A 54904-nucleotide genomic window follows, 5' to 3' on the forward strand; every position below is an offset into this window, starting at 1 on the left:
CCCCCGGTCGCTGGTCGCCACTAGCTCGCGATCCAGGGCGGCAAGTTCACCGTCCAGCATATCTACCAGCAGGCCGTCCGCATTGCCCGGCAGGGACAGACGGTCACGGAGCAGGGGCAGCAGTTCACCGGCCACGGCCCGCACACCACGCAGGGCGTCCCGGTACTCATGAAGGGCATGGGCCGCCGCTTTCAGGTCATCCAGGGCGGCTTGTGCGTGGCGCTCCAGCTTGCCCCGCTCATCCGGCAAGGACTGTTGAGCGCACCAGTTCAACACATGCCGAAAACTGAATCCGGGCAGATCATGCAGGGATTCCTCTCCCCAGTCCGCCAGCAGGTCTTGCAGCAGCGCCTCATAGCGGGCCGCCGGTTCTTGTCCGCAAGGATTCTCCGCAGCGGCGACGTGAAGGGCAGCATTGATGGCGGCAATCTGGGATTCAGTCAGCAGAACGACATCAGCGTTACGCATGGCGCACCTCCCCGGCAGGAATGAGGTTGCAGGGAAGGGCCGCGACGGTGTGCCGCAGGGCGGCGGGGATGAAAGGAATCATGGGGGCCTCGTGAGATTGGGGATGATGGAAAACAAAAAAGGCAGGGCGTAACGCTCCCCGGCTCTCACATAGCCGCCGGTCCTCACGGATACCGGACGTTACAACCCTGCCAATATGCGAAAGCAGCCCGCCGGGCATACGTCCGGCAGGAGCTCCAACAGCAAAAGCAGTCTGTGTGACACGACTTCTTCCGGCATTGGGGATGCTGGAAAGGCGCGTGTGACGCCTTGTGAGATTTGGGGCCACCAGAAGGCCACAGAGGCCCGCAAAAGTCAAGGGGCGGCCACCGGCAAGGGGGCGGCTCATTTCATGCCGGAGAAGGGAACTACGCAGCATGGCGCACCTCCTCCACGGTCAGGACGTTGCCGAGCATGGCCCAGCGCACACGGGCCGACGTGGACAGCGACGTGCCCAGCAGGGCCACAAGGGCGGCAGTTTCACCGGCACGGGCCAGCTTGCGAAGAAGGAAGGACAGGGACGCACGGCCACCGCAGGACGCGGGGCGGAAAAGGGGGATGGAATGCATGGGGGCCTCGCAAAGTTTGGGGAAAACAAAAAAGGCAGGGTATAACGCTCCCCGGCCTTTGCGAAGCCGCCAGTCCTCACGGATACTGGACGTTACAACCCTGCCAATATGTGCAAGCAGCCCGCCGGGCATACGTCCGGCAGGAGCATTGACAGCAAAAGCAGTCTGCGCGGCAAGACTTCTTCCGGCATTGGGGATGCTGGAAAGGCGCTTGCTACGCCTCGCAAAGTTTGGGAACTCAACCATGCCCAAAGCCAGGGCGCGCGTCAAGGGCCGCAAAGATCCAGCGGTATTGCTACGCAGCATGGCAGCCCTCCTTCACCTTGAAGCCGGGGCAGAGGACAGGCCAGCCGCGACCGTCCGGCAGGTAATGGGAACGGCATCCCACAAGGCCGATGATGGCGGCCCGGAAGGACGGCACGATGCCATGCCTACAGACACGGCAGAGCCAGCTTTGACGGGGGGCCGGTGCAGGATCGGCCCAGGTCTCTTCCCACTTGCCGGGCGCGAACAGGTCACACCACCCGGCGGCGGTACGGAGCTTTTCGCCGGTCATCATGCAGAGCTTGCGATCATGGCCGGAGGCCAGGGCCACAATACGGAAAAACTGGCAGCAGGAGCAGCATTCGGATTGCGAGGAGCGGGGCGGTGTGGCAGAATAAGGGCAAGCAAGATCCCTCACCTTGCCGCCTTTTTTACCTGCCCCCACCGCCGCCAAGCTGGGGGCTTTTTTATTACGCATTGACAGCCCCCTCACCGGCATTGAGACGGTCGATCAGGGCGCGCACATCTTCCACACGATAGCCGCGGGCACGCTTGCCCAGGGCCACGGGCTGGGGGAAATCCCCGGAGCGTACGCCGTTGTACCAGGCTGTCTTGCAGACGGGCACGAGCTTCAGCACATCGGCCAGGCGCAGAAACCCGGTTTCCGGCAGGACAGGGGCGGAAGGCTTTTGGACAGTAGCGGGCATGAAAAAACCTCCTTGCAGGTTGATGAATTTGCAAGGAGGTTAGCGCACCGTGCGGTGTGGTAAGCAAGCGGGGTAAGGCGTGGTATTTTCGTCTGTGAGGTATGGTATTTTGCCCGGCAAGGTGGGGTAAGGCCTACCACGGCAAGGTCTTGGTGCTGCCGTTGAACAGATCCTTGCCGTACTGCTGCCAGTCTTTGATATCCCCTTGAGGATGCATCAGGCCGCCGATCATTGCCCAGGAGGCCCCGCGCTCTTTCAAACAGGCCGCCGTCTCTTGGGGGGTCTTGCCCTCCTTCCGGCTCTGTTCCACCACGGCAATCAGGCCGTACCACTCCAAACACTGGCCTTCACCCTGCCGGACCTTCTCCAGTTCCGCCTTGGTATTCTCTAGCTCCGCTTGCAAGACGGCATTCTCTTGCCGGGCCTGCTCAAGTTCCGCTTTCAGAGCGGCAAGCTGACCTTCCAGATCGGCAATACGGTCTTCCGTGGTCTCAACGGCTACAGGGCAATTCCCCTGGTGGCAAATCTTGATATGCGTTTCAATTGCATAGGCCGGCAGCCCAACGTCTTTGATGAGCTTTCTTTCAAAATCTTTGCAGCGGATGAGGTAAGCGCCTGTCTCTTTGGTGAATGGGCGCTTGTATATTATTTTACAGTCTGTATTTGGCGGAATTCTTAAACTCCACTCATCAGTTTTTGACATGCATTCCCATAGCATGAGTATGGGAAGTCCATAAAATTCTTCCAGCTCGACAGCCGAGAAGAAATATTTGTCGGGGGAAACCCTCCGTATTTTCTGATTCGTTCTATAGCTTTTCGGGATTCTTCAGGGGATAGCTGCATATCGTCTCCCTTGCTGCTCTCTTGTTGGTTAACCGGCAGGGTGGCAAAGGCAGGATTGTCCACGCCTAGCCGGGGAAAAGTCCAATCGTTCCAGCTACGGCCCATCACCGCAGCGGCCTGCCGTAGCCCCCACATTTGGGTTCTACGAAGATGCCAGCAGCTTACGGGCGGCGCGCCCAATTTGGGCCGACCGAATCCGACGCCCTCAGATTTGAGGCGGCCGAAGATTCCAGGGGGTTACATTTAACGCGCTGAATTTTCAGCTGGTTGTCCTCAAGGCTGCTGCGCTGATATTTCAGCTCAGGGCCATAATCGGACTATGCCCCCACAATGCCGGAGCATCCCGCAAGCAATGCCCGGAGCATAGCCAACGCCCCCAGATCTGGTTTGGTTGGCGCTCAGCCCAAAGTTGGGCGCAGTGCCCAGGGGGCTGCATATTGCGCAGATCCTTTGCCGGGCAATAGAAGGGGGTGCATCGGATGCACACCCCTGGCAGCAACTCAGGCCACCTTTTCCGGCAAGGAGAGGGGCAGGCCGTCCTTGCATCCCGCCGCTTCCCATCCAAGACAGGCCAGCCACACATGCCGAGGGATGGGCTTCCGGGCCGTGCGGTCATGCCTCACACAGCGCCCGCCGCACCACGTCCGGGGCGACCTCGATAACACGCAGATAGGCCCGTGCCGCCGGATCGGGCTGCCGTCTGCCCTGTTCCCAGTTGCGCAGGGTATAGAGGGACAGACCAAAGGCAGCGGCAAAGACGGCTTGAGAAAGGCCAAGCTTTTGCCGGATGGCCTTCACGTCCACCCGTTCGGGAGCACTGGCCGGGGGAAAGTCATGTACGCCGTATTGCGCCCTGTCTGCCGTCCCGTCCATGTAGCCTACAGCTTCAGTCAGACCGGCAATGATTTCTTGTCCTATCGTGCTCATGGCTTTTGTCTCCCATATGCTGCAAGCAGCGCCGTCAGTCGGCGCATATCATTCTTTTCGGCTTGCGTCAGATTCGCTTTTTCGTTCTTCCCGTATATCAGCAGGGCAAACAGGGGAATGCGCTCGGAATGAAAGTAGTAGATCACCCTGTAGCCGCCGCTCTTGCCTTCTCCTTCTCTTGCCCATCGCAGCTTGCGAACGCCGCCCGTGCCTTCCATGACCTTTCCACTGTCGGGATGTTCGGCCAGGTAGGCCACCAAATCGGCCCGCTCCGCTTCGGAGAGAATCCCCTTGGCCCTGCGCAAAAAGGCGGGGGTTTCAATAACGGTCATAGGTGGTGTGTTCATGGTTCTATTGTAAGTCATTGGCTTATAAGGTCAAGAGGCAATTCACCGGCAAGGGTAGGGGCTTGAGGTCCCAATTGGGGGCAATCGCTTACACCTTTACACCTTCCTTCGTGTTACGGAACACGTTCGTGTTACCGTTCGTGTTACCTGTAAAGCCTTGTGGCTGTAGGGCCGTAACACGAGTAACACGAGTAACACGTCAAAAGCGGGCTAGGTAGGGGAAGCATTCCGGCAGGGGCAGGGGCTTGTAACCGCTGTAACCAATGCATTCGGAAAGTGGTTACGCCACAAATCCTTGTGGCTGTAGGCTGTAACCGGTGTAACCATTGTAACCGCGTTTTTCGGCATGGTGAGGGGCTCATTCTTCGTTATCCCCTTCACCGTCCCGCAAGCTGTCCAGATAGTCGGCCCACTCCTGCATCATGCGGCGGCGCTCTTCCACATACTGGGCGCGGTTGTAGGCATCCCGCACGCTGTTCCTTTCGGCATGGGCAAGCTGTGCCTCGATCACGTCAGGGCGGTAGCCCATTTCATTCAGCCGGGTAGAGGCCATGCTGCGGAAGCCGTGGACGGTCATTTCATCCCTGCCGTAGCCAAGGCGGCGCAGGGCGTTGAGCAGGCCAACATCAGATATGCAGCGCGTGACGGAAGCCGTGCCGGGAAAGACAAGCTCCCTGTTGCCGGTGATGGCGTGTAGGGCGCGGAACATCCCCACCACTTGCCGGGCAAGCGGGACAAGGTGGGGCCGCCGCATCTTCATGCGTTCGGCAGGTATCAGCCATTCCGCCCTGTCCAGGTCGATTTCCGCCCAGGTGGCCCGCCGCAGCTCGCTGGAGCGGACAAAGACATACGGCATGATCTTCAGGGCGAAGGAGACGGACACGTCCCCCGGATAGTCATCTATGGCCCGGAGCAGGGCGCCTATCTCCCGCGGTTCGGTGATGGCGGCATGGAGGCGCACCGGCTTTGTGGTCAGGGCTTCGGTCAGATGGCTTGCCGGATCGGCGACGATCATCCCGGCAAGGCGTGCGTAGCGCGTCACCTGTCCGCATATCTGGGCAAGGCGGCGGGCTGTCTCCAGGTGGCCTTGCCGCTCCACCTTGCCCAGCACAGCCAGGAAGTCAGGCGCGCCAAGCTCGGCAATGGGCCTGCTGCCAAGATCAGGAAAGGCCAGGGTCTCCAGCCGCCGGATAATCTGCCGGGCATGGTTGGGCGTCCAGCCCGCCAGCTTCTTCTTGTGCCATTCCCGCGCCACCACTTCAAAGGTACGGCTCCTGGCGATGGCTTCCGCCTTGGCGGCCTTGCGTGCGGCGCACGGGTCCACGCCACGGGCGATCATTTCCTTTGCCGTGACAGCCCTGGCCCGCGCCTCCTTGAGGGAAACGGCAGGATAGGTGCCGATGGCAAAAAGACGTTCCTTCCCCTCAAAGCGGTACTTGAGGCGCCAGAGCTTGCCGCCGCCTGGATTGACCAGCACATACAGCCCGCCGCTGTCCGCCATCTTGTAGGGCTTTTCCTTGGGCTTCGCCGTCCTGATGGCGGTATCCGTCAGCTTCTTGGGCATTGGGGGTACTCCTGACTTCAAGGGGGTATGTTTTTTTCAGATACCCCCGAAAGTACCCCCTCTTTTTGCGGCTGTCTATGAACTTTGGCGGACTTCAACGGACATCAAAAACGAAGAAAGTCCGCTCAGCTCAAGGCTTTGCGGACTTCTACGAACTTTGACGAACTATAGTTTGGCGGAGGGGGAGGGATTTGAACCCCCGGAAGGCGTGAACCTTCAGCGGTTTTCAAGACCGCCGCAATCAACCACTCTGCCACCCCTCCGTGCGGAGCAGACCGCGCCGTCACCTGCAGCCACCCTGCGGGCGGCGATCATGGCCGGGGACGGTGTTTCGTCTGCGGGCTGCCGGGCCGCGGCACAGGGCCTGCCCGTCAGAACAGCCAGAAGCATATAGCATTTTGGGCCCCGGAGCGTAAAGGGAAAGCTGCCGACGGGCCCGCCGGACCATAAAAAAAGCGGCGCCCCCAGAAGAGGACGCCGCCGGATCCGCTGAGCGAAATACTACTTGATGGCGTCCTTCAGACCCTTGCCGGGGGTGAACTTGGCAACCTTGCTGGCAGGGATGGTGATCTCCTTGCCGGTGCGGGGATTGCGACCCTTGCGGGCGGCGCGCTCAACCACCTTGAAGCTGCCGAAACCGGTGAAGGTCACGGATTCGCCGGAAGCAAGGGCTTCGCGCAGCGCAGCCACGACGGCGTCGAGGGCTTCTTCGGCCTTGGCTTTGGTGGGCAGGCCGGCCTTGGCATGGATCTTTTCAACAAGCTCAGCTTTGGTCATAGTTATACTCCAAAAAAAGAGTTTCGGGTTTCAATCTGTAGGCCAGACAGGGCATCCATACGTTATGGGCTTGGCCCGTGTCAATGGAAAATGCCCATATATCAAAGTTTTCCGGGCATCAGCACCTTTGGGGGGACGCGCTTCGCATCCCCTGCGGGCGGAGCGCCCGCCATGATGCATCCGCGGGTGGTCAGGAAAGATCCACCAGGCTGACTTCGGCGCTCTTGAGCGGGTGCCCCAGGAAAAGGCTGCCGGTACGGATGAAGCGCAGCACGTTGTCCGTGGTCATGAAGCGGTGGGTACCGGGGGCGTCTTCCCGGCGCAGCAGGTCCAGCTCGCGCAGGCGGTCCTCCACGGCCACGGCGGCCGTCTCGGCCGAATCCACGATGCGCACGTCCTCGCCCACCACATGGCGCAGGGCCTCCCGGAACAGGGGGAAGTGCGTGCAGCCCAGCACCAGGGTATCGGGCCTGTCGGGACGCTCCGGGGAGAACAGGTCGCCCAGATAGCGGCTGGCGATGCCCTCGACGATGGGGCCGTCCATCCAGCCTTCCTCGGCCAGGGGCACGAAAAGGGTGCAGGCCCTGCCCTGGACGCGGGCCTCGGGGCACAGGGAGGCGATGGCCTGCTGGTAGGCGCCGCCGGCGATGGTGGCCTCGGTGGCGATGACCACGATGCGCTTGTTGCGGCTGGCGGCCACGGCGGCCTCGGCACCGGGGCGCACGACCCCGAGGACGGGCAGGGGCGCGAAGTGTTCGCGCAGTTCCGGCAGGGCGGCGGAAGTGGCGGTGTTGCAGGCCACCACCAGCATCTTGACGCCCTCGTCCACCAGACGGCCCGCAGCCTTGAGCGTGTAGCGGATGATGGTGTCACGGCTTTTGGTGCCGTAGGGCAGGCGGGCCGTATCACCAAGATAGAGCAGGTTCTCGCCGGGCAGGCGGCCGGAGATGGCTTTGAGCACGGTCAGGCCGCCCATGCCGGAATCAAAGATGCCGATGGGCAGGGAAGCAGAGGGGTTCATGACGTTCCTTCGATGGGGGACGGCCCCGGTGGGGCCTCCCCGGGCTGGCACGTTGTGGGGACGGAAGGGCGCAAGGCGCCCCTGCCTGCCGGTAGGACGGGACGTGCCGCTTCCGGATGCGGCGGCATCCGATCAGGGGCATCATGTCCCGACTGCGGAAGGATGGCTTTTTTCACGCGGCAGGGCAAGGGAAAACGGGTGCCGGAGGCTTGGAGGCCGTCCTTCCCCTGTCCCTTCAGGTTCCCGGGCCGGGCGTCGCGGGCCGCTAGAGGCCCTGCCACAGATAGCGCAGGGACGTGAAGAGCAGGATCAGGGCCAGTCCCCACTTGATGCGACGCGCGGGCACGAAGCGCTGGCAGCGCGCCCCCAGATAGCTGCCCATGAGCCCGCCCAGGCCCAGCAGCAGGCCCAGCAGGGGATCGGCGCCGATGCCGTCCAGCGAGGAGAACAGGCCCAGGAAGCCATAGCCCAGCACCCCGGCCAGCGAGGCCAGGAAGGTGCCCAGCAGCAGGGCCCCGGCGATGGCGTGGACGGGCAGGCCGAAGATACTGACCAGGAAGGGGGAAAGGATGGCGCCGCCGCCGATGCCGTAGATGCCGCCTGCCAGACCGATGCCCAGGCTGAGGGCCGCCAGGCGCGGGCAGCTGACGGAATACCGTGCCTCACCGAACGTGAAGACCAGACGGGAACGGTCCCAGCGCTCCACATGGGTCCGGGCCATGCCGCCGCCCTTGCGGGCGGGCGCGGCGGGTCTGCGCAGGTCGCGGAACATGCGCCAGAAGATCCAGAGCAGCAGCAGACCGGCAAAGACCTTGAAACGGCTCTCGTCCGGCAGCCAGTAGACGCGGATCAGCGAACCCAGCACGATGCCGGGCAGGGTGCCCACGGCCACGGTCAGGGCCAGCGGCCAGAGCAGGCGCCCCTCGCGGGCGTAGCGCATGATGCCTCCGGGACAGGCCAGCACGTTGAAAAGATGGTTGGTGGCGCTGACGCCGGGGCTGGTGTAGCCCAGGAAGCTCATCTGGAAGGGGAGGAGCAGGAAGGCTCCCGACAGGCCACCCATGGACGTGACGAACGAGATGCCCATGGCCGCCAGGACGGGTACCAGGGGGTGACACTCGATACCGGAAACGGGGAAGTACATGGACCACCTCCACAGGTTGTGCGACGGGGTAAAGGCAGAGTAAACTGATATGGATATTTTTGTCACGTTTTATTTGTTTTCTAACATATAGAAAATAAAGAAATAAAATAAACGTGATTTTTAGGAGTATTTAAATCACTATTTTATACATAATAGTGATTGAATGGGGCATGCGGTGGCTCTCCGGCCCCGCAGGGCCGGGCCTGCGGCCCGGTCACGCAGCGTGGTCCCCGGGGTGCATTGCCTGTGACGGACGAAACGCGTATATTTCAGGCTTTCCCATCACCGTGCAGCAAAGGATTTCTTCATGCTCGCCATCCTCGAATACAAGGCAGGCAACCAGACCAGCGTGCGTCGCGCGCTGGAACATTTGGGCATCCCCTGCCGCATCACTGCCGATCCTGCGGAACTGGAGCAGGCCCAGGGCATCATCTTTCCCGGTGTGGGCGCCGCCGGGCAGGCCATGGAGGCCCTGACCTCCGCCGGTCTGGACAGCGTGCTGCGCCGTGCCGTGGCCGAAGGCCAGCCCCTGCTGGGCATCTGCCTGGGCTGCCAGATCCTGCTGGAACACAGCGAAGAGAACGACGTGCGCACCCTGGGCATCGTGCCCGGCCGCTGCGTGCGTTTCCCCGATCATATGAAGGAAGAGGACGGCAGCCCCGCCCCTGTGCCACACATGGGCTGGAACAGCCTCGATGTGGTGCGCCCGGGCCGGCTGCTGCACGGCATCGAACCCGGTGCTGAATTCTATTTCGTCCACAGCTACTATGTGGAGCCCGCTCCCGAACTGGTCATGGCCACCACGGTCTACGGGAAGGAGTTCTGCTCGGTCTACGGCCGCGACGGCCTGTGGGCCGTGCAGTGCCATCTGGAAAAGAGCGGCCGCCCCGGCCTGACCGTGCTGCGCAATTTCTACGATTACTGCGACGAGGTGCGCCATGCTTAGCAAACGAGTCATCCCCTGCCTGGACGTGCGCGCCGGCCGCCTGACCAAGGGCATCAAATTCCAGGGCAACGTGGACATCGGCGACCCCGTGGAGAGCGCCCGCCGCTACTATGAGGAAGGCGCGGACGAGATCGTCTTTTACGACATCACGGCCTCGGCCGAGGAACGTGGCATCTTCCTGGACGTGGTGGAGCGCGTGGCCTCGCAGATCTTCATCCCCTTCAGCGTGGGCGGCGGCATCTCGTCCGTGGCCGACATGCGCGCCGTGCTCAATGCCGGGGCCGAAAAGGTCTCCATCAACTCCGCGGCCGTGCGCAATCCCGACCTGGTGGCCGACGGCGCGGCGGCCTTCGGCTCGCAGGCCATCGTGGTGGGCATGGACGTGCTGCGCGTGCCCGTGAGCGAGAGCATCCCCTCCGGCTACGAGATCGTCATCCAGGGCGGCCGCCGTCGCATGGGCATCGACGCCATCGAATGGGCGCGCCAATGCCAGGAGCTGGGTGCGGGCGAGCTCTGCGTCAACTCCATCGACGCCGACGGCACCCGTGACGGCTACGAGCTGACCCTGACCCGGGCCATCGTGGACGCCGTGTCCATCCCGGTCATCGCTTCCGGCGGCGCGGGCGCGCCCGAGCATATGTACGATGCCGTGAGCAAGGGCGGCGCCTCGGCGGCGCTCATCGCTTCCATCGTACACTACGGGCAGTACACCATCCGCCAGTGCAAGGAAGTCATGGCCGAAAAGGGCGCCAAGGTCCGCCTGATGTGGTAGCTCCCGAAGCCCGCTGGCAGGCCCTGCTGCCCGTGCTGCGGCCCTGGCCTCTGGCCGTGGCCTTTTCCGGCGGGCTGGACAGCCGTTTCCTCTGTTTTTCCCTGCGGCGTGCGGGCTGCGACGTGCTGGCCCTGCACGCCACGGGGCCGCATGTGCCGCAGGCCGAGAGTGCGGCGGCGCGGCGCTGGGCCCGGGCGCAGGGGCTGCCCCTGCTGGAAGTGCGGCACGATCCCCTATCCCTTCCCGAAGTGGCGGTGAACAGCCGGGAGCGCTGTTATGCCTGCAAGCGGGCCCTCATGCGCCGTCTGCGTGAGGCACTGGCCGCCGTGGGCAGCTGCCGCATCCTTTGTGACGGCAGCAACGCCGACGATCTGACTGCCTTCCGGCCCGGACAGCGGGCCGTGCGCGAGGCGGGCGTGCTCTCGCCCCTGGCGCTGGCCGGGCTCCGCAAACAGGAGCTGCGCGATCTGGGCGCGTCCTGGGGCCTGGACGATCCGCAGCAGGCCGCCCGGCCCTGTCTGCTGACCCGTCTGGCCTACGGCATGCATCCCGAACCGGCCTTGCTGGCCCGTCTGGCCGCTACTGAGGCCGATCTGGCGGCCTTGTCCGGGCTGGGGGATTTTCGCCTGCGCCTGACGCCGGAGCCCGTCCTGCAGGCGGCCGTGCTGCCTGACGGCCTGCGCCCGCAGGTGATGCGGGTGCTGGATGCCCATGGCTTTGGCGGGGCCGGGATGGTGGAAGGGGCGGTCAGCGGCTTTTTTGACCGCTGAGATGATGTTTTTGGGAGGGGCTCCCCATTCCTGCTGCCGATGCCCGCAGCTTTCTGCATCGTGCAACGGGTACGGCCTTTTGGTCCCGGTCGCTGCCGGTACACGAAGGCCTTCCCCGGCGCCCTGATAAAGGGGGGGAGGATATTTTCTTCGGAAAAAATAAAACGCGCCCGCGAGACAAATTCTCGCAGGCGCGTTTGTTTTTGACGGGGATATGCCCTCCAATGCGCTGGAGGGATGTCCTGTCATGAAAGCGCGCTGGGGAAGGGGGAGTTTGAGGGGGGAACCCCTCTCGCGCTAGCAGCGACCGGATGGCGGCCCGCAGGGCCGTGCCCGTTGCGACGCAGGAAGCTACGGGCATCGACAGCAGAGATGAGGGGTTCCCCCCTCAAAGATTCCTCCCCGTCCTTCGCAGATATGGCCTTACCGAACGCGCAGTGCCTCGGTGATGATGGCCGCGTCTTCCTCCGGCCGGGCTTTGACATTGAGTTCGGCGTTGCCGCCGTGGCAGACGAAGCCCTCGGGGCCGTGTTCCACCACACCGGCGGAGATGACCTGCCCGTAGGGGAGCTGGTCGCGCATGTCGGCGTGGTCCACGCGGCGGGGAAAGATGAAGGGCACGGGCTGGCCGGAAAAATCTTCCATGATCAAATACTTCATGACCTGCCTTCCTGTTATTGCTGGCGCTGGGCGCGACGGTTCTTGAGGTACTGGCGCACGGCGCGGTTATGATCGTCAAGGTTGGTGGAAAAAGCGTGGCGGCCGCCATCGGTGATGGCCACGAAATAGAGGTACTTGTGCTCTTCGGGCGTGATGGCCGCGGCCAGGGCGCTGGCGCCGAACGAGCAGATGGGGCCGGGCGGCAGACCGGGACGCTGGTAGGTGTTGTAGATGTTGTTGGCGTCGTCCAGATGGCGGCGGCGCAGGTTGCCGTCAAAGTTGGGCCCCAGCCCGTAGATGACCGTGGGGTCGGCCTGGAGCGCCATGTTGATGCGCAGGCGGTTGGCATAGACGCCGGCCACGCGCGGTCGCTCGTCGGCAAAGGCGGTCTCCTTCTCCACCACGGAGGCCAGGATCACCAGACGGCGCAGCTCGTCACGGGACGGCCGTTTGCCGTCGGGCCAGAGGGCGTCGCCCTTGCGCCAGAAGTTGTCCACCATGCGGCCGGCCACGGCACGGGCCTGGGCCTTGTCGGGCACGTCGGCCTTTTTGAGCAGATAGGTGTCCGGCATGAGGAAGCCCTCGGCCGAATCGAAGGGGATGCCGTAGTGACGCAAAAAGGCCGGGTCCGTGATGACGGCCCGGAAATCCTCGAAGCGCACCAGCCCGGCGTCTTCCAGCACCTTGGCGGTCTGCCACCAGGTCAGGCCCTCGGGCACGGTGACACGGAACAGCACCGGCTGGCCGTTGACCAGGGTATCCAGCACCTGTTCCGGCAGCCAGCCCGTATTGAGGGCAAAGCGTCCGGCCTGCAGGCGGCTGTCCCATTTTTTGTAGCGGGCCAGCAGCAGGAACTTGCGCGCATCGGTGATGAGCCCGCGCTCTTCCAGTTTGTCGGCCACACGGCGCACGCTGGCGCCGGGCTCCACGTCGAAAAAGGCCTCCTGCCCCGGTGTGGCCGGGGGCGTCTTGAGGAAGGTCCAGGCCTCGTATCCGACCCAGCCGGCAGCGGCCGCCGCCAGCAGGACAAGGACAGCCACGATGCGCAGTGCGGTCTTCATGCCGGTCTCCGCTGGTCAGGGCTGAGGGAAAGGAAGGACTCCAGGATGCGCACGGCGGCCTGCTGGTCCAGCACGGCCTTGCAGCGGCGGCCCGTGCGGCCCACCTCGCGCAGTTCGCGCTCGGCGGCCTCGGAGCTGAGCAGCTCGGACATGAAGTAGAAGGGCAGGGGCACGCGGCGCTTGAGGCGCTCGGTGACGTTGCGCACCTGCCGGGTGGTCATGCTCTCGGTGCCGTCGGTGAGCAGGGGCAGGCCCATGACCACGGCATCGGGGCGCTCCTCGAGGATCCGCCCGGCCAGCGCCGCCAGGAACTCCTTGCGGTTGGCGTAGTCGGCCAGGCGGATGGTGGTCAGCGGATAGGCCATGATGCCTTCCGGGTCGGTGGCGGCCAGGCCCGTGCGGGCCAGGCCGTAATCAATACCTACCCATTTCAAGGCGTTTACAGCCCCATCTTGGCGCGCACTTCGGCCAGCGTGGCGGAGGCGAAGGCACGGGCGCGTTCGTTGCCGGCGGCCAGGATCTCGGCCACGGCACCGGGACGGGCCGACAGGGCGGCGCGGCGTTCCTGCAGGGGAGCCAGGAAGGCTTCCAGGTTTTTCAGGAAGCGCTTCTTGCATTCCACACAGCCGAAGCTGGCGCCGGTACAGCCGGTGCGGATCTCGGCCTGCTCTTCGGGGCTGGCCAGCAGCACATGGTAGGGGAAGAGGTTGCAGACGTCCGGGTTGCCGGGATCGCTCTTGCGCAGGCGGGCCGGGTCGGTGAACATGCCGCGCACCTTGGGCTCGATGTCGGCCATGGTGTCACGCAGGAAGATGCCGTTGTTGTAGCTCTTGGACATCTTGCGGCCGTCCAGGCCGGGGCACTTGGCAGCGGGGGTGAGCATGGCCTGCGGCTCGGGGAAGAAGTTGCCGCCGTAAAGGTAGTTGAAGCGGCGGGCGATCTCGCGGGTCAGCTCCATGTGGGGCAGCTGGTCTTCACCCACGGGCACGCCGTGGGGGCGGTACATGAGGATGTCCGCGGCCATGAGCACGGGGTAGCAGAGGAAGCCCGCGTTGCCCAGGTCCTTGTTGGTGATCTGCTGCTGCTGTTCCTTGTAGGTGGGGTTGCGTTCCAGCCAGGAGACAGGGGTGATCATGGAGAGCAGCAGGCTCAGCTCGGCGTGTTCCTTGACCGCGCTCTGGCGGAAGATGACGCACTTTTCGGGATCCAGCCCGGCGGCCACCCAGTCCTTGACCATCTCTTCCACGTTGGTGGCGATGTTGGAGGGGTCGGCATAATCGCTGGTCAGGGCGTGCCAGTCGGCCACGAAGAAGTAGGCTTCCTCGGTGTGCTGGAGTCCCACCCAGTTCTTGAGGACGCCGAAGTAGTGACCCAGATGGAGCGGCCCGGTGGGACGCATGCCCGAAACCGTACGCGGACGAACAGTGCTCATTTCAAGATTCCTTTAGAAGTTCCGTTACTTACTTGATACCGACAAGCGAAAGCAGCAGATCGCTGCCCCCGCCGATGAGAGGCCCGAGGATGTGCCCCAACAGGCCCGTGGCCAGCAGGAGCACCAGGATGATGAAGCCGTAGCGCCCGGCGCTCATATAGGCCCAGGCGGCGCGCGGCGGCAGGAAATAGGCCACGATCTTGCTGCCGTCCAGCGGCGGGATGGGCAGCAGGTTGATCCAGGCAAGGCAGAGGTTGATGTTCACCCCGGCCACCAGCATGAGCAGGAAATAGCGCGTGGTGTCCGAGATGTCGGGGCTGGGCAGCATGGCCACCACGGCGCCCAGGGCAAGGGCAAAGCCGATGGCCAGCAGGAAGTTGGTCACGGGCCCGGCCAGGGCCACCCACATCATGTCGCGGGCGGGGTCGCGCAGGTTGCGCACGTTGACCGGCACCGGCTTGGCCCAGCCGAAGATGAAGCCCGTGCCCAGGCTGGTGAGCAGGAACACGGCCGCGCCCAGGGCGTCGAAATGCGAGACGGGATTGAGGGTCAGGCGGCCCATGAAGCGGGCGGTCTGGTCGCCCCTGCGGGAGGCCATCCAGCCGTGGGCCACTTCATGCATGATGATGCCGAGCAGGGTGGGGATCAGGTAGACAGCGAAGCGCTGTGCGTTGAATGCAAAATCGAACATCTGCCGCAAGTACCATGCAACGGGTCAAATGTCGATATGAGGGGCGGGAAGGGCAGGGCTTCCCCGGCCCGGCCCCGTCCCCGAAAGTCATCACGCGAGGGGCATCCGGCCACGGAGGGGGCCGGTACGCCCGCCGCCGGTCAGGGCGTGGCTCTCGTCGATGAGCGCGAACAGCTCTCCGGGGGTGATGCCCCCGTCCAGAAGGATGGAGACCCAGTGCCTTTTATCCATATGATAGGCGGGCAGGATGCCCGGCGTGCCGCTGATGAGCAGATCCAGGACGCCATCGGACTTCAGGTTGATGATCTCCACCGGTCCGTCCCCGTCCAGGCCCAGCCTGTTCCCGGGCACGTCCATGATCAGGCCGTACCACTTCCGTCCCTGCCGGTGCCGCAGGACCGCGTAGTGCGGATACCGGGTCCAGGGGTATTCCGGTTCCGTACCGAACTTTTCCCTGACGTAGGCGAAGATGTCTCCACGCGCGGGCATGACCGGCCTCCGCGGGGATTTAGCCCACGCTGGCGACTTTGCGGACCAGCAGTTCGTCGTTGGGCCAGATCTGGCGGTCGGGGGTGAGCAGTTCGCCGTCGCGGGCCACCAGGGCGCATTCTTCGGCCAGCCCCAGGGCCGTCAGCAGCTGGCGGGAGGTCTTGGGGCGGGGGATGGAGAGCCAGTGGTCCTCGGGCTGGAGGCGTACGGTGACGCGCGCGCCGGTGTGTTCGGGTTTGACGCAGTGGATGTGGCGGGGAGTCTCGCTCATGGCTAGTTCCTTCGGGGCCTGTTGCCGGGACCTCGCGGCCGCACCGGCAAAGCCCGTTCTGCAGTGACGTCCCGGGCGGCGGGGCGGCCCTCCCGGGATGGATCTCCGGGAAAGACGCGGGGCCGGGGACAGGAAAGCTCAGCATACATACGTTGTTCTGTCCGTCTTGTCCATGTGCCGGGCATGCGCTGGGCGTCAGGGATCCTGCAAGGCAGCGGATCTTTTTGCAGTTTTCGAGGAATCAGGAATCAGCCTTGCGGACAGTGGAATAAAAAAATAAATAAATACACTATGTTATAATCAAATCATAAATTTTTCTCTCGTGGCCATATTGACATTGAATTTCATTTTCATCATATACTTGAGTTGTGCGGGGCCTACCTGCCGCTGAGGAGGATCTTGTATGACTCTTGACGACGTCCACTCCATGTCCCGGTGCACGGTAAAACGGGTCACGGCAAAAGGTATGCTGGGGCAACGTCTCAGTGACATGGGATTTTGTCCGGGTATCTGCTTTCTGTTTGTAAGGCGTGCACCACTCCAGGATCCTATCCACGTGCAGATCGGATCCTATCATGTGGCACTTCGCAGGGGTGAGGCCAGGCATATAGAGCTGGATTCCTGCTCTCCGTGCCCGGCAAGGTAAGGAGCCAAGTCATGGAACAGATCCTTACCGTTCTGGCCGGGCAGCCCAATTGCGGCAAATCGACCATCTTCAACATGCTCACCGGCGCCCGCCAGTATGTGGCCAATTACCCCGGTGTGACCGTCGAGAAAAAGGCGGGAAGTTTCGTGTGCGGCGACACTCGCGTCGAGCTGGTGGACCTGCCCGGGACGTACAGCCTGGCTTCCTGGTCGCCGGAGGAGATGGCCGCCCGGCAGTTCATCGTGGAAGAGGATCCGGCACAGATCGTGGCGGTGCTCGATGCCTCGACGCTGGAAAAAAGCCTGTATCTTTGCCTGCAGCTTCTGGAGATGCGTCGGCCCACCCTGGCCGTGCTGAACATGATGGACGTGGCGGCGAAGCGGGGGATACGGGTGGATGCCGATGCCCTTTCCCGGGCGCTGGGCATCCCGGTCATCCGGGCCCAGGCCAGCAAGGGGATCGGGAAGCAGGAATTGTACAGCGCCATCACCGCGCGTCACGGCCGTTCCGGCAGCGCGGAGATCGTCGATTACGGCGAGCTGGAAACGGATATCCGGGAAATCACACGCCTGCTGCCCCGGCAAGGGGTCAAGGGCTATCCTTCCCGCTGGTTTGCCATCAAGCTGCTGGAGCAGGACAGCCTTGCCGAGGGGCTGCTCGCTTCCGTGGATACGGAAGATGGCCGCATCGCCGCCCTGATCCGCCAATGCCGCGAGTCCTGGGCGACGCGGCACGGTGAGGATATGGTCAGGAGCATCGCCCATGCCCGTTTCGCCCAGGCGCGGGACATCGCGGCACGCTGCTCGGAACGCCTGGAGTTCGTCACCTCGGTGACGGAAAAGGTGGATGCCGTCCTCTGCCACCGTTTCTGGGGCCCGCTCATCCTGCTGGGGATACTGTTCGTTTTTTACCAGGCCTCCGTCACGCTGGGCAATTATCTGGCCGCCCAGGTCTGGCCGGTCTGGGGCAAGCTGGAGGTCTGGGCCGCCGCCGTCCTGCCGCAGCAGGGCTTTCTGGAAGATCCCGTCCTGACGGCGCTGGGGTTGTGGATCGTCAAAAGCATCACGGCAGTGCTGAACTACCTGCCCATCTTCGTCATCATGTTCGCCCTGGTGGCCATCCTTGAGGATTCCGGCTACATGGCGCGCATCGCCTTCATCCTCGACAGGATCTTCCACCGTTTCGGCCTGCACGGCCAGTCCACGCTGCCCCTGATCCTCGGCGGTGTCTATGTGGGCGGTTGCGCCATCCCCGGCGTCATCGCCACGCGTGCCATCCCCGATGAGCGGGCCAGGATGGCCACCATCCTCATCGTGCCCATGATGAACTGTCTGGCCAAAGTCCCGCTGTATCTGCTGCTGGTGGGGGCCTTTTTCAGCAGCCACGCGGGCTGGGCCATGTTCTTCATCGGGACGGTGACGCTGCTCATGGGCCTCATCGTGGCCAAGATCCTTTCCCTGACCCTGCTGCGCGGGCACAACCCCGCCCCGTTCATCATCGAGCTGCCCATCTACCACATGCCGTCGGTCTACGGGGTCATCCGCCAGACCGTGGACCGCATCTGGATGTTCCTGCGCAAGATCGGTTCCGTTGTGGTGGCCGTGGCCGTCATCATCTTCGCCCTCATCAATTTTCCCGATCTGCCGGCCGAACGGCTCGCCCATTATGAGGGGCAGCAGAAGGCCCTTGAGCAGGCCTTCCTGGCAGCGGTGGACAAGACCTCGTTCAAGGGGCGTCTTGAGGCCGCGGACATCGTACCGCTCCTGCTCTATCAGGAGGATCTTCGCGAGCGGAAACGCGGTCTGACGCAGGCCGAGGCCAATGCCGTCAACCAGGCCGCCCTGGAAGAGAACCCCGTCTATGCCGCCGTGGCCCTGCGCCAGGGCAAGGACGGCAAGCTGCTGGCCGGGGAATTGCGCAAGATCGACGGCAAACGCAAGACCCTGCGGCGCGAGATCCGCCAGGAACGTTTCGAGGACAGCTTCCTGGGACGTGCCGGCAAGGCGCTGGAAAGCGTCACTGCCGGAGCTGGCTTCACCTGGCGCATCAACGTGGCCCTGCTTTCCGCCCTGGCTGCCAAGGAGAACAGTGCCGCGACGCTGGGCGCCATCTATGGCCTGGACGGGATGAGCATCGGCGAAGGCATGGCCTCGGTGAGCGGTTTCACGCCCCTGCATGCCCTGGCGCTCATGCTGTTCATGGCTCTTTACCCGCCGTGCGTGCCTGCGGCCATCATGGTGAAGACACAGACGCTGTCCACGCGCTGGATGCTCTTTTCCATCCTTTTCCAGATGACCGTCGGCCTTATGGTGGCCACCCTGGTGTTCACAGGCGGATCCTGGCTCGGCCTGAGCGGCTTTGAAGCCATGTGGGCCTACTACGGTTTCTGCCTTGTCCTGCTGTTGCTCCTGGCACTGGTACCGGCTGGGGAGGAACAGCAAAAGCCCGGCCCCGTTGCCGGCCCCGCCCGTCCATAACCCCAAACCCTGTTTGTGCATGAGGAGGAATCTATGTTCAGGTTGTTTGCTTCCCTGGCCCTGGCCGCCGCGGTGGCCCTGCCCGGCGCGGCTTTTGCCCACAGCGCCATTTTCGACTGCTTCGACAATGGTGACGGGACCGTTTCGTGCCAGGGGGGATATTCTGACGGCTCGTCCGCTTCGGGCGTGAGCATCAAGATCAAGGACGCCAAGGGCGACGTGCTGCGGGAGCTCAAGCTGGACAGCAACAGCGAGGTCTCCTTCCCGAAGCCCGAAGGGGACTACAAGGTCATGTTCGATGGCGGTGAAGGCCATTCCATCGAGCTCGACGGCAAGAAGATCGTGCAGTAGCCCGGATCGTCCCACAGAAACATAAGCGAGGTTGCTATGAAAAAAATGTCCTTTGCCGCGCTGGGCCTTGCCGGCGCCCTGCTGCTTGCCGCCCCCGCCCAGGCCCATTTCATGATGGCCTATACGCCGCAGACCGCTCTGGAAAAAGCCGCCGATCTGGATTTCCGCATCGTCTTCACCCACCCTGCCGAAGCCGGCCACATGATGGACATGGGGGGCGTGAAGGAATTCTATGCCCTGCACCAGCGCGGTGACGGTGAGGCCAAAAAGATCGACTTCAAACCCCTGTTGAAGGAGATCACCTGGAAGAACCCGGACTCCAGCGCCCCGGCCTTCTCCGCCCTGGTGCCGCGCAAGGAGCTGCGCAGCATGGGTGACTACATGTTCGTCATGGTGCCCGGCTACTATTATGAGAAGGAAGAAGACGTCTACATGCAGCAGATCACCAAGCTGCTGGTGAACGTGGGCGGCATCCCCGGCAACTGGAACACGCCGGCGGGCCTGCCGTGCGAGATCGTGCCCCTGGCCAAGCCTTACGGCCTGTGGACGGGCAATGTCTTCCAGGGCCAGGTGCTTTCCAACGGCAAGCCCGTGGCCGGTGCCGAGGTGGAAGTGGAATACATGAGCCATGAGCCGAACCTCAAGAAGAACGGCCTGTCGGCCAAGTCTTCCGTCAAGTATCCCAATGGCGTCATGGTGACGCAGGCCATCATGACGGATGCCAACGGCGTCTTCACCTTCGGCATCCCCAAGGCCGGCTGGTGGGGCTTCGCGGCCCTCGGTGTCGGTCCCGACAAGAAGCACGACGGCAAGGAACTGTCCCAGGATGCTGTGATCTGGGTACAGGCCGTCGACATGAAGTAGCTCATCCGAGCACAGCACTCATTCGCAAGGGGTACGGGTGGTCCGTGCCCCGACTGCAAACCTTCCTTCAGAAAAGGCCGGAGCAGGGACCCCGCTCCGGCCTTTTTGCCGTCGTGGCGGAAGATTGCAGTGGTGGGAAAACGTACTCGGCGGACGGATGCCCCGGATGCGCGCAAGGGCGTTCGCGCCGTCTTATGGCCGTGGTTCCGTCCGGCAGTCCCGGCCGCATCCGACGAAGGCGGTGTCCGTCTGCCTCTCCGGTACCGTTCGGACAGGCTCCCGGGGCGGCAGAGCGCCCGGCAGTTCGGCAAGCGGAGATAGAAGGTGCCGCCTTTACGCTTCCACGGGGCGTTACGGCCGGCAAAAGAAAGGCGGGACAGCCAGGCTGTCCCGCCTTTCAGGAACAGGGGGCCCCTGCCGGCATCAGCTCCGTTCGTCAAGGAGCAGCAGAGGGATCAGGCTGAAGATGCCGCCCCCCAGGACCATGCCGACCTCAAGCCAGCGGCTGCCCGTGAGTTCATGCCGCCGTGCGAGACGCAGGCCATGGAGCAGGGCCAGTACCAGGCAGAACGGCAGGGCAAGGGAAGCCCAGCGGGGAGAGAGCGTGATCTCGGGCGAGAAGGACTCCCGGTCTTCATGGGTGAACGTCAGGCGGAAGGGGAAGATGGTGTCGGCAAGGTGATGCTGCCAGACGCGTTGGGCACGGGACATGTGGTGCGAAAAGGTCCGTAACGGGAGAAGCGGCGTGTCCGTCAGTGCCTGCGGCAGCCTGTAGACAGCGGCATGCAGGTGTGTCGCGTCCGATACGACGGCCGTGAGGTAGAGGGGATCGAAGATGAGCTTGCAATCCATGCTGTCAGGCTCGTAATGCGGTATGGACAGCGGCAGCAATGCCGGCGGCAGTCCGGCTCCGCGCTCCTTCATGAGCCAGACGGTCTTCTCATCATCCAGCATCAGTCCCAGCCAGCGACGTTCCCGGCTTTCGGATACCAGAACGTGGCGGGGCGTGACGCCGGACGGTAATGGCACGGCCGTCACTCGCGGCTGGTCATGGTATCGCAGCAGGTGGAAGAGCGCCCCTGTCCCGTCCACCAGAAAGACGCCCCCCTCATATGGCTTGAAGGTGGTGAAGTTCCCCCCTACATGTCGGGCGGGAAAACGGAATCCCGCCGCGAGCAGAGCGTCGGTAAAACGCCTGCTCAGGCCCTGGTCCGGTGTGTTGCTGTCGGCGTTGAGGAACTGCATCCCTGTTGCCGTCAGGCGGAAGCGGTCGTCCGGGTAGACCAGCGCCACCTGTCCAGGATCGGCTTCCAGCAGGGGCAGATATTCCCGTGCAGGCCCCTTGCCGTCAAGCTGGCGTGCGGGCAGTTCCAGGACCCGTCGTGAGCGCTCGATATCCTCACGTTGCAGGATCCTGCCTTCAAGGCGGACGGGGAGCAGCCCGCGGGCCTCCATATTGCGGAAATAGATGAAGGGCAGGGCCGCCTCGAATTCCAGCCGGTCATGGTAACCGCCGTCTTCGTCCTTGTAGACGATATCGGCATGGTGCCCGTCGGATTTTTGGGCGGCTTTTTCGTCCTCGCCGTGGACCTGTTCCGTATAAATGAATTTTTTCAGCACGGGACTGAAGAAGGCATGTGTTTTGTCCAGCGATTTGAGCAGGGCCATGTCATAGAGCTGTGGCAGGCCCCAGGACAGGATAAGAACGGACATTAGGGTAAGGCAGAGCAGGGCTGCGGCACGCATCATTCGATTCTCCTGTGCCGGTAGTTCAGGGCGGGCAGCAGCAGGCCCGTGGCCAGGACAGGCAGGCCTGCTGCGAAGAAGGGCAGGCTGGGGGCGAAGGCTCCGGGAGCTGCCCGGGCAAGCAGGAGGGGGCAGATGCCCGCCGCCAGCATCACGCCGAGGAGCCGGGCCTTGCGTTGGGGTTCCAGAAGGCAGAAGGCAAGGCACAGATAGGCATACAGGCCCGCGAGGAACCAGGGGGCAGTCGTCAGCAGGGCCAGGCGGGCCGCCTCAGGAGGGAACGCACTATGGCAGAGGAGGACGAGAACGAGGGCATCGAGGCCATAGAGCAGCGTCAGAAAAAGGAGCCCGAACAGCAGATGGGCCAGTATCAGGGGAGCCATGCCGCAGGGAAGATGCAGGGAGATGCGGAATCGCTCGTCACGCATTTCCGGCAGGAACTGGAAGCAGCAGAAGACAAGGGCGCTGCACAGGGGAAGGTAGGCCAGAGGCGCGTAGGGGATCTGACCCAGGTCCAGCACCCTGTACCAGACGATTTCGGGATGGTCCTGCAGGAAAAGACGGCGGATGGCCAGCCAAAGCCAGGTCATGAAGGCCAGATTTCCCGCGCACAGCAGGGCCATGCCCGCGCGGGTCTTGAGAAATTCCTTGAAAAAGATGCTTCGCAGCAAAAGTATCATCCCGCTACCTCCTGCCGGTATAGCCGATGAAGGCATCTTCGAGGTTCATGGCTGTCGGGATCATGGTTGCCGGGGACAGGGACAGGCCAGTGCGGGCCAGGGCCTCGGCCATGCCGGAGGCCGTGACGAAGCCGAACAGTTCATAATGGTCACTGTGGGCTTCTGCATTGATGAGACCATCGGGCAGGGGATGCCTGCCGCAGGCCAGGGCGTCCAGCCGGTCACGGGCAGTGGCGTCAGGAACGTCCCGGTGCTGCAGGCGATAGCTGCGGAACGTGTCCATGAAATCCCGAAGGGGCAGTTTCAGGGCATCGCCGCCGCGCCGGAGAAAGATGGCTTCATCCACAAATCGGTCCATGTCCTGGATGACATGGGACGTAAGGATGACCGTATGCCGCCCGTCACGCAAAAATTCGCACAGGCAGTCCACAAAGAGACGCCGGTAACCGGCATCAAGGCCCAGTGAGTAGTCGTCCAGTACCAGCAGGTCCGGATCCTGGGCCAGCATGAGCCCCAAAACGACCTGTGAGCGCTGCCCTTCGCTCATATGGGCGATGCGATGCGTGGAGGGCAGGCCCAGGACATCCACAAGGGCATGATAACGTTCCGCTTTCCAGCGGGGATAAAAAGCCGCCATAAAGCGTTCGACCTGGGCAATGGTGAAGAAATCATAGGCAAGGTGGCGCTCAAAAAGCAGGCCTACCCTCTCCCGGGTAGCGGGCCGTATGGCATGGGCGGGGTCCCCGAAGATACGGCAGCTGCCGCCCAGCGGCTTGAGAAAGCCCATGATTATCTTGATCAGCGTCGTCTTGCCAACGCCATTCTTGCCCAGCAGACCGTAAATCTTGCCCATCTCAAAAGAGAGCGACAGATCTTCATAGACCTTGTGCTTTCCATAGGCGTGCCGGAGATGCTCCACGCAGACCGGGGGAAATCGCATACCTCCTCCTTGCTCTTTTTTTGACAAGTCTATATGAAAAAGAAATTCAATGTCAATAATACGAGCATAGGAGGAGGAACAATGAAGAATCTTCTCTTCATTCTGGCAGTAGCGGCCCTGTTGGGGGCACAGGCATCGCCTGCGGCAGCGCACAGTGCCCTGCTGAACTGTTTTGACAACGCTGATGGGACGTTCACCTGCCAGGGCGGTTACTCGGACGGTTCGTCGGCAACGGGTATCAGGATCGTGGTACGGGACAGCAGCGGCGTTGTTTTGCAAGAGGCCCGTCTGGACTCCAACAGTGAGGTGACCCTGAACAGGCCACAGGGGGATTTTTCGGTATTGTTCGACGGTGGGGCCGGTCATTCCGTAGAGGTACGCGGCGATTCTCTTGTGCGTTAGAAGGGGGACTCCGCCCTGTCATCCGGCTCTCCGGCAGGCAGGATGTGAAGGACGGCAGGAAGGACAGGGCATACCGAGAGCCCCTGGCGGCACAGTCCGGCCACTATGGCAAAGAATGCCGGGCGGGCGATGCCTTGAGCCATATGCGCGCTGGTGTCTTTCCGGAGCCCGGAGGGCAGACAATACCTGTCTCGGTATGAAGGAAAGGCAGGCTGTCTTTCTCCTCTCTTGCCCCTGCTGAAAGTTTTGGGAAGGGAGAGGGGGAGCACGAGGGGGAGAGGGAGAACCGTTTTCCAAAACGGTTTCCTTCTCCCCCTCGTCTGTTCCTTACTAAAACGCCACCCACCAGTACAGCAGGGTGACCACGGCCATGCTGACGGCGCGCAGGCCCTGGTTGGCCAGGATGAGGCGCAGGGCCAGGGCCGGGCGGTAGAAACCGGCGTAGGCGGGCAGCTGGTGGCGGATGGCCCGCATGGGCGTGGACAATATGTTGCCCACCATCAGGGCCAGCACCACGTCGCGGGCCTCGAGGCCGCCGGTCTGGAGCACGCTGCCTGCGGCGCCCAGGGCCGCGCCCAGCTCGGCGGCCAGATGCAGCACGATGATGCCCATGGCCTGGGGCTTGAGGAAGGCCAGCCATTCCATGTGCATGGCCAGCCACTCCTCGGCGGCGGTGAACAGGCCGTAGCGCTGCAACAGATACATGATGATGTAGACGGGCACCGTGAAGCAGACCAGTTTGGGCACGCGGCGGCGGAAGCGCTTCCAGGCCTTGCGGGCGGCGGCGCGCCAGCCGGTCTCGCCGTCGGCGGCGGTCGTGCAGGCCAGGCAGCCCTGCGGCGGTGCGGGCAGCAGGCGGCGGGAAAAGGCGATGGTCAGGCCGGTACGGCCCACGGCGGCCAGCAGGGTCAGGCCCACATAGACCACGGCGGGCCAGCCCAGCACGGGCCAGGTGAGCAGGAAGATGGTGGGCGTGTGGACCAGATAGGCCGGGAAGCTGTTGAACAGATTGGCCAGCATGAGTTCCCGGCCGTCGATCTCGCCTTTCTGGTGGCTTTCGGAAAGCAGGCCGTTGGCCGCTGCCGGGGAGACGAAGGCCAGGGAGAAGGCCGCGCCCGCCACGTCGCGCAGATGGGCGGCCCGGGCCAGCGGGGTGGCCAGGCGGGCCAGATGGCGCGTCCAGCGCAGGGCCTCCAGCAGATTGGCCAGCAGCAGGCCCACGCACAGGCCCAGCAGCAGACGCAGCAGAGGCCAGAGCAGGCCTTTCCAGAGCAGGGCCAGGGAATGCAGGCTGTCGGGGGAAAGGATATCGTTCATGGGCGGGGCGCGGGATCAGGCCTGGGCGGCCGTGAAGCCCGTGTCCTCGGGCAGGTCGGGACCGGCGGCGAAGGCGCGGGCCAGCTCGTCGCAGCGTTCGTTCTCGCGGTGCCCGGCATGGCCGCGCAGCCAGTGGAAGGTGACCTTGTGGGTGCGCAGCAGGGGCAGGAGCTGTTTCCAGAGGTCCACGTTGAGCACGGGCTTCTTGTCGCTCTTGATCCAGTTGCGCTTTTGCCAGCCGGCCAGCCAGCCTTTTTCCACAGCGTCGCAGACGTATTTGGAATCGGTGTAGATGTCCACCTCGCAGGCTTCGCGTAGGGCGGAGAGGGCCGCGATGACGCCGCCCAGTTCCATGCGGTTGTTGGTGGTCAGGCGGGCGCCGCCCACCAGCTCGCGGCGGGCCGTGCTGCCCACCAGGCAGAGGATGGCGGCCCAGCCGCCCCGGCCGGGATTGCCCAGGCAGGAACCGTCCGTATAGATGATGACTTTCTTCATCAAGAATTCCTTTGTGGTTTGAGACCTCCCCCTTCAGGGGGAAAAGGGAATTTGACAAGACGGCGAAGCCGATGAAATCCTTTTCCGCAACTTCTCCCTTCAGGGAGGGGCGATCTGCACGCCCCCTATCCGCCGGTCGCGGAGGCGGTAGCCGTTGCCCGCACCAGCGGGCTTACGGATAGCGACAGCGCTTTCATGGGCTGTCTTGCCGCGTAACACATTGCTGTCTTTATCCGTAGCTTCCTGCGTCGCAACGGCTAAAGCTCATTCGGCGGATGGGGCGACTGTGGATTGAAACATGACCGCGCAGTGTAGGCAAGAAGCGGAGCGCTGGCAACGGGGCCTTCCCGGGTGTGCCCGCGCGCACAGGGCGGGCCGCAAGGCAGGGATGGCGCGGGCAGGGGCGTGGTCTTCGTTCTGCACGCTGGACTTTGCGGAACCTTTGGGATATGCTTTTCTACCAAAAATTAATGGGGGCATCACCCCCGTGGAGGACATCATGGCTCACAAGAAAATTGAGCGTAAAAAGGAACTGGATCGCCGCCGTCATCGTCGCGCTGAACGTCTGAAGCAGCGCGTGCGTGAAGCCAAGGCCGCCAAGGCCTAGTTTCCGCGGACAGTTCATTGCCGGTTCCCTGCGGGGAGCCGCGAATTTCAGCACAACGGCCGATGGCCCCGTATCTCAGGGGCTGTCGTGGCCGTTCTTGGCGTTATAGCTATGCCCATCTACGAATATCAGTGTCCCAACTGTCAGAAAGTCTTTGAAGAATGGACCCATGTGACCGACATGCAGGCCCAGGAGCCCTGCCCTGATTGCGGCACCCCCTCGCCGCGGGTCATGTCGCACACGTCTTTCGTGCTCAAGGGCGGCGGCTGGTATGTCAGCGATTACGGCTACCGCAAGGGCATCAAGGACGAGAACAGCACGTCCACCCCTTCTTCTTCCGCCTCCTCGTCGACGAGTTCCACTTCTTCCGGCAGCACTGCCAGCAGCACTTCCGGAGGCTCGGGTTCTTCCGCCTCCTCTTCGTCGACCCCTTCCGCGTGAGGTAACCTATGATTGAGCGCTACACCCGGCCCGCCATGGGCCGCATCTGGACCCTGGAGAACCGTTACCGCGCCTGGCTGGCCGTGGAAGTGGCCGTGTGCGAAGCCTGGGCCGAACTGGGCCGCGTGCCCGCCGAGGCCGTGAAGACCATCCGGGAAAAGGCCGACATCGACGTGGACCGCATCCTCGAGATCGAGCAGACCACCCGTCACGACGTCATCGCCTTCCTTACCTCGCTGGAAGAAAAGGTGGGCCCCGACGCCCGCTACATCCATCTGGGCTGCACTTCTTCCGACATCGTGGACACCGCCAACGGTTATCTGTTCATGCAGGCCGGCAAGCTCATCGTGGAAGACATCGAAAAGGTGCTGGCTTCTCTGGAAGCCCTGGCCCGCAAGCACAAGGGCGTGCTCTGCATGGGCCGCACCCACGGCATCCATGCCGAACCCACCAGCTTCGGCCTCAAGATGACCGGCTTCCACGCCGAGTTCCAGCGCCATCTGGAACGCGTCAAGGCCGGTATCGAGAGCGTGCGCGTGGGCAAGATCTCCGGCGCCGTGGGCACCTACGCCTTCCTTTCCCCCGAACTGGAGGAAAAGGCCCTGGCCCGTCTGGGCCTGGCCGTGGATCCGCACTCCACCCAGATCGTGCAGCGTGACCGCTATGCCCACTTCTTCACCTCCCTGGCCATCCTGGCCGGCGGCATCGAGCGCCTGTGCGTGGAACTGCGCCACCTGCAGCGCACCGAAGTGCTGGAAGTGGAAGAAGGTTTCGCCAAGGGCCAGAAGGGCTCCTCGGCCATGCCGCACAAGAAGAACCCCATCTCCGCCGAGAACATGGCCGGTCTTGCCCGCCTGATCCGCAGCAATGCCGTGGCTTCCATGGAGAATCAGGCCCTGTGGCACGAGCGCGACATCAGCCATTCGTCCGTGGAACGCGTCATCATGCCCGACTCCACCATCCTGGCTGACTACGTGCTCAACCGTCTGTGCCGCCTGCTGGACGGCCTGGTGGTCAAGCCCGAGCGCATGAAGGAGAACATGGAACGTTCCTACGGCCTGTACTTCTCCCAGCGCGTGCTCACCGCCCTCATCGCCACCGGCCTGCCGCGCCAGAAGGCCTATGAGGCCGTGCAGCGCCTGGCCATGCAGAGCTGGGAGACCCGCAAGCCCTTCCCCGAGCTGGTGTGCGCCGACCCCGACATGCATGAACGTCTGGGCGATGCCCAGCTGGCCGAACTTTTCGATCCCACCTACTACCTTAAATACGAAGACGTCATCTACAAGCGCGTCTTCGGCAATTAGGAGGCTCCCGTGCAGCAGTCCATCCTGGAGATCAAGCGTCGTCTGGCCCGCCTGCTGGTGGAAAAGTCCTACCGTGAAGGCGACTTCGTCCTGGCTTCCGGCCGCCGCAGCGACTATTACTTCGATTGCCGCGTGACCGCCCTGCATGCCGAAGGTTCCTGGCTCATCGGTACGCTGTTCAACGACCTGCTCAAGGACGTGCCCGTGGTGGGCGTGGGCGGCATGACCATGGGCGCCGACCCGCTGGTCTCCGCCACCACCGCCATCTCGCACGAACTGGGCCGTCCCCTCAACGGCCTGCTGGTGCGCAAGGAAGCCAAGGACCACGGTACCGGCCAGTTCGTGGAAGGCCTGGGCAACTTCAAACCCGGCGACAAAGTGGCCATGCTGGAAGACGTGGTGACCACCGGCGGCTCCCTGCTCAAGGCCTGTGACCGCGTGCGCGCCGCCGGCCTGGACATCGTGGCCGTGTGCTGCATCCTGGACCGCGAAGAAGGCGGCCGCGAAAAGCTGAAGGAAGCCGGTTACGAACTGCACTCCCTCTTCACCCGCAAGGAGCTGGTGGAGATGGCCCGCTCCTAGGAGCGTCCCTGCTGGAGCGCTCCCGGCAGTTCCGGGCGTATGGCGGGCCTTCCCCGCATGCTTCCCGCTCCAGATCCGTCCCGGACCGGGGATACACCGATCGATAAAGGGCAGCCTTCGGGCTGCCCTTTTTGTACGCTTTTATCCGGTTCGGATCGGGAGCCTGGTCAGAATGACACGGAAATGATGCGGGGCTCCATGCTCAGCGGGACATAGTGATAGAGTTTCCAGCAGAGCAGATAATACAGACTGCCGATAAGGACAGGCGTGTTCGCAAAATGCAGCTTTGAGAAGCAGGCCGGAAAAAAGAAAGAACCAGCTCAGAGCAAGAAAATTACCGGTAGACTGGCGCATACAAAAGACCCTCTGTCATGGGGCAGCGTGATCGTATCGTTGTCTGTCCCTGTGCCCTGGCGCTATAAGGCGGAGACATGCAAGGAGACAACAGATGAAACTGCTTTCCCTGATCGTTCCGGTCCTTAATGAAGAAGAGGCCATTCCGCTGTTCTATGAGGCCGTGCAGGAAGTCTTGCATGACGAGCCCTATGAGCTGGAGATCCTGTTCGTCGATGACGGCAGTACGGACAGGACCCTGGAGATCATCGAAGGTCTCCATGCCCGGGATCCGCGGGTCCGCGCTATCTCCTTTTCCCGTAATTTCGGCAAGGAACTGGCGTTGGCCGCCGGATTGCAGGCGGCCCGCGGGGATGCCGTCGTCCCTATGGACGTGGATCTGCAGGATCCGCCAGCTCTTTTGCAACAGTTCCTGCGCCTGTGGGAACAGGGATATGAAACGGTCATAGGTGTGCGTTCCCGGCGTGATGCGGACAGCTGGGCAAAGCGCGTGAGCGCGGGCCTCTTCTACCGACTGTTCAACCGGTTGACCAGGGGACGTGTCGTTCCCAATGCCGGGGATTACCGGCTCATGGATCGTGTGGTGGTGGACGCCCTGAATGCCTTGCCCGAGCGTGTGCGTTTCACCAAGGGGCTGTATGGCTGGGTGGGCTTCCGCAGTGCCGTCGTGGAATACGAACGTCCGGCCCGAGTGGCCGGCAGCAGCAAGTGGCCGGGGTGGAAGCTGTGGAACTTTGCTTTGGACGGCATCACCTCCTTCAGCACGCTGCCGCTGCGCTTGTGGAGCTATCTGGGAATGCTCGTGGCCCTGGTCGGCTTTTTCTATGCCGGATACCTTATTTTCAAAACGCTTGTCTGGGGCGTGGATGTCCCCGGGTATGCCTCGCTGATGGTGGTGATCCTGTGTCTTGGCGGCCTGATATTGTGCTCGCTGGGGATCGTGGGGGAATACCTCGGGCGTGTGTTCCAGGAGGTCAAGGGACGGCCCCAGTATGTCGTCCGTCGCCGTATCGGCCTGGAAAATGCCCCAAAAAGACCGTAGGAAAAAATTTTTTGAAATTTTTTTCAGGAAATTTTTCCAGAGGGACCCGGAAAATGTGATGACGTGGAGCTGCCGGGGATGTGCAGGCTGAAAAACTTTGTCACATTGATGGTAGAGATGGCTGGACGCATATCGATTTTAATTTGTGATGTACTTTTGACGCAGTAACACAAAAAATTAAAGTATATTTTGCTTTATATGCAGTTTGATGATGTTTATTTATTTGGCTTGTTCGTTATTTCTTAAAGTGTATGGAAACTCTCGTGACTGTTTGTGTGAACAGTCATGGCGGGACTATGTGCATTGCGTAACAAAGTGCGCGTTTTACCGTGTAAAACCGGCGTAAAGCAGAGCCCGGCCCTTTGCAGCGATGCTGAAAGCGTGCTAGCGTGTTTTTGTGCCATCCGCTGTGGCACGGGCATTCCGGTCGGATGCAGAGGGCTGTCCGGGCGGAAGATATCAACGAGAGGACAGGGGCGAGCCCCGGGAGGATGGAAAAGTGGAGCTTTACAAGCTTTTGGAAACCTTTAACGGCTTTTTGTGGTGCCCGGTCATGCTGGTGCTGCTGGTAGGCACGGGCATCTATCTGAATATAGCGCTACGCTTTTTCTCCTTCCGCAATTGGGTACGAGCTTACAAGTGCCTGTGGCAGGGGCGGTCCCATCAGTCCGAACACGGCGAGATCTCGCCGTGGAATGCCCTCATGACTGCTCTGGCCGCAGATATCGGTACCGGTAACGTGGTGGGCGTGGCCCTGGCCATCGCCGTGGGCGGCCCCGGCGCCCTGTTCTGGATGTGGGTCACGGCCCTGGTGGGCATGATGACCAAGTTCAGCGAAGTGCTGCTTTCCGTGCACTTCCGTGAAAAGACCCCCGCCGGCAACTGGGTGGGCGGCGCCATGTATTTCATCAAGAACGGCCTGGGCCCCAAATGGGTCTGGCTGGGCACCAGTTTTGCCGTGTTCGGCATCTGCGCCTGTATCGGTACGGGCGGCATGGTGCAGGCCAAGGCCATCACGGACAATATCTCCGGCACCTTCGGCCTGCCCGCGTGGCTGTGCGGCCTGATCCTGGTGGGCCTGTGCGTGGCCGTGCTGCTGGGCGGCGTGCGCCGCATCGGCGCCGTGGCGGGCAAGATCGTGCCCTTCATGGCCATCATGTATGTCTTCATGTGCCTGCTCATCATCGGCATGAACATCGAAAAGGTCCCCTCCGTGTTCTGGTGGGTGATCTCCGATGCCTTCCAGCCCACGGCGGCCACCGGCGGCTTTGTGGGCGCCACGGTGATGATGGCCATCCGTCAGGGCATGGCCCGCGGTATCTTCTCCAACGAAGCCGGCCTGGGTACCGCTCCCATGGCCCACGCGGCCTCCACGGCCGAGACCCCGCTGGTGCAGGCCTCCATCGGCATGCTCGACGTCTTCATCGATACCATCATCGTCTGCAGCATGACGGGCTTCGTGATCCTGGTGACGGGCACCTGGACCGCCGGTTCCTCCGCCGCCAGCATGATGACCTCCATGGCTTTCGAACAGGCGCTGCCTGGTGTGGGCCAGTTCGCGGTCACCATCTGCCTGACCTTCTTCGCCTTCACCACCATCCTCGGCTGGTGCGTGTACGGTGAACGCTGCGCCATCTACCTGTTCGGCGACCGTGCCCAGATGGTCTTCCGCCTGGTCTACTGCCTGGCGGTGGGCGTGGGCTCCGTCCTGGCCCTGGATGCCGTGTGGCTCCTGGCCGATACCTGCAACGCCCTTATGGCGCTGCCCAACCTTACCGGCGTCCTGCTGCTGAGCCCCGTGCTGTTCAAGATCGTACGGGACGAGGTGGCCCGGGACGACCGTTTCGTCGTGTAGGCAACCGGGGGCGGGCCCCGGGCCCGCCCCTTGCAACATATCCATGACATAGCCTGAGGAAGGCAGCCTTCGGGCCGGCGCTCTCCGTCTGCGGGGAGCGGGTCTTGGTGCTCACCCTGAAAACGGCCTTTTCCATGGAAAAAGACCGCAGGGAGAAGGCTGCGGAGCTGGCAAGGGCGCAGCGGCGCCTCCGTGACGGTCCGGCATGACGGACTGCCGGCCGGAACGCCGGAGGCTCCCATCCCGTTCACCTTTTGGAAGAGGGGCAAGGCATTGCAAAAACGTTACCTTTCCATCGCCATCCTGACGGCCGTCCTGGCCGTGACGGGGATCGCCGGCTATCTGTTGCCGGCGGGCCCGGTCGCGGGGGACAAGGAACCTGCCACGCGTCGCATCCTGTTCGACAATGCGGGCGGTCCCGTGGTCTTCGACCATCAGAAGCACAGCCGTCTGCTCAAGGAAGATTGCGCCACCTGCCACCACGAGAGCCTGCAGAAGACGCCCGACAAGGCCATGGCCTGTGCCAGCTGCCACGGCGTGGCCCTGGACGATGCCTTCAAGGCGGGGCACGCCAAGAGCTATCCGGCGGAAAGCTGTGTGACCTGCCACCATTACACGCTGGCGGCCAAGGACTGGGGGCATCAGCAGCACAGCGAGGAGTTCGGCGTGGACTGCACCTCCTGCCACCATGCCGATACGGACATCGAGCCCGAACCGCAGAGCTGCGCCAACTGCCATGAGGCCGGGGCCCGGCCCACCAACAAGGCCGCCGAGCCCGGCACGCCGCCGGTGCTGGCCGATGCCGTGCACGCGCGCTGCGTGGCCTGCCACCAGGATCTGTTCGGCAAGGCCAAGAACTGCGCTTCCTGCCATGAGCTGAAGCCCACGCGCAAGGATGAGGCCGCCGTGAAGGGCAAGGTGAACACCCTGTATGCCGACTGCACGGTCTGCCATGTGAAGAAGACGCCGGACAAGCTGATCCCCGGCCGTATGGACGCCTTCCACGGCCAGTGCATGGGCTGTCATGAAAAGCTCGGCAAGGGCCCCTTCGGCAAGGACAAGTGCGCCCAGTGCCATACCAAGTAGCGAGGCGGGTATGAAAGAAGTATTCCAAATGTTGAAGGACCCGCGTTTCCACCTGGTGTACGGGGTGACGCAACGGTACAGCAACGGCCCGGAACCGCGCCGTGTGCGCCTCAACCGCGAGGGCTACAAGCTCGTGGAAGGCGTGACCAAAAAAGCCCTGGTCTACCCGCGCATGCGCCTGGCGGTGCACCCCTCGCCGCTCAAGGGGGACGCGTTCTCGCCCATCTTCGGCCGCATCACCGACGTGACCGAGCGCAGCCTCTTCGTGGAGGCCATCGAGCCCGACGAGGCCCTGCGCGCCCTGGCCGACAGCGTGGAGAAGGTGGACCTGATCAATGACGAACGCACGGGCCAGGAGCTGGCCGTGCTGCTCAAGAGCCTGGGCCTGAACACCAAGAGCCTGGGGCAGCAGTGCGAGACCCTGATCATCAACGGCCTCAACCCCGACCCCGGCGTCACTTGGGCCGAGCCCATGCTGCTGACCCATCAGGGCACGCTGCGGGCCGGTCTGTCCGTGCTGCGCCGCCTTTCCCCGGCCAAACGCATCCTGCTGGCCGTACCGCGCGAGATGCACCTGCATTTCGACGACGTGGAAGTGGTGCGCGTGACGGCCCGCTATCCGGCCAGCGTCAACGCCCTGCTGGTCAAGAGCGTCACCGGCAAGGAGAACCCCGAAGGCGTGGGCGTGGTGGGGCTCCACAATGTCTGGAGCCTGGGCCGCGTGGCCCGCACGGGCCTGCCGCTCATCGAGTCGGTCATCACCCTGGGCAGCTACACCCACTCCGGCAACTATATCGTCAAGGAAGGCAGCATGCTGGGCGAGCTGCTGGAATTCGCCCACATCAAGCTCAACAGCGGCGACACCCTGGTGCGCGGCGGCCCGCTGCGCGGCGAGAGCATCGACCGCCTGGACCGCAGCATCACCAAGGGGGCCACGGGCGTCTTCGTGGTGGAGGCCGGTACCGTGCCGCCCATGGAAGGCCACAGCCCCTGCATCAACTGCGGCGCCTGCGTGCTGATCTGCCCCGCGCGCCTGAGCCCCAGCATGCTGAGCCGTAACGCGGAATTCGCCCTGCACGAGCGCTGCCGCGACGAACACGTGGACTGCTGTCTGGAATGCGGCCTGTGCGGCTATGTCTGCATCGCCCGCCGTCCGGTCCTGCAATACATCCGTCTGGCCAAGCACAAGCTGGCCCAGGCCGATGAGGCCCGCCGTCTGAAAGAACGGGAGCTGCGTCCCGCGGCGCAGTCTGCCGCCGAAGCCAAGGAAGGAGAAAACTGATGCCCGCTGCCGCTCAATCTTCCGTTTTGCTGGCCATGAGCGCCCCGCCGTACTGGCATTGCGGGCGCACCGTGCGCCGCCAGAGCCTGATGACCCTCGCGGCCCTGCTGCCTGCCGTCATCGGGGCCGTCTGGACCTGGGGCCTGCCCGCCGTGCGCGTCATGTCCCTGTGCGTGGCCGTGGCCGTGCTCACCGAGGCCGCCTGTCAGAAACTCATGGGCCGCGAGCTGGCCATCGACGATTACACGGCCGTCTGTTCCGGCCTGCTGCTGTCCTTCATGCTGCCGGCCGACGCCCCCTGGTGGATCGCGGTCATGGCGCCGCTCATCGCCATCAGCCTGGGCAAGATGGCCTTCGGCGGCTTGGGCGCCAACCCGGTCAACACCTCCGTGGTGGGCTGGGCCGTGCTCTTCGTCTCCTTCCCCCTGTTCATGGAACCCAATGCCGTGCAGCTCAATGCCGCGTCCATGGTGGACCCGCTGGTGCGGCTCAAATTCTTCGGCTGGGCCGATGCCGGCCGCATCCCCCTGCAGGACCTGCTGCTGGGCCAGCAGATCAACGGCCTCGGCGCCGGGCAGGTGGGGGCGCTCTTCCTGGGCGGCTCCCTGCTGGCGGCCCGCGGCATCATCCGCTGGCAGATCGCCCTGGGCTTCTTTGCCGGGGTGGCCGGTCTGGCCGCGCTCTTCTATATGAACAGCCCCGCCACCGACGCGTCGCCCCTGTTCCACCTGTGCACGGGCTCGGTCATGCTGGGCGGTTTCTTCCTCATCACCGATCCGGCCAACGCGCCGTCGCGCCCCCTGCCCATGTTCCTGTACGGCCTGCTGGGCGGCGCGCTGGTGATGACCATCCGCAAGTACGGCATCTACCTTGACGGTGTGCCCTTTGCCATCCTGCTGGCCAATCTGGTGGCCCCGCTGCTGGATTCCATCCGGCCCAAACCTTTTGGAGTGCGCTAGCCATGGCCGATATCCTGCGAATGATCGTCGTCCTGTCAGCCCTGTGCGGCCTTTCGGGCTTTGCCCTGTCCTACCTCAAGATGGTCACTGCGCCCGTCATCGAGGAACAGGTGCTGACCTATGTGCAGGGACCGGCCATTGCCGGGGTGTTCACTGATATCGACAACCAGCCCATCGCCGACCGCAAGGCCTTCGAGACCGAAAAAGGCCGGGTGCTGGTCTTTCCCGCCATGCGTGACGGGAAGCTGGTGGGCGTGGCCCTGGAAGCCAAGGGCAAGGGCTACGGCGGTGACGTGGGCGTGATGGTGGGCTTCAATGTGGCCAACGACACGCTGGCGGGCATCGGCACCACCACCCTCAAGGAAACGCCCGGCCTGGGCATGCGTATCGCGGAGCCCGGCTTTACCGGGCAGTTCAGGGGCATCGCCGCGCCGGTGGGCCTCAAGAGCCAGGGGGGCAGCATCGACGGCATCTCCGGCGCCACCATCTCCTCTTCGGGAGCGGTGACGGCCGTGAACCTGGCCGCCGAGGCCTACAAGGCCCTCAAGCCTGAAATCCTCAAGACCTGGGGCAACAAATAAGGAGCCGGCCATGAGCAGCGTCATGCAAGAATTCACCAAGGGGCTGTGGAAGGATCTGCCTCCCTTCCGGCTGGTGCTTGGTCTGTGTCCCACGCTGGCGGTCACCAACTCCGCCAACAACGGCCTGGGCATGGGTGCGGCGGTCATCTTCGTGCTCGTGCTCTCCAACATGATCATTTCCATGGTGCGCGGCATCATCCCCAAGAAAGTGCGCATCGCCTGCTTCATCGTCATCGCGGCCTCGCTGGTGGTGGCGGTGGAACTGCTCATGCAGGCCTATGCCTATCCGCTCTACCAGCAGCTGGGCATCTTCGTTCCGCTCATCGTGGTGAACTGCATCATCCTGGCCCGCGCCGAGGCCTTCGCCGCCAAGAACGGCGTGGCCGCCTCGGTGGCCGACGGCCTGGGCATCGGCCTGGGCTACACCATGTCGCTGACCTTCCTGGGTTCGCTGCGCGAGATCCTGGGCAACGGCACCTGGTTCGACCATCCGGTCATGTGGGACGGTTTCCAGCCGTTCGCCATCATGGTGCAGGCCCCCGGCGCCTTCATCTGCCTGGGCCTCATCCTGGCCATCATGAACGTCATCAATGTCTGGCAGGCGCGCCGCAAGGGCGGCCAGGTGGTGGAAACCTCCAGCTGCGGCGGCTGCAAGGCGTGCAGCATGCTCCAGCAGCGTCAGGAACAGTAGCCCGCGGGCTTTCGCAAGGATGCGCGTATGGATATCTTCCAGCTTTTCATCTCGGCCATCTTCGTCAACAACATCGTGCTGGCCCAGTACCTGGGCAACTGCCCCTACCTTGGCTGCTCCAAGGAAAAAGGCGTGGCCCTGGGCATGGGCGGCGCGGTGATCTTCGTCATCATCGTGGCCACGGCCTGCACCTGGCTCATGCAGCGTTACGTGCTGGAGCCCTTTGGCCTGGGCTACCTGCAGACCATCGTCTTCATCGTGGTCATCGCCTCGCTGGTGCAGTTCGTGGAGATGTTCCTCAAGAAGATGGTGCCGCCCCTGTATGCGGCCCTGGGCATCTTCCTGCCGCTGATCACCACCAACTGCGCCGTCATGGGCGTGGCCATCCTGGTGCAGCGCGAGGAATACGACCTGCTCACTTCCGTACTGTACGGCGCGGCCTCGGCCGTGGGCTTCACCCTGGCCCTCCTGCTCATGGCGGGCATCCGCGAGCGGTTGGATACCTGCCGTCTGCCCAAGGCCATGGCCGGGACGCCCATCGCCCTCATCATGGCCGGCCTGATGTCGCTGGCTTTCATGGGCTTCAAGGGCATGGCGCAATAACGCGGACTACGGGCTTTTGACTGCCGCTGGGCGGCAAGGAGAGGCATATATGGTTTTCGTTTCCATCATCACCCTGTTCGGATTGGGGCTCGTGGCCGCCATCCTGCTGTCCATCGCCTCGCGCGTCTTCTACGTCAAGGAAGACCCGCGGGTGGAGGCCGTGCTGGAGGTCCTGCCCGGGGCCAACTGCGGTGGTTGCGGCTTTGCCGGCTGCGAAGGGTACGCCGCGGCCGTGGTCTCCGATCCCGACATCCCGGCCAACAAATGCTGCGCGGGCGGTGCCGATACGGCCATCGCCGTGGGCGAGCTGACCGGCAAGACCGTGGCCGAGGCGGAGCCCCTGTTCTCGCTGCGGCGCTGTGACAAGCTGGCCGGCAATGTGGCCCTGCGCTACCAGTATCAGGGCATGCCCTCCTGCGCGGCGGCGGCCATGCTGCGCGGCGGCACCGATACCTGCCACTGGTCCTGCATGGGCTTCGGTGACTGCGTGCAGGTCTGCCCCTTCGACGCCATGCAGGTCAAGGACGGCGTGGTGCGTGTGGACATGTCCCGCTGCACGGGCTGCGGCATGTGCGTTTCGGCCTGCCCGCGCGGGGTGCTGGAGCTGGTGCCGCGCCGCCATCGTGTGGCCGTGTTTTGCAATACGCGCGACAAGCTGCGCGCCGTGACCGAAGTCTGTGACGCGGGCTGCATCAATTGCGGCCGCTGTGCCAAGGCCTGCCCGGCCAAGGCGGTGAGCAACGTGGCCGGCCGCATGGTGGTGGACCAGATCAAGTGTGTTTCTTACGGGCCCGATTGCGGTGAGGCCTGCGTGGAGGCCTGTGCCCGCCACATCCTGCGCCGTACCTGCCCCACGGGCATCGAGGCCGCCAATGTGGCCAGGATGAAGGATGACAGCGATGGCGACGGCGCTGCTGGGGGCGGCACCGTGCCTGTGACCGGAAAGAACGACCGCCCCGCACAGGAGAACTGCAATGCCTAAGACCTCTCGCCGAGATTTTTTGCGCTGGACGCTGGCCGGCAGCGGCCTGCTGCTGGCCGGTGCGGCCTCCGTCCTTGAGCCCGCGCCCGCTAGGGCCGTGACGCGCCTTGGCGCGCCCGCGCAGCAGACGGCCCTGTTCATGGGCACCATGGTGAGCATCACCGTGGCCTGTCCGTCGTCCACCCAGGCCCATGATGCCATGGATCTGGCCTTTGCCGAGGGGCGCCGTCTGGAAGCCCTGCTGACCCGGCATGACGCGGCGGCCCCCCTGGGCGTGCTCAACAGCCAGGGCAGCCTGCGGGACGTGCCGCCCGAGCTGCTCAATGTCTGGCAGCGGGCCCACGGCATCTGCCACCTGACCGGCGGTGCCTTCGACGCCACGGTCCTGCCGCTGGTGCGCCTGCTGGAGAGCCGCAGCAATCCCGAAGGCGAGCTGGAGCTGGCCGAGAGCGATTTGCGCGAGGCCCTGGCCCTGGTGGATACCGATGCCGTCTATGCCGGTCGCGACGGGATGCGCCTGGAACGGCAGGGCATGGGCCTGACCCTGGACGGCATCGCCAAGGGGCATATCGTGGACGCCATGTCCGCCGTGCTGCTGCGCGCGGGCTGCGAGAACCACCTCATCAATGCCGGGGGCGACATCCTGGCGCGCGGCCACAAGGCCCCGGGCGTGTTCTGGCGCGTGGCCGTGGAAGACCCGGAAAAGCGCGGCCACTATCCGCAGGTGCTGGAGCTGTACAACCAGGCCATCGCCACGTCCGGCGGCTATGAGATGCACTATGACGCCGAGGGGCGCCATCACCACCTGCTGGATCCGTCCACCGGACGCAGCCCCGTGCTGGGCAGCATGAGCGTGCTGGCCGCCACCTGCATGCAGGCCGATGCGCTGGCCACCGGCCTGTCCGTCCTGCCCGCCGGGGAAGCCCTGACCCTGGCCGACAGCCTTTCGGGCTGCGCCTGCGGCCTGCTGCGCCGGGACGGCCGTTTGCAGGTCTCCCGCCGCTGGCCTGCGGAAGCCTGATGCCGATCGTTCATGGATGTAAAAAGCCCGTCCCCCGCAGGGGACGGGCTTTTTTCGTCTCCGTTTCCGGCCCTTCCGCCTCCCCCAAGCTCGTTCCCGCCTGCTGCGGCATCCTGTCGCCGGCTCCACGAAGGGATGCGGTCAAAGGTGGCAAGAGGATGAGGCAAGGCCGGCGACGTTTTCCCGGCCGCTGGCGGCCATCCGGGTGGAAGGTGACCTGATCCACCGCCGCATCTGATGTGCCGTCGCAAGGCATGAAAAAAGGGAGGACCATGTCCTCCCTTTTGGTTTGTCGTGGGTGCTGCCGTGGGGCCTAGCGGCTCCACTTGAAGGTGAAGACCTGCTCGGTATCGGGGTGCAGGCTCAGATGCACGGGGCAGGTGTGGGCGGCCCGTTCGATCATGGTCTTTTCCTTTTCGGAGAAGTCACGGTCGGGCATGTTGAAGATGATCTCGATCTTGCCGATGCGGCGCGGGTTGGCGCTCATGGTCTTGCTGATCTCGATGATGGTGCCGGTCACGTCCACGCCGTGGTTCCGGCCGTAGATGCCGATGATGGTCATGGCGCAGGCGGCCAGGGCCGTGGCGCAGAGGTCGGTGGGGCAGAAGGCTTCGCCCTTGCCGTTGTTGTCCTTGGGGGCGTCGGTGACGAGCACGGTACCGCTCTGCTGGTGCACGCATTCCACGCGCAGGTCGCCGAGATATTTGGCGATGATGTCTGCCATGAGGGAACTCCTTTTTTTTGCCCCAGAATGCCCTGTCGGCTTCCCGGACGCAAGAGGTATGTCCATAGTCGGGGAAAACATTTTCGGGCCTTCCGGGGGCCTTGTGGCGTTATGGCGGGCCATGGCCCGGATGCCGGGCCGTTCCGCCCATGAAAAAAGGGGAGGCGGATGCCTCCCCAACAAGCTCCCGGAGATGGGAGCAGTCTGTCTTAATCGTTGGCCAGGCGGGCGGCGTCGGCGCGGCGGCGCATGCGGGCCACGCGTTCGCGCAGACCGGCGCGGTAGGCGTCCAGGTCCTCGATGCGGGCGCGGGCCACGCCGCTTTCCATGGCGGCACGGGCCACGGCGGGCGTCACCCATTCGATGATGCGCGGATCCAGCGGGCTGGGGATGATGTAGTCGGGGCCGAAGCTGAACTTCTTGCCGCCGTAGGCCTTGCTTACTTCTTCGGGCACGTCTTCGCGGGCCAGCATGGCCAGGGCCTCGGCAGCGGCCAGCTTCATGGCTTCGTTGATCTCCGTGGCCTGCACGTCCAGGGCGCCGCGGAAGATGAAGGGGAAGCCGGACACGTTGTTGATCTGGTTGGGGCAGTCGGAGCGGCCGGTGCCCATGAGCAGGTCGTCACGGGCGGCCTTGGCTTCGGCATAGGTGATCTCGGGCACGGGGTTGGCGCAGGCGAAGATCACGGGATGCGAGGCCATGCTGCGCACCATGTCCTGCGTGACCAGACCGGGCTTGGACAGGCCCAGGAACACATGGGCGCCCTGCATGGCTTCGGCCAGGGTGGCGTCCTTTTCCTGCGCGAAGGCGGCCTTGGTGGGATGCAGCTTGTCCTGGCGGCCCTTGTGGATCAGGCCCTTGCTGTCGAACATCCAGATGTTCTCGCGCTTGACGCCCAGGCTGACGTAGAAGTTGGCGCAGGCGATGCCGGCGGCACCGGCGCCCACCACCACGACCTTCATGTCTTCCATCTTGCGGCCGGCGATGTGGGCCGCGTTGATGAGGCCCGCGCCGGAGATGACGGCGGTGCCGTGCTGGTCGTCATGGAAGACGGGGATGTTCATGATCTCCTTGAGCTTCTGTTCGATGTAGAAGCACTCGGGGGCCTTGATGTCTTCCAGGTTGATGCCGCCGAAGGTGGGCTCCAGGGTCTTGACCACGTTGATGAGCTCGTCGGGATCGGTGGTGGCCAGCTCCAGGTCGAAGACGTCCACGTCGGCGAACATCTTGAAGAGCATGCCCTTGCCTTCCATGACGGGCTTGCCCGCCAGGGGGCCGATGTTGCCCAGGCCCAGCACGGCCGTACCGTTGCTGACCACGGCCACCAGGTTGCTGCGGGCGGTGAGGCTGGCCGCGGCGGCGGGATCGGCCTCGATGGCGCGGCAGGCATCGGCCACGCCGGGCGAATAGGCCAGGGTCAGGTCGTCCTGGGTCTCGCCCCGCTTGGAGGGCAGCACTTCCACCTTACCGGGGCGGGGCTCCGCATGATATTTCCAGACATCTTCCTTGGTATAGCTCATAGTATCCTCTGCTGCTCGGCTGGAGCGGTGAGATAGTGAAAAACGGGCCCGGACAGGCGCGTGGACAGCGTTCTCCCGTTCTTCTGGCCCGGAAGTCGGGACAGGGGAGGAACGCGCGCTCCCGCGTCATGACGGGCCTTCTCGGCCCCGGGCCGCGGGGCATGGCTGTGTGCCATGCGGTCGCCCGGCCAACACATGATTATAAAAATCCGTTGCTGCTTTCGCAAGTGCGGGCAGGAGGGCGGGTGTCGCCGGTTTCGGGGGAAGGAGGGACCCTTGGCCGGCGCGCAGGGGGCCCTCCTTCCCCCCGGCCCCCATCCTCCCCCCAACGCGCTTTTTTCAGGGAGATGGGCAGGCGCTGTGGCGCGACAGGTTGCGCGCGTCTCAAGGGGCCCCCGGTGCGGCGGGAGAGTGGGGCGGCAGGAAAAAATGCGGGCAAGGCACGGAGGATTCCCGTGCCGTGGGCAAAAGACATGGGAAGAGGGCGCGAAGGAACGGCTGAGCATGATCCGCAGGCACGCTGCCCTGGCATACGGACGGGCGTCGGAGGGCGGGGAAGGAACCGTCAGGCTCCTTGTGGGCAGCCTTCGAAGGGGAGGAGGGCATGAGGAGAAGGGACGTTTCGCCGCCGGGGCCGTCCCGTCACGACGGGGGCGCCATGGGCAAGCAGCGGTGGCCCCTTCCCCCTCATGTCAGAACGGTATGTCTAGCCGATCCATTCCTGGCCGGTGGCCATGTCCATGATGACGAATTCCGTGCCGTCGTCCTTGGCGGCCACGCGGTATTCCAGCTTTTCGGCCACGCGGTTGGGCAGTTCGCCGCTCTGGTCGAAGGTCAGCACGCGGCAGGAAAAGCCATCATGATAGTCGCTGACGGGGATCTCGCGGGAAGAGGCCACGATGATCTCGTCGCCCACCTGACAGGTACGGGCCGCGGCACCGTTGAGGCAGACCACGCCGCTACCGCGCGGACCGGGAAGCACATAGGTCTCGATGCGGGAACCGCTGTGCTTGTTCCAGATATAGACGTATTCCAGCGGCAGTAGACGGGCCGCTTCGAGGATGTCGGTGTCGATGGTGATGGAGCCGTGGTAGTTGAGCTTGGATTCCGTGACCACGATGCCGTGCAGCTTGGCGCCTACGACGCGGATGGTGCCCTGCCCCTGGGGCTGGACACCCACCAGCATGTGGGTGACTTCCTTTCTTTCCATGGCGATTCCTTTGGTCTGTCCGTCATGCGGCAGAGCGTACCGACGGGCAGGGTCTGGAGGAGCCGTCAGGCTCCCGTAAGCGGTTTTGAAGGGTGGGGGGAGCATGAGGGGGGAAGGGGACTTTTTCCGCTGGAAAAGTCCCCTTCCCCCCTCATATCATTTCATCGTCATCATTCCCGTCTAGCACTGGACGATGCGCACGTCGCCGCGGGTCTCGTTGGCGCGGCGGCGGAAGCGCTGGCGGCGGTCCTCACCGTCCACCTGGTTGGCCAGCCATTCCAGCACATGCAACACGGGGTGCTTTTCCTTGAGCTGGATGAGGCAGCGGGCGATGCCGATCTTGCAGGACGGGCAACCCACCAGGATGGGCCCGGCGTAGCAGGCGCCGGTCTGGGGCTGGGGCTCGAAGGCCTGGGCCAGACGTTCCTTTTTGCGGGCGCGCAGCAGGTTGTAGATGGTGGGGGAGGTCACGGCGCCCATGCCGGACTCGCCGCAGCAGCCGGGGATGGTGGAGACCTTGACCTTGCAGAGCTGTTCCAGGGCGCCGGTGAGCTGGGCCTGTCCCTTGAGGGTGGGCACGCCCGCCCATTCGCAGTGGCAGGCCGCATGGTAGAGCACATTGGTGCCGGGGGCCACCGGGGCTTCCATGCTCTCGTGCTGGAGCAGGGGCAGGACGATCTGGCTCACGTCCTTCTGTTCCAGCTGCGGGAACTGCTCGTTGAGCTTCATGCGGGCCAGGCTGTCGCGGCAGGAACCGCAGGCCGTGGCCAGATAGCGCACATCGAAGCCCTGCTTGATGAGGTTGCGCAGCATGGAGGCCAGATACTGGCGGTTCTGGGCCATGTTGTCTTCGTATTCGGTATCCATGCCCGCGGCCAGCAGGGGATAGCCGCAGCACAGGTGGCGCGGCGGCACGGCCACGGCATGGCCGGTGTGCAGCAGCAGCATGATGGCGGCCAGGCCGATGCGGTCATAGAAGAGCGAACCGCCGCAGCCGGGGAAGTAGAGCACGCAGGGCATGCCCGGCGTCACTTCCTTGGGCGCGAACACGGAGCCGCGGTGCAGGCGCAGGGATTCGTACAGGTTGGTGTAGCCCATCTTGGGGCCGCTGCCCGCGAAGATGGGGCTCTGCATGCGCTTCTTCCACACCGAGGGCACCACGCCCAGCAGCTTGTTCTGCACCTTCTGGCCCAGTGAGGCCATCTTGGCCGCCTTGGGCACGCGGGACGACACGTCATGCACCAGCCATTCCAGGGCACGCTTCTTGATGGGATGGCCGCCGGCGTTCTCGTGCTCCAGCAGGGAGCGCAGGGTCAGGGCCACTTCGCCGGACGGGATCTTGACCGGGCAGTTGGCCAGGCAGCGGCCGCAGGCCGTGCAGTGTTCCACCAGGTCGCGCATCCAGCGCAGCAGGTTGTCGTCGATGGCGCCCTTGTTGACCTGCGAGTAATAGACGGCCTCCAGCAGCATGCCCAGCACCATGTTCTTGTTGCGGGGATGGTACTGCATGGAGCGCTCGGGATAGCACATGGAGCAGACCTGCTTGCACTTGCCGCAGCGGGTGCAGACCTGCACCGTGGACAGCAGGCTGATGAGCTTTTCCTTGTCCGGCAGGCCGCTGGCGTGGATGTCGTTGATGAGCCGGTTGAAGGAGAAGGTGAAGGGACGCACGGGCAGCTCGCGATGCACCAGCTTGGCCGGGTTCATGACGTCGCGGGGGTCCACGCGTTCCTTGAAGGCGCGCAGGGCGTCCATCTTGCTCTTGCCGAGGAAGGAGATCTTGGTGATGCCGATGCCGTGCTCACCGGAGACCTCGCCGCCCATCTCCTGGCATTCGGCCATGACGCGGGCCGCGGTCTCTTCGGCCTCTTCCAGCATGTGGGCGTCGTTGGAGTTGACCGGGATGTTCACATGGCAGTTGCCGTCACCGGCATGCATGTGACTGGCCACCACGATGCGGCTGGCTTCCATGTAATCGCGGATCTTGCCGATCTTCTTGTCCAGATGGGCGTACTTCTGGCCCATGCCGGCCAAAAAGGCCTCGGCGCGCTTCCAGAGCTCGGTATCGGAAAGTTCGGCCTGCGGGTTCTCGCCGGACGCCACCTTGGAGGCAAAGGAGAATTCACGGTTGAATTCCTTGTCTTCCATGGGGAAGCCGGGCAGGCGCCCCACTTCCTGCAGGGCGTAGCGGTAGGCCTGGGCCGTGCACTCCAGGTTGAGCTGTTCGAGGAAGAGGGCGAAGTCCGGGATGCGGTCCATGGGGATGACCACGTCCTCGTTGAGCTTGAAGCCGGAGGTGCGCTTGGCGATGGCCGACAGGCGGTGCCGGTCTTCCCAGAAGCGTTCGCCTTCCTTGTCGTCCTGGGCCACGATGATGTCCACGTTGTCCTGTTCTTCCACCACGCAGACGATGTCGTTGACGCACTTGTCCAGCAGGTAGGGGTCGTCGCCGTCCACCTGGAGGATGATGACCGAGATGGGCAGGCCCTCATACTTCTGGGACTTGCGCTTGTACTCGATGGCCTGCACGTACTTGGCATTGAATTCTTCCAGGGCGGACAGGTGGGCGTAGTCGCCTTCCTGACGGATGCGGTTGCGCAGGCCCACCAGCTCGCGCACCACCACGGCGGCGGGGTGCATGGAGCGGCCGAAGAATTCCAGCACCATGACGCGCTTGAACTTGGGCTTGGGGTGGATGATGAAGCAGGCCTCGGTGATGATGCCGTCCACGCCTTCCTTCTGCATGCCGGGCAGGCCGCCCAGGGCCTTGTTGGTCACGTCCTTGCCCAGGCCGGGCAGGCGGATCTCGTCGCCGCGCAGATGGATGACGTTGCGCACGCCGCCGCTGATGTCCTTGACCACGAACACGGCCGTTTCTTCAGGCAGGATCTTGTGGCGGGGATGGTTCTCGCGTTCCACGCTGATGATCTCGCCCGTGGGGGTGACCATGCGCCACCAGAGCAGGTTGTCCAGGGTGGTGCCGTATTCGAAGGCGCTGGGGCCGCCGGCGTTCTCGGAGACGTTGCCGCCGATGGACGAGGCCTGCTTGGAGGCCGGGTCCACGGAGAAGAGCGCCCCGGCCGCGTCCACGGCCTTGATGACGTTCTGGGTGATGGCGCCGGCTTCCACGGTGACGGTCATGTTCTCAAGGTCGATGGGGCCGATCTTGGTCAGGCGGGTGAGGCTGACGATGACCGTACGCTTGCGGGCCGGCACGGCGCCGCCGGTCATGCCGGAACCGCCGCCGCGCGGGATGAGGGCGAACTTCATGTCATTGGCCAGCTTCACCAGGGCGGCCACCTGTTCGGCGCTGTCGGGCTCCACCACCAGCAGGGGCAGTTCCATGCGCAGGTCCGTGGCGTCCGTGGCCGAGGCCACCAGGGCGGAGGGCGAGGAAAGGATGCACTCGCCGGGCAGGATGTTGCGCAGGGCGGAGATCAGCTCTTCGCGGAAGCTGCGTTCGGCCTCGTAGGCGGACCAGAACATGGTGATGCCTTCGCCGATGGCGTTGGCGAAATAGTGGGCCAGGGCCATGGATTCCCGTTCGAAGCGGGCGTGCACGCTGTGGCGCACGGTCTCCACGTTGATGAAGGGGTTGTAGGCCACCAGGAACAGTTCTTCGGCAATGGCAATGGCCAGATGCCGCACAGACTCGGGCCACTCCGCGAAGTCGTCGATATTGATACGCAGGATGCGGTTGACCACATAGTCAGGTGAGATGGATATGTGCGGACCCTTGTGAGCCATGGCGTAGGTACCTCGTTGTCTTCTGCATTTTCCTTGTGCGCGTGCCCGGGCGGGCCGGATGCACAAGTGGAGAAACCTTGTTTTTTACTGCTATTGGCCGCGCAAGGCAAGCACGCCCCCATACTGGGGGCGCTGTCTTCACCAGGAAGGAAAAATGCGTCAGGAACGATTCCTGTCATGCCTGTCATGCCTTGTCCTCTTTACATTTTGGCGAAGTTGAAAGATGCTGTGCGCCACACCTGATCCCCGGAAAGGAGACTCCCCATGCTGCTCAAGCTGCAATGGCTCACAGATATTTTTGACTGGTTGCACCACAATTGGGAGCGTACCCACGTCCAGCGCAAGGTGGCGCTGGTCATCTTCTGGATCTACGTGGCGGCTCTGTGCTGCGTGGAGCTCAAACGGCAGGGCATGCTGCCGCCCGCCCTGGCCCAGCTGACGCCCCACAGCCACTTCAGCGCCATCCAGCTGGCCTTCACCCTGATCCTGGGCCTGGAGGTCATGAGCCTGATCTTCATCATCTCCACGTCCTTTTCACGGTCCGTGGGCAAACAGTTCGAGATCCTGGCCCTGATCCTGCTGCGCAATGCCTTCAAGGAACTGGCGCACCTGCCCGAGCCGGTGAGCATCGCCGGCAACCTCGATCCCGTCATCCATATCGCGGTCACGGCGCTGGGGGCCCTGGGCATCTTCGTGGCCCTGGGCATCTACGGGAAGCTGGCCTCCAGCTATGCCTACATCCAGAGCCCGGAGATGCGCATGCGTTTCGTCATCAGCAAAAAGCTGCTCTCGCTGACGCTGTTCGTCATCTTTTTGGGCATCGGCATCCGGGATGCCTGGATCCACATCCACACCGGCGAGGACATGCGCTTTTTCGAGACCATCTACACGGTGCTGATCTTCGCCGACATCGCGCTGGTCCTCATCTCGCAGCGCTACATGCCGTCCTTCCATGCCGTGTTCCGCAACTCCGGCTTCGTCATCGGCACGTTGATGATGCGTCTGGCCCTTTCGGCCACCCCGCCGTGGGACACGGCCGCCAGCCTGTTCGCGGCCGCCTACGTGCTGGCCCTGACCTGGGCCACCAGATACTTCCGGCCCGCGGCCCTGCGGGGGCCCCAGCTGCCCGCCTCCTCCCGCGAGACGGAGCATCTGCCCCCGTCCTACGGCAAGGTGCCGGAAGCCACGGAACCGCGTGAGGGCGTGCTCTACGGCAAGCCGCATCTGGAAGCCTGGCGGCAGCGCCGCAAGAACCGTGAGGCGGCCTTGCCCGTGGCGCGGGAAGAATGCGTGTTCGGCGCTGCGGAACGCCGGGCCCGGCGCACGATGCCCCGTCCTCCGGCCGGGAAAAAGAAAGCCGCCAACTGACGGACTGTGCCGAGAGGTGGACACTGGCCGGCGGGCGCCTGTCCATCCCCGGTCACGTCCGGTCGTGATGCATGAAAAAAGGCCACCCTGATGAAGGGTGGCCTTTTTTCGTCCGTACAAAAAACGCTGTTTATTCGTCGCCCACCTTGAGGGCGGCCAGGAAGGCTTCCTGCGGCAGCTCCACGTTGCCCATGCGCTTCATGCGCTTTTTGCCTTCCTTCTGCTTTTCCAGCAGCTTGCGCTTACGGGTGATGTCACCGCCGTAACACTTGGCAGTCACGTCCTTGCGGAAGGCGGACACGGTCTCGCGGGCGATGATCTTCTGGCCGATGGCCGCCTGGATGGCCACCTGGAAGAGCTGGCGCGGGATGGTGCGCTTGAGCTTGAGGGCCAGCGAGCGGCCGTAGGTGTAGGCGCGGTCGCGGTGCACGATGACGGCCAGGGCGTCCACGGGCTCGCTGTTGAGCAGGATGTCCAGGCGCACCAGGTCGGACTCGCGGTAGTCGATGGGCTGGTAGTCCATGCTGGCGTAGCCGCGCGTGCAGGACTTGAGCCGGTCGAAGAAGTCATAGACGATCTCGGCAAAGGGCAGCTCGTAGGTCACCACCACGCGGTTGGCGGCCAGGTAGTGCAGGTTCTTCTGGGTGCCGCGCTTGTCCTCGCAGAGCTTCATGACGTTGCCCACGTATTCGTTGGGCACGTGGATGTCCATGCTCACATAGGGCTCGTAGAGGGCCTTGATCTTGGTGGAGTCGGGCAGGTGGGCCGGGTTGTCGATCTCCAGCGTCTTGCCGTCGGTGGTGTCCACCCGGTAGATGACCGAGGGCGCCGTGGCGATGAGGTCCACCTCGAATTCGCGTTCCAGGCGTTCCTGGATGATCTCCATGTGCAAGAGGCCCAGGAAGCCGCAGCGGAAACCGAAGCCCAGGGCCTGGGAGGTCTCGGGCTCGAAGCTGAAGGCGGCGTCGTTGAGCTGGAGCTTTTCCAGCGCGGCCTTGAGGTTCTCGTAATCGTCGGATTCCGAGGGGTAGAGGCCGCAGAACACCATGGGCTTCACTTCCTTGAAGCCGGGCACGGGCTCGGTGGCCGGATTGGCCGCCAGGGTGATGGTATCGCCCACGCGGGCGTCGCCCAGGGATTTGATGCTGCCGCAAAGGAAGCCCACCTCACCGGCGAGCAGTTCCTTCACGTCCGTGGCCTCGGGCGAGAACACGCCCAGGCGCAGCACTTCATATTCCTTGCCGGTGCTCATGAGACGCACCATGTCGCCCAGCTTCACCCGGCCGTCCACCACGCGGAAGAGCACCACCACGCCTTGGTAGCTGTCGTACCAGGAGTCGAAGATCAGGGCCTTGAGGGGGGCGTCCAGGTCGCCGCCCGGCGCGGGCAGACGGTGGACGATGGCTTCCAGCACGGCGTCCACGCCCAGGCCGGTCTTGGCGGACACGGGCAGGGCATCGGTGCAGTCCAGACCGATGGCCTCCTCGATCTCTTCCTTGACGCGGTCCACTTCGGCGCTGGGCAGGTCGATCTTGTTCAGCACGGGCACGATCTCGTGGTCGTGGTCCAGCGCCAGATAGACGTTGGCCAGGGTCTGGGCCTCCACGCCCTGGGTGGCGTCCACCACCAGCAGCGCGCCTTCGCAGGCGGCCAGGGAGCGCGACACTTCGTAGTTGAAGTCCACGTGTCCGGGCGTGTCGATGAGGTTCAGCTCATATTCCTCTCCGTTGGCAGCCACATAGGGGATGCGCACGGTCTGCGCCTTGATGGTGATGCCGCGCTCGCGTTCCAGATCCATCTTGTCCAGGTACTGCTGGCGGGCCTCACGCTGGCTGACGACCTTGGTCAGCTCAAGGATGCGGTCGGCAAGGGTGGACTTGCCATGGTCGATATGGGCGATGATGCAGAAATTGCGAATATGATCCAGACTGGGCATGGGACTCGTGACTGTGACCGCGCCGAAAGCCGCGGGAAGAGGTGCAGGCAGGGCCGTGCCCTGCCGGAAAAGTGCAATATTATATCGGCAACCGGCGGCAAAGTCCATGGCCCGGCATCGGGAGGGATGGAGAAGGGGGAGGCGCAGGGATGATGCCTGCCATGATGACCGTCCGTGGCAATGCCGCTGGCGATGCCCCGGGCGACCGCGGCAAGGATGCCGGGAGGGCAGACCCCGCAAGACGCGAAAAGGGGCCGGAAGTTTCCTTCCGGCCCCTTTGTTTATCGGATCAGGGAGGCGCTAGCGCAACTGGGCCACATGCAGGCGCTCGACGGCGCGCTGCAGAGCGGCTTCCGCTCTGGCATGGTCCACATCATCGGCCTGGCTGGCCAGGCGCTTTTCGGCGCGCTCCTTGGCGGCCTGGGCGCGGGCGGTATCGATATCTTCGGCCAGTTCGGCCGATTCCGCCAGCACGGTCAGGACCTTGTTGTTCACATCGGCAAAGCCGCCGGAGATGAACACGTTGTGCTGCTTGCCGCCTTCAGTATAGCGCAGGTTGCCAATCTTGAGGGCAGAGAGCAGGGAGACGTGATGCGGCAGCACGCCAAACTCACCCATGACGCCGGGGCACACGGCCATTTCCACCTGAGCGCTGACAACGGTCTTGTCAGGTGTCACCACTTCCAGTTGCAGCATGCTCATGGGCGCTCCTTACTTAGCTTCCTGCTGGATGCGGGCTTCGTACTTGGCCACGGCCTGGTCGATGCTGCCCAGCATGTAGAAGTCGGATTCGGCGAGATGGTCGTACTTGCCTTCCAGGATGCCCTTGAAGCCCTTGATGGTGTCTTCCAGCTTCACATACTGGCCGGGGGTACCGGTGAAGGTTTCGGCCACGTGGAAGGGCTGGGACAGGAAGCGCTGGATACGACGCGCACGGGCAACGGTGAGCTTGTCTTCGTCAGACAGTTCGTCCATACCCAGAATGGCGATGATATCCTGCAGTTCCTTGTACTTCTGCAGCACCATCTGCACCTGACGGGCCACGCTGTAGTGCTCTTCGCCCACGACGTTGGGGTCGAGGATGCGGGAGGTGGAGTCCAGCGGGTCCACGGCGGGGTAGATACCCAGTTCGGCGATCTGACGGGAAAGCACGAGCGTACCGTCCAGATGCGAGAACGTGGTAGCCGGGGCGGGGTCGGTCAAGTCGTCAGCGGGCACGTAAACGGCCTGCACGGAGGTGATCGAACCCTTGTTGGTGGAGGTGATGCGTTCCTGCAGGGCACCCAGGTCAGTACCCAGGGTGGGCTGGTAACCCACGGCCGAGGGCATGCGGCCCAGCAGAGCGGACACTTCCGAACCGGCCTGCGTGAAGCGGAAGATGTTGTCGATGAAGAGCAACACGTCCTGGTTTTCTTCGTCGCGGAAGTATTCAGCGCAGGCAAGGGCGGTCAGGGCCACGCGGGCACGGGCTCCCGGAGGCTCGTTCATCTGGCCGTAAACCAGCGTGGCGCGCTCCAGAACACCGGCTTCTTTCAGTTCGTTGTACAGGTCATTGCCTTCACGGGTACGTTCACCCACGCCGGCGAACACCGAAGAGCCGCCGTGCTGCTTGGCAATGTTGTTGATCATTTCCATCAGGATAACGGTCTTGCCCACGCCGGCGCCGCCGAACAGACCCATCTTGCCGCCCTTGGGGAAGGGCACGAGCAGGTCCACGACCTTGATGCCGGTTTCAAGCAGTTCCACCTTGGTGTTCTGCTCGGTGAACTCGGGAGCGGGACGGTGGATGGGGTAGTACTTCTCAGCGTTGACCGGGCCCATTTCGTCCACGGGGCGACCGATAACGTTGAGGATACGTCCCACAGCCGCCTTGCCCACGGGCACCATGATGGGGTTGCCCGTATCCACAACTTCCATGCCGCGCACCAGACCTTCGGTGGCGTCCATGGCGATGGTACGCACCACGTTGTCACCGAGGTGCTGGGCCACTTCACAGACGAGCTCAGGCGCGTCGCTGTTGTTGGGGTTTTTGATTTCCAGGGCGGTCAGGATATCAGGCAGGTGTCCGTCGCTGAACTCAACGTCCACGACGGCGCCGATAACCTGGACGATTTTACCAATGTTTTTGCTCATGCTTGGCTCCTGTTACCCGTTCAGCGCTTCTGCGCCGCCGACGATGTCGATGAGTTCGCTGGTGATGGAAGCCTGCCGTGTCTTGTTGTAGAGCAGGGTCAACGTATTGATCATCTCGTTACAGTTACGCGTCGCGTTGTCCATAGCGGCCATGCGCGCAGCGTGTTCACTGGCAGACGTATCCAGCATTCCCCGGTAGACCTGAACCTTGATGTAGCGGGGGAGCAGCTCGGCCAGAAGGGCTTCTTCCTGCGGTTCGTAAACGTACTCGCAGTGGGCGGCTTCTTCCTGACCTTCTTCCGCTTCCGCCTCAGGGGCAGCCAGGGGCAGCAGGCTCAGTGTGCGCGGGGGCTGATGCCCCATGGACACAAACTCGCCGTACACCATCCAGACTTCATCAAAAGCAAAGGTTTCGTAGCCGTGAATGACTTCCTGCGCGATGGAGCTGGCCAGCGAAAAGTCCAGGCTGCCCATACGGTCACCGTAAGCGACCGAGATGTCGTAGCCGGCCTTGCGCACAGCGTCGCGTCCTTTGCGGCCCATGCAGGCGAAGGTGACCTTCATACCGGCATTGGTTTTTTCAGCAGCGAGCTTCAGGGCCGTGGTGATGATGTTGCCGTTGAAGCTGCCGCACAGACCACGATCGGACGTAACCAGCACGATGGCGCAGTTTTTCTTTTCCTCATGCTCGGCCAGCAGCGGATGGGCAGTACCCTCCACCTTGCGGGCAAGCTCGGCCAGAACCTGGCGATACTTGCCGGCATACGGCCGGAAGCGTTCGATGCGGGCCTGCGCGCCGCGCAGTTTCGCCGAGGCCACCATGTTCATGGCCTTGGTGATCTGCTTGGTCTTGCCGACCCCCACGATTTTCATTTTTACGTCTTTGAGTGAAGGCATATGGGTATCCCCCGGCGTTAAGCCTGGTAGCCCTGCTTGAAGGCGGTAATCGCCTCGTTCAGCGCCTTTTCCACAGCTTCATCAATGACTTTCTTATCCTTGATGGCGTCCAGCACGTCCTTGCGGGTATCGCGCATGAAGGCCAGCATTTCACTTTCAAAGCGACGGATCTGATCCACCGGCACGTCGTCCATGTAGCCGCGGGTGGCGGCGTAGATGGAAGCCACCTGTTCCTGGGCGGGCATGGGCTGGTACTGGGGCTGCTTCAGCAGTTCCACCAGACGGGCGCCGCGTTCCAGTTTGGCCTTGGTGGCCTTGTCCAGGTCGGAACCGAACTGGGCGAAAGCGGCCAGTTCGCGGTACTGGGCCAGGTCCAGACGCATGGTACCGGCAACCTGTTTCATGGCCTTGATCTGAGCGGCGCCACCCACGCGGGACACGGACAGACCCACGTTAATGGCCGGACGCACACCGGCGTTGAACAGGTTGGGTTCCAGGTACACCTGACCGTCGGTGATGGAGATCACGTTGGTCGGGATGTAGGCGGACACGTCACCGGCCTGCGTTTCGATGATGGGCAGGGCGGTCAGGGAACCGGCACCGAGCTTGTCGCTCACCTTAGCAGCGCGTTCCAGCAGGCGGGAGTGCAGGTAGAACACGTCGCCGGGGAAAGCTTCACGTCCGGGAGGACGACGGAGCAGCAGGGACATCTGGCGATAACCCACAGCCTGTTTGGAGAGGTCATCGTAGATGATCAGGGCATGCTTGCCGTTGTCGCGGTAGTACTCGGCCATGGTGCAACCGGTGTAAGCCGCGATGTACTGCAAGGGAGCCGGGTCGGAAGCGGTGGCCGAGATGATGGTGGTGTATTCCATGGCACCGTGCTTGCGCAGGGTGTCGGCCACCAGGGCGACAGACGCTTTCTTCTGGCCAATGGCCACGTAGAAGCAGTGAATGTCGGTTTCTTTCTGGGCCAGGATGGCGTCGATGCAGACGGCGGTCTTACCGGTCTGACGGTCGCCAATGATCAGTTCACGCTGGCCGCGGCCGATAGGAGTCATGGCGTCGATGGCCTTCAGACCCGTGGGCATGGGCTCATGCACGCTCTTACGCGCGATGATACCAGGGGCCTTGATTTCCACCGGGCGGACTTCTTCGGCTTCGACCGGGCCGAGGCCGTCGATGGGCTGGCCAAGGGGGTTGAGCACGCGGCCCATAACCTTGTCGCCCACAGGCACGGAGAAGATCTTGCCGGTACGCTTGACAGGATCGCCCTCCTTGATGCCCACATCGGAGCCGAGCAGCGCGACACCCACGTTGTCTTCTTCGAGGTTGAGCACCATACCCATGACGCCGCCGGGGAATTCCAGCAGTTCCATGGCCATGGCATTCTGAACCCCGTAGACGCGGGCGATACCGTCACCGACATACAACACGGTGCCGGTTTCGCTCATTTCTACGCGCTGCTCGTAGTTTTTGATTTGATCTTCAATGATCTTGCTTATCTCTTCAGCTTTGATCTGCATGTGCTATTCACCCCTCTTGAATGTCTCCCGAAGGATCGCCAACTGCGCGCGCAGACTTGCGTCCAGCACTCGATCACCAACCTTGAGCACCACGCCCCCAAGGATGGAAGCATCCACATCAAAGGCAAGCTCGATGCTCGCCCCCGCCTTCTTTTCAAGCTCGGCCTTGAGTTCGGCCCGCTTGTTATCCGTAAGCTCCACGGCGGTAGTGAGCGTACCACGGATAATTCCTTTGGCGTCGTCAAGCAACTTGCCATACCAGCCGACAATCTCGCCGAGATAAGCCAGACGTTCTTTGTCGGCCAACAGCAGGCAGAAGTTGCTGACGGTTTTGTCCGCCTTGATTTTCTTAAGCAGCTTGCCCATCACAGCCTTTTTTTCATCGATGCTGATGACCGGGCTTTTCAGCGCGGCGTCCAGCTTCGGCGAGGCGGCAAGCATGTCTCCCAGCGCGGCGAGATCGCTCCCGTAACGCGAGAGGGCCTCATCCCCTTGTTGTTTGCCCAGCGCGAATATGGCGCCGGCATATCTGCGAGCAACTATCGCGTCCGTCAATGGAGCACCACCTTGTTGAGGGAGTTGGTAATGAGCTTTTCATGCTCGGCGGCGGTCAGCTTTTCAGCCAGGACCTTTTCCGCTGCGTCCACAATCTCATCGGCAATGGCGGCGCGCACTTCGGCCAGCATGGCGCGGCCTTCGTTCTCGGCAGTGCGACGAGCCTGTTGCACAATCTGTTCGGCCTGACGCTTGGCTTCTTCGACGACGGCCTGCTT

At 63.5% G+C, this 54904-nt stretch carries 56 protein-coding genes and 1 tRNA gene (1 of these 57 only partly in view); 22 read left to right on the plus strand and 35 right to left on the minus strand.

Going from position 1 to position 54904, the window contains the following annotated elements:
- The 12 genes from DESPIG_RS14095 to DESPIG_RS07825 form a co-directional block, all read right to left on the minus strand.
- Nucleotides 1-468: hypothetical protein (locus DESPIG_RS14095; RefSeq protein ID WP_006007138.1), on the minus strand; the 468-nt coding region annotated here is incomplete at its 3' end.
- Between the two features lie 407 nt (nucleotides 469-875).
- A complete protein-coding gene (locus tag DESPIG_RS07775; protein WP_040369698.1) occupies nucleotides 876-1076 on the minus strand; it encodes a hypothetical protein in 201 nt (66 codons plus the stop codon).
- Nucleotides 1077-1371: 295 nt separating this feature from the next.
- Nucleotides 1372-1635, minus strand: a complete 264-nt coding sequence (locus DESPIG_RS07780; protein WP_006007144.1) for a hypothetical protein — start codon at nucleotides 1633-1635, stop codon at nucleotides 1372-1374.
- A gap of 175 nt (nucleotides 1636-1810) precedes the next feature.
- On the minus strand, nucleotides 1811-2047 hold the full coding sequence (locus DESPIG_RS07785; RefSeq protein ID WP_050760297.1) for a helix-turn-helix transcriptional regulator: 237 nt from the start codon (nucleotides 2045-2047) through the stop codon (nucleotides 1811-1813).
- A gap of 133 nt (nucleotides 2048-2180) precedes the next feature.
- Nucleotides 2181-2750, minus strand: a complete 570-nt coding sequence (locus DESPIG_RS07790; protein WP_147588999.1) for a coiled-coil domain-containing protein — start codon at nucleotides 2748-2750, stop codon at nucleotides 2181-2183.
- Between the two features lie 752 nt (nucleotides 2751-3502).
- On the minus strand, nucleotides 3503-3817 hold the full coding sequence (locus DESPIG_RS07795) for a helix-turn-helix domain-containing protein (RefSeq protein ID WP_006007155.1): 315 nt from the start codon (nucleotides 3815-3817) through the stop codon (nucleotides 3503-3505).
- Nucleotides 3814-4149 carry a type II toxin-antitoxin system RelE/ParE family toxin gene (locus DESPIG_RS14250; protein ID WP_006007157.1) on the minus strand — a complete coding sequence of 112 codons (336 nt, stop codon included), beginning with the start codon at nucleotides 4147-4149 and terminating at the stop codon, nucleotides 3814-3816. The genes DESPIG_RS07795 and DESPIG_RS14250 overlap by 4 nt, the downstream gene beginning before the upstream one ends.
- A 373-nt stretch (nucleotides 4150-4522) precedes the next feature.
- Nucleotides 4523-5728, minus strand: a complete 1206-nt coding sequence (locus DESPIG_RS07805; RefSeq protein WP_006007159.1) for a tyrosine-type recombinase/integrase — start codon at nucleotides 5726-5728, stop codon at nucleotides 4523-4525.
- A 173-nt stretch (nucleotides 5729-5901) separates the two neighbouring features.
- A tRNA-Ser gene (locus DESPIG_RS07810) sits at nucleotides 5902-5991 on the minus strand.
- A 238-nt stretch (nucleotides 5992-6229) separates the two neighbouring features.
- Nucleotides 6230-6505 (minus strand): HU family DNA-binding protein, encoded by a 276-nt coding sequence (locus DESPIG_RS07815; protein ID WP_006007160.1) that lies wholly within the window; start codon nucleotides 6503-6505, stop codon nucleotides 6230-6232.
- A gap of 190 nt (nucleotides 6506-6695) precedes the next feature.
- A complete protein-coding gene (gene murI, locus DESPIG_RS07820) occupies nucleotides 6696-7526 on the minus strand; it encodes a glutamate racemase (RefSeq protein WP_006007162.1) in 831 nt (276 codons plus the stop codon).
- Between the two features lie 265 nt (nucleotides 7527-7791).
- A complete protein-coding gene (locus DESPIG_RS07825; RefSeq protein ID WP_006007166.1) occupies nucleotides 7792-8670 on the minus strand; it encodes a sulfite exporter TauE/SafE family protein in 879 nt (292 codons plus the stop codon).
- A gap of 307 nt (nucleotides 8671-8977) precedes the next feature.
- Between DESPIG_RS07825 and hisH the strand changes: the two genes are divergently transcribed.
- From hisH to larE, 3 genes are read left to right on the plus strand one after another with little or no spacing between them, the layout of a single operon-like run.
- Nucleotides 8978-9616 (plus strand): imidazole glycerol phosphate synthase subunit HisH, encoded by a 639-nt coding sequence (gene hisH, locus DESPIG_RS07830; RefSeq protein ID WP_006007168.1) that lies wholly within the window; start codon nucleotides 8978-8980, stop codon nucleotides 9614-9616.
- Entirely contained in the window at nucleotides 9609-10388 is a 780-nt protein-coding gene (gene hisF / locus DESPIG_RS07835; RefSeq protein WP_006007169.1) for an imidazole glycerol phosphate synthase subunit HisF, read from the plus strand. The genes hisH and hisF overlap by 8 nt, the downstream gene beginning before the upstream one ends.
- Nucleotides 10382-11158: an ATP-dependent sacrificial sulfur transferase LarE gene (gene larE, locus DESPIG_RS07840; protein WP_006007172.1), complete on the plus strand. Its 777-nt coding sequence runs from the start codon at nucleotides 10382-10384 to the stop codon at nucleotides 11156-11158. Before hisF ends, larE begins: the two co-directional genes overlap by 7 nt.
- 423 nt (nucleotides 11159-11581) lie before the next feature.
- On the opposite strand, the gene DESPIG_RS07845 is transcribed toward larE, so the two are convergent.
- The 7 genes from DESPIG_RS07845 to DESPIG_RS07875 form a co-directional block, all read right to left on the minus strand.
- Nucleotides 11582-11818, minus strand: a complete 237-nt coding sequence (locus DESPIG_RS07845; protein ID WP_006007176.1) for a hypothetical protein — start codon at nucleotides 11816-11818, stop codon at nucleotides 11582-11584.
- Nucleotides 11819-11832: 14 nt separating this feature from the next.
- Nucleotides 11833-12879, minus strand: coding sequence for an endolytic transglycosylase MltG (gene mltG / locus DESPIG_RS07850; protein ID WP_006007178.1), 1047 nt, complete (start codon nucleotides 12877-12879; stop codon nucleotides 11833-11835).
- Entirely contained in the window at nucleotides 12876-13313 is a 438-nt protein-coding gene (gene ruvX, locus DESPIG_RS07855) for a Holliday junction resolvase RuvX (protein WP_006007180.1), read from the minus strand. Before ruvX ends, mltG begins: the two co-directional genes overlap by 4 nt.
- A gap of 5 nt (nucleotides 13314-13318) precedes the next feature.
- Nucleotides 13319-14311 carry a tryptophan--tRNA ligase gene (gene trpS, locus DESPIG_RS07860; protein ID WP_040369702.1) on the minus strand — a complete coding sequence of 331 codons (993 nt, stop codon included), beginning with the start codon at nucleotides 14309-14311 and terminating at the stop codon, nucleotides 13319-13321.
- Between the two features lie 28 nt (nucleotides 14312-14339).
- Entirely contained in the window at nucleotides 14340-15002 is a 663-nt protein-coding gene (locus tag DESPIG_RS07865; RefSeq protein WP_006007184.1) for a site-2 protease family protein, read from the minus strand.
- 90 nt (nucleotides 15003-15092) lie between these two features.
- On the minus strand, nucleotides 15093-15491 hold the full coding sequence (locus tag DESPIG_RS07870; protein WP_006007186.1) for an MmcQ/YjbR family DNA-binding protein: 399 nt from the start codon (nucleotides 15489-15491) through the stop codon (nucleotides 15093-15095).
- 19 nt (nucleotides 15492-15510) lie between these two features.
- Nucleotides 15511-15762: a ubiquitin family protein gene (locus DESPIG_RS07875; protein WP_050760298.1), complete on the minus strand. Its 252-nt coding sequence runs from the start codon at nucleotides 15760-15762 to the stop codon at nucleotides 15511-15513.
- A 403-nt stretch (nucleotides 15763-16165) separates the two neighbouring features.
- Between DESPIG_RS07875 and DESPIG_RS13315 the strand changes: the two genes are divergently transcribed.
- From DESPIG_RS13315 to DESPIG_RS07890, 4 genes are read left to right on the plus strand one after another with little or no spacing between them, the layout of a single operon-like run.
- Complete coding sequence (locus DESPIG_RS13315; protein WP_081446856.1) at nucleotides 16166-16408, plus strand: FeoA family protein; 243 nt, start codon at nucleotides 16166-16168, stop codon at nucleotides 16406-16408.
- Between the two features lie 11 nt (nucleotides 16409-16419).
- A complete protein-coding gene (gene feoB, locus DESPIG_RS07880) occupies nucleotides 16420-18885 on the plus strand; it encodes a ferrous iron transport protein B (protein ID WP_006007194.1) in 2466 nt (821 codons plus the stop codon).
- Nucleotides 18886-18918: 33 nt separating this feature from the next.
- Nucleotides 18919-19236, plus strand: a complete 318-nt coding sequence (locus DESPIG_RS07885) for a hypothetical protein (protein WP_006007196.1) — start codon at nucleotides 18919-18921, stop codon at nucleotides 19234-19236.
- 36 nt (nucleotides 19237-19272) lie between these two features.
- The gene (locus DESPIG_RS07890) at nucleotides 19273-20100 is read left to right on the plus strand and encodes a DUF4198 domain-containing protein (protein ID WP_006007198.1); all 828 of its coding nucleotides are present in this window, start codon (nucleotides 19273-19275) and stop codon (nucleotides 20098-20100) included.
- Between the two features lie 423 nt (nucleotides 20101-20523).
- Here the strand turns inward: DESPIG_RS07890 and DESPIG_RS07895 are convergent, their stop codons facing one another.
- Genes DESPIG_RS07895 through DESPIG_RS07905 form a run of 3 tightly spaced genes read right to left on the minus strand, consistent with a single transcriptional unit; the run spans nucleotide 20524 to nucleotide 23466 of the window.
- Nucleotides 20524-21849, minus strand: a complete 1326-nt coding sequence (locus DESPIG_RS07895) for a DUF4857 domain-containing protein (RefSeq protein ID WP_006007200.1) — start codon at nucleotides 21847-21849, stop codon at nucleotides 20524-20526.
- The gene (locus DESPIG_RS07900; protein WP_006007202.1) at nucleotides 21846-22526 is read right to left on the minus strand and encodes a hypothetical protein; all 681 of its coding nucleotides are present in this window, start codon (nucleotides 22524-22526) and stop codon (nucleotides 21846-21848) included. Before DESPIG_RS07900 ends, DESPIG_RS07895 begins: the two co-directional genes overlap by 4 nt.
- A 4-nt stretch (nucleotides 22527-22530) precedes the next feature.
- Nucleotides 22531-23466: an ABC transporter ATP-binding protein gene (locus tag DESPIG_RS07905; RefSeq protein ID WP_006007204.1), complete on the minus strand. Its 936-nt coding sequence runs from the start codon at nucleotides 23464-23466 to the stop codon at nucleotides 22531-22533.
- Between the two features lie 81 nt (nucleotides 23467-23547).
- Between DESPIG_RS07905 and DESPIG_RS07910 the strand changes: the two genes are divergently transcribed.
- Nucleotides 23548-23868, plus strand: a complete 321-nt coding sequence (locus DESPIG_RS07910; protein ID WP_006007205.1) for a hypothetical protein — start codon at nucleotides 23548-23550, stop codon at nucleotides 23866-23868.
- Nucleotides 23869-24198: 330 nt separating this feature from the next.
- Here DESPIG_RS07910 and DESPIG_RS07915 read toward each other — a convergent pair whose 3' ends face one another.
- Both DESPIG_RS07915 and rnhA read right to left on the minus strand, forming a co-directional pair.
- Complete coding sequence (locus DESPIG_RS07915) at nucleotides 24199-25185, minus strand: hypothetical protein (RefSeq protein ID WP_006007211.1); 987 nt, start codon at nucleotides 25183-25185, stop codon at nucleotides 24199-24201.
- 15 nt (nucleotides 25186-25200) lie between these two features.
- Entirely contained in the window at nucleotides 25201-25680 is a 480-nt protein-coding gene (gene rnhA / locus DESPIG_RS07920) for a ribonuclease HI (protein WP_006007213.1), read from the minus strand.
- A gap of 718 nt (nucleotides 25681-26398) precedes the next feature.
- Here rnhA and DESPIG_RS13320 point away from each other — a divergent pair.
- From DESPIG_RS13320 to DESPIG_RS07980, 13 genes are all read left to right on the plus strand, one after another.
- On the plus strand, nucleotides 26399-26728 hold the full coding sequence (locus tag DESPIG_RS13320; RefSeq protein WP_006007219.1) for an FmdB family zinc ribbon protein: 330 nt from the start codon (nucleotides 26399-26401) through the stop codon (nucleotides 26726-26728).
- An 8-nt stretch (nucleotides 26729-26736) separates the two neighbouring features.
- Complete coding sequence (purB, locus tag DESPIG_RS07925; RefSeq protein ID WP_006007221.1) at nucleotides 26737-28032, plus strand: adenylosuccinate lyase; 1296 nt, start codon at nucleotides 26737-26739, stop codon at nucleotides 28030-28032.
- 21 nt (nucleotides 28033-28053) lie between these two features.
- Entirely contained in the window at nucleotides 28054-28614 is a 561-nt protein-coding gene (gene pyrE, locus DESPIG_RS07930; RefSeq protein ID WP_040369879.1) for an orotate phosphoribosyltransferase, read from the plus strand.
- Nucleotides 28615-29062: 448 nt separating this feature from the next.
- Nucleotides 29063-30010 (plus strand): glycosyltransferase family 2 protein, encoded by a 948-nt coding sequence (locus tag DESPIG_RS07935; RefSeq protein ID WP_006007227.1) that lies wholly within the window; start codon nucleotides 29063-29065, stop codon nucleotides 30008-30010.
- A gap of 499 nt (nucleotides 30011-30509) precedes the next feature.
- Complete coding sequence (locus DESPIG_RS07940; RefSeq protein ID WP_006007229.1) at nucleotides 30510-31865, plus strand: alanine/glycine:cation symporter family protein; 1356 nt, start codon at nucleotides 30510-30512, stop codon at nucleotides 31863-31865.
- Between the two features lie 273 nt (nucleotides 31866-32138).
- On the plus strand, nucleotides 32139-32951 hold the full coding sequence (locus DESPIG_RS07945) for a cytochrome c3 family protein (RefSeq protein ID WP_040369704.1): 813 nt from the start codon (nucleotides 32139-32141) through the stop codon (nucleotides 32949-32951).
- Between the two features lie 10 nt (nucleotides 32952-32961).
- Nucleotides 32962-34233, plus strand: a complete 1272-nt coding sequence (locus DESPIG_RS07950; protein ID WP_006007233.1) for a hypothetical protein — start codon at nucleotides 32962-32964, stop codon at nucleotides 34231-34233.
- Nucleotides 34233-35192 (plus strand): RnfABCDGE type electron transport complex subunit D, encoded by a 960-nt coding sequence (locus DESPIG_RS07955; RefSeq protein WP_006007235.1) that lies wholly within the window; start codon nucleotides 34233-34235, stop codon nucleotides 35190-35192. Before DESPIG_RS07950 ends, DESPIG_RS07955 begins: the two co-directional genes overlap by 1 nt.
- A gap of 2 nt (nucleotides 35193-35194) precedes the next feature.
- Nucleotides 35195-35773: an RnfABCDGE type electron transport complex subunit G gene (gene rnfG / locus DESPIG_RS07960; protein WP_006007236.1), complete on the plus strand. Its 579-nt coding sequence runs from the start codon at nucleotides 35195-35197 to the stop codon at nucleotides 35771-35773.
- A 10-nt stretch (nucleotides 35774-35783) separates the two neighbouring features.
- Nucleotides 35784-36464: an electron transport complex subunit RsxE gene (rsxE, locus tag DESPIG_RS07965; RefSeq protein WP_006007238.1), complete on the plus strand. Its 681-nt coding sequence runs from the start codon at nucleotides 35784-35786 to the stop codon at nucleotides 36462-36464.
- Between the two features lie 27 nt (nucleotides 36465-36491).
- Nucleotides 36492-37067, plus strand: a complete 576-nt coding sequence (locus DESPIG_RS07970) for an electron transport complex protein RnfA (protein ID WP_006007240.1) — start codon at nucleotides 36492-36494, stop codon at nucleotides 37065-37067.
- A gap of 49 nt (nucleotides 37068-37116) precedes the next feature.
- Entirely contained in the window at nucleotides 37117-38049 is a 933-nt protein-coding gene (gene rnfB, locus DESPIG_RS07975; protein WP_006007242.1) for an RnfABCDGE type electron transport complex subunit B, read from the plus strand.
- Entirely contained in the window at nucleotides 38042-39070 is a 1029-nt protein-coding gene (locus DESPIG_RS07980; protein WP_006007243.1) for an FAD:protein FMN transferase, read from the plus strand. Before rnfB ends, DESPIG_RS07980 begins: the two co-directional genes overlap by 8 nt.
- A gap of 313 nt (nucleotides 39071-39383) precedes the next feature.
- On the opposite strand, the gene DESPIG_RS07985 is transcribed toward DESPIG_RS07980, so the two are convergent.
- The 4 genes from DESPIG_RS07985 to DESPIG_RS08000 form a co-directional block, all read right to left on the minus strand.
- Nucleotides 39384-39794, minus strand: a complete 411-nt coding sequence (locus tag DESPIG_RS07985; RefSeq protein ID WP_006007247.1) for an OsmC family protein — start codon at nucleotides 39792-39794, stop codon at nucleotides 39384-39386.
- A gap of 209 nt (nucleotides 39795-40003) precedes the next feature.
- Nucleotides 40004-41314: a malic enzyme-like NAD(P)-binding protein gene (locus DESPIG_RS07990; protein ID WP_006007250.1), complete on the minus strand. Its 1311-nt coding sequence runs from the start codon at nucleotides 41312-41314 to the stop codon at nucleotides 40004-40006.
- A 706-nt stretch (nucleotides 41315-42020) separates the two neighbouring features.
- Nucleotides 42021-42524 (minus strand): aspartate 1-decarboxylase, encoded by a 504-nt coding sequence (gene panD, locus DESPIG_RS07995; RefSeq protein ID WP_006007251.1) that lies wholly within the window; start codon nucleotides 42522-42524, stop codon nucleotides 42021-42023.
- A 180-nt stretch (nucleotides 42525-42704) separates the two neighbouring features.
- Complete coding sequence (locus tag DESPIG_RS08000; RefSeq protein ID WP_006007253.1) at nucleotides 42705-46271, minus strand: FAD-binding and (Fe-S)-binding domain-containing protein; 3567 nt, start codon at nucleotides 46269-46271, stop codon at nucleotides 42705-42707.
- Nucleotides 46272-46535: 264 nt separating this feature from the next.
- Between DESPIG_RS08000 and DESPIG_RS08005 the strand changes: the two genes are divergently transcribed.
- The gene (locus DESPIG_RS08005) at nucleotides 46536-47639 is read left to right on the plus strand and encodes a hypothetical protein (protein ID WP_006007257.1); all 1104 of its coding nucleotides are present in this window, start codon (nucleotides 46536-46538) and stop codon (nucleotides 47637-47639) included.
- Between the two features lie 130 nt (nucleotides 47640-47769).
- On the opposite strand, the gene lepA is transcribed toward DESPIG_RS08005, so the two are convergent.
- The 7 genes from lepA to DESPIG_RS08040 all read right to left on the minus strand — a co-directional run.
- Nucleotides 47770-49575, minus strand: coding sequence for a translation elongation factor 4 (gene lepA / locus DESPIG_RS08010; RefSeq protein ID WP_040369708.1), 1806 nt, complete (start codon nucleotides 49573-49575; stop codon nucleotides 47770-47772).
- Nucleotides 49576-49875: 300 nt separating this feature from the next.
- Entirely contained in the window at nucleotides 49876-50277 is a 402-nt protein-coding gene (locus DESPIG_RS08015; protein ID WP_006007261.1) for a F0F1 ATP synthase subunit epsilon, read from the minus strand.
- A 9-nt stretch (nucleotides 50278-50286) separates the two neighbouring features.
- Entirely contained in the window at nucleotides 50287-51708 is a 1422-nt protein-coding gene (gene atpD, locus DESPIG_RS08020; protein WP_006007263.1) for a F0F1 ATP synthase subunit beta, read from the minus strand.
- 12 nt (nucleotides 51709-51720) lie between these two features.
- Nucleotides 51721-52605, minus strand: a complete 885-nt coding sequence (locus DESPIG_RS08025) for a F0F1 ATP synthase subunit gamma (RefSeq protein WP_040369710.1) — start codon at nucleotides 52603-52605, stop codon at nucleotides 51721-51723.
- A gap of 17 nt (nucleotides 52606-52622) precedes the next feature.
- Nucleotides 52623-54131, minus strand: coding sequence for a F0F1 ATP synthase subunit alpha (gene atpA, locus DESPIG_RS08030; RefSeq protein ID WP_006007267.1), 1509 nt, complete (start codon nucleotides 54129-54131; stop codon nucleotides 52623-52625).
- A gap of 3 nt (nucleotides 54132-54134) precedes the next feature.
- The gene (gene atpH / locus DESPIG_RS08035; protein WP_006007270.1) at nucleotides 54135-54686 is read right to left on the minus strand and encodes an ATP synthase F1 subunit delta; all 552 of its coding nucleotides are present in this window, start codon (nucleotides 54684-54686) and stop codon (nucleotides 54135-54137) included.
- Nucleotides 54683-54904, minus strand: the 3' portion of a protein-coding gene (locus tag DESPIG_RS08040; RefSeq protein ID WP_006007272.1) for a F0F1 ATP synthase subunit B family protein. It continues 324 nt past the right edge of the window; 222 of the gene's 546 nt are visible here — the last part of the coding sequence; the start codon falls outside the window, past its right edge; its stop codon occupies nucleotides 54683-54685. Before DESPIG_RS08040 ends, atpH begins: the two co-directional genes overlap by 4 nt.

Origin of the sequence: Desulfovibrio piger ATCC 29098, from assembly GCF_000156375.1 — a bacterium.
GTDB classification, from domain to species: domain Bacteria; phylum Desulfobacterota; class Desulfovibrionia; order Desulfovibrionales; family Desulfovibrionaceae; genus Desulfovibrio; species Desulfovibrio piger.

What these genes read in the sequence shown, in the direction of transcription:
- lepA (WP_040369708.1), bottom strand. Translation starts at nt 49,575, where the DNA reads ATGCCCAGTCTGGATCATATTCGCAATTTCTGCATCATCGCCCATATC.
- DESPIG_RS08015 (WP_006007261.1), bottom strand. Translation starts at nt 50,277, where the DNA reads ATGAGCATGCTGCAACTGGAAGTGGTGACACCTGACAAGACCGTTGTC.
- DESPIG_RS07905 (WP_006007204.1), bottom strand. Translation starts at nt 23,466, where the DNA reads ATGCGATTTCCCCCGGTCTGCGTGGAGCATCTCCGGCACGCCTATGGA.
- DESPIG_RS08005 (WP_006007257.1), top strand. Translation starts at nt 46,536, where the DNA reads ATGCTGCTCAAGCTGCAATGGCTCACAGATATTTTTGACTGGTTGCAC.
- DESPIG_RS13320 (WP_006007219.1), top strand. Translation starts at nt 26,399, where the DNA reads ATGCCCATCTACGAATATCAGTGTCCCAACTGTCAGAAAGTCTTTGAA.
- DESPIG_RS07785 (WP_050760297.1), bottom strand. Translation starts at nt 2,047, where the DNA reads ATGCCCGCTACTGTCCAAAAGCCTTCCGCCCCTGTCCTGCCGGAAACC.
- DESPIG_RS07990 (WP_006007250.1), bottom strand. Translation starts at nt 41,314, where the DNA reads ATGAGCTATACCAAGGAAGATGTCTGGAAATATCATGCGGAGCCCCGC.
- DESPIG_RS08000 (WP_006007253.1), bottom strand. Translation starts at nt 46,271, where the DNA reads ATGGCTCACAAGGGTCCGCACATATCCATCTCACCTGACTATGTGGTC.
- DESPIG_RS07890 (WP_006007198.1), top strand. Translation starts at nt 19,273, where the DNA reads ATGAAAAAAATGTCCTTTGCCGCGCTGGGCCTTGCCGGCGCCCTGCTG.
- DESPIG_RS07845 (WP_006007176.1), bottom strand. Translation starts at nt 11,818, where the DNA reads ATGAAGTATTTGATCATGGAAGATTTTTCCGGCCAGCCCGTGCCCTTC.
- rnhA (WP_006007213.1), bottom strand. Translation starts at nt 25,680, where the DNA reads ATGAAGAAAGTCATCATCTATACGGACGGTTCCTGCCTGGGCAATCCC.
- DESPIG_RS07985 (WP_006007247.1), bottom strand. Translation starts at nt 39,794, where the DNA reads ATGGCAGACATCATCGCCAAATATCTCGGCGACCTGCGCGTGGAATGC.
- atpD (WP_006007263.1), bottom strand. Translation starts at nt 51,708, where the DNA reads ATGAGCAAAAACATTGGTAAAATCGTCCAGGTTATCGGCGCCGTCGTG.
- DESPIG_RS07955 (WP_006007235.1), top strand. Translation starts at nt 34,233, where the DNA reads ATGCCCGCTGCCGCTCAATCTTCCGTTTTGCTGGCCATGAGCGCCCCG.
- DESPIG_RS07910 (WP_006007205.1), top strand. Translation starts at nt 23,548, where the DNA reads ATGAAGAATCTTCTCTTCATTCTGGCAGTAGCGGCCCTGTTGGGGGCA.
- DESPIG_RS08025 (WP_040369710.1), bottom strand. Translation starts at nt 52,605, where the DNA reads ATGCCTTCACTCAAAGACGTAAAAATGAAAATCGTGGGGGTCGGCAAG.
- DESPIG_RS07980 (WP_006007243.1), top strand. Translation starts at nt 38,042, where the DNA reads ATGCCTAAGACCTCTCGCCGAGATTTTTTGCGCTGGACGCTGGCCGGC.
- DESPIG_RS07950 (WP_006007233.1), top strand. Translation starts at nt 32,962, where the DNA reads ATGAAAGAAGTATTCCAAATGTTGAAGGACCCGCGTTTCCACCTGGTG.
- DESPIG_RS07780 (WP_006007144.1), bottom strand. Translation starts at nt 1,635, where the DNA reads ATGATGACCGGCGAAAAGCTCCGTACCGCCGCCGGGTGGTGTGACCTG.
- mltG (WP_006007178.1), bottom strand. Translation starts at nt 12,879, where the DNA reads ATGAAGACCGCACTGCGCATCGTGGCTGTCCTTGTCCTGCTGGCGGCG.
- hisF (WP_006007169.1), top strand. Translation starts at nt 9,609, where the DNA reads ATGCTTAGCAAACGAGTCATCCCCTGCCTGGACGTGCGCGCCGGCCGC.
- DESPIG_RS13315 (WP_081446856.1), top strand. Translation starts at nt 16,166, where the DNA reads ATGACTCTTGACGACGTCCACTCCATGTCCCGGTGCACGGTAAAACGG.
- rnfB (WP_006007242.1), top strand. Translation starts at nt 37,117, where the DNA reads ATGGTTTTCGTTTCCATCATCACCCTGTTCGGATTGGGGCTCGTGGCC.
- DESPIG_RS07900 (WP_006007202.1), bottom strand. Translation starts at nt 22,526, where the DNA reads ATGATACTTTTGCTGCGAAGCATCTTTTTCAAGGAATTTCTCAAGACC.
- atpA (WP_006007267.1), bottom strand. Translation starts at nt 54,131, where the DNA reads ATGCAGATCAAAGCTGAAGAGATAAGCAAGATCATTGAAGATCAAATC.
- rsxE (WP_006007238.1), top strand. Translation starts at nt 35,784, where the DNA reads ATGAGCAGCGTCATGCAAGAATTCACCAAGGGGCTGTGGAAGGATCTG.
- DESPIG_RS07875 (WP_050760298.1), bottom strand. Translation starts at nt 15,762, where the DNA reads ATGAGCGAGACTCCCCGCCACATCCACTGCGTCAAACCCGAACACACC.
- DESPIG_RS14250 (WP_006007157.1), bottom strand. Translation starts at nt 4,149, where the DNA reads ATGACCGTTATTGAAACCCCCGCCTTTTTGCGCAGGGCCAAGGGGATT.
- panD (WP_006007251.1), bottom strand. Translation starts at nt 42,524, where the DNA reads ATGGAAAGAAAGGAAGTCACCCACATGCTGGTGGGTGTCCAGCCCCAG.
- DESPIG_RS07970 (WP_006007240.1), top strand. Translation starts at nt 36,492, where the DNA reads ATGGATATCTTCCAGCTTTTCATCTCGGCCATCTTCGTCAACAACATC.
- murI (WP_006007162.1), bottom strand. Translation starts at nt 7,526, where the DNA reads ATGAACCCCTCTGCTTCCCTGCCCATCGGCATCTTTGATTCCGGCATG.
- DESPIG_RS07825 (WP_006007166.1), bottom strand. Translation starts at nt 8,670, where the DNA reads ATGTACTTCCCCGTTTCCGGTATCGAGTGTCACCCCCTGGTACCCGTC.
- DESPIG_RS07865 (WP_006007184.1), bottom strand. Translation starts at nt 15,002, where the DNA reads ATGTTCGATTTTGCATTCAACGCACAGCGCTTCGCTGTCTACCTGATC.
- DESPIG_RS07885 (WP_006007196.1), top strand. Translation starts at nt 18,919, where the DNA reads ATGTTCAGGTTGTTTGCTTCCCTGGCCCTGGCCGCCGCGGTGGCCCTG.
- DESPIG_RS07795 (WP_006007155.1), bottom strand. Translation starts at nt 3,817, where the DNA reads ATGAGCACGATAGGACAAGAAATCATTGCCGGTCTGACTGAAGCTGTA.
- DESPIG_RS07790 (WP_147588999.1), bottom strand. Translation starts at nt 2,750, where the DNA reads ATGTCAAAAACTGATGAGTGGAGTTTAAGAATTCCGCCAAATACAGAC.
- DESPIG_RS07805 (WP_006007159.1), bottom strand. Translation starts at nt 5,728, where the DNA reads ATGCCCAAGAAGCTGACGGATACCGCCATCAGGACGGCGAAGCCCAAG.
- feoB (WP_006007194.1), top strand. Translation starts at nt 16,420, where the DNA reads ATGGAACAGATCCTTACCGTTCTGGCCGGGCAGCCCAATTGCGGCAAA.
- DESPIG_RS07915 (WP_006007211.1), bottom strand. Translation starts at nt 25,185, where the DNA reads ATGAACGATATCCTTTCCCCCGACAGCCTGCATTCCCTGGCCCTGCTC.
- DESPIG_RS07935 (WP_006007227.1), top strand. Translation starts at nt 29,063, where the DNA reads ATGAAACTGCTTTCCCTGATCGTTCCGGTCCTTAATGAAGAAGAGGCC.
- rnfG (WP_006007236.1), top strand. Translation starts at nt 35,195, where the DNA reads ATGGCCGATATCCTGCGAATGATCGTCGTCCTGTCAGCCCTGTGCGGC.
- purB (WP_006007221.1), top strand. Translation starts at nt 26,737, where the DNA reads ATGATTGAGCGCTACACCCGGCCCGCCATGGGCCGCATCTGGACCCTG.
- DESPIG_RS07775 (WP_040369698.1), bottom strand. Translation starts at nt 1,076, where the DNA reads ATGCATTCCATCCCCCTTTTCCGCCCCGCGTCCTGCGGTGGCCGTGCG.
- trpS (WP_040369702.1), bottom strand. Translation starts at nt 14,311, where the DNA reads ATGAGCACTGTTCGTCCGCGTACGGTTTCGGGCATGCGTCCCACCGGG.
- hisH (WP_006007168.1), top strand. Translation starts at nt 8,978, where the DNA reads ATGCTCGCCATCCTCGAATACAAGGCAGGCAACCAGACCAGCGTGCGT.
- DESPIG_RS07895 (WP_006007200.1), bottom strand. Translation starts at nt 21,849, where the DNA reads ATGATGCGTGCCGCAGCCCTGCTCTGCCTTACCCTAATGTCCGTTCTT.
- DESPIG_RS07870 (WP_006007186.1), bottom strand. Translation starts at nt 15,491, where the DNA reads ATGCCCGCGCGTGGAGACATCTTCGCCTACGTCAGGGAAAAGTTCGGT.
- DESPIG_RS07815 (WP_006007160.1), bottom strand. Translation starts at nt 6,505, where the DNA reads ATGACCAAAGCTGAGCTTGTTGAAAAGATCCATGCCAAGGCCGGCCTG.